Source organism: Amycolatopsis sp. NPDC058340 (genome assembly GCF_042723975.1).
Classification (GTDB): domain Bacteria; phylum Actinomycetota; class Actinomycetes; order Mycobacteriales; family Pseudonocardiaceae; genus Amycolatopsis.
Genome location: NZ_JBHXIB010000050.1, coordinates 1 through 54,712 on the forward strand (window position 1 = coordinate 1; position 54,712 = coordinate 54,712).

The window sequence follows — 54,712 nt, forward strand, 5'->3', positions numbered from 1 at the left end:
GCCGACCGACCGGCCGCTCACCTAGACCGCTTTAGCGCGTGAAGTCCCCCTTCCCGCGGCTCAGCCGAGGGAAGGGGGCCTTCACGCGCGACAGAACTCAGCCGAAGCGGCCCGAGATGTAGTCCTCGGTCGCCTTCTCGTCCGGGTTCGAGAAGATCTTCTCGGTGTCGTTCAGCTCCACCAGGCGCCCCGGCTGGCCGACGCCGGCCAGGTTGAAGAACGCGGTCTGGTCCGAGACGCGCGCCGCCTGCTGCATGTTGTGGGTCACGATGACGATCGTGTACTCCTTCTTGAGCTCACCGATCAGGTCCTCGATGGCCAGCGTCGAGATCGGGTCGAGCGCGGAGCACGGCTCGTCCATCAGCAGCACGTCGGGCCGCACGGCGATCGCCCGCGCGATGCAGAGCCGCTGCTGCTGACCACCGGAGAGGCCGCCGCCCGGTTTGTTCAGCCGGTCCTTGACCTCGTTCCACAGGTTCGCGCCGCGCAGGGCACGCTCGGCGACGTCGTCGAGCTCCTTCTTGCCCTTGGTGCCGCCGAGCCGCAGGCCCGCCACGACGTTGTCGCGGATGGACATCGTCGGGAACGGGTTGGGGCGCTGGAACACCATGCCGATCGTGCGGCGGACCTGCACCGGGTCGATCCCGGCGCCGTAGATGTCCTCGCCGTCGAGCAGCACCTCACCCTCGACGCGGGCGCCGGGGATGACCTCGTGCATCCGGTTCAGCGTGCGCAGCACCGTCGACTTGCCGCAGCCCGACGGGCCGATGAACGCGGTGACGTTCCGCGGCGGCACCGAGAGGGTGACGCCGTCCACGGCGTGGAATTTGCCGTAGTAGATGTCCACGTCTTTGACGTCGATTCGTTTGGCCATCTCAAACAGCTCACTTCTTCTTCGGGGCGACAAGACGGGCAAAGAGCATGGCGAGGAGGTTCACGATCGCGATGATCAGTACCAGGGTGAGCGCCGCTCCCCAGATCCTGTCGAACGCGACGGTACCTTCGTCGAACGGGTTGCTGACCCGTTCGTTGTTCATCAGAAGCGGCAGTGCGGCCTGTTCGCCACCGAAGATGTCCCAGTTCACGTAGGCGGAGTACCCCACGAGGACCAGCAGCGGCGCGGTCTCGCCCATGACCCGGGCGAGCGCCATCATGATGCCGCCGATGATGCCGGACAGCGCGGTCGGCAGGACGATCTTCATGATCGTCTTCCACTTCGGCACGCCGAGCGCGTAGGAGGCCTCGCGCAGGTCGTCCGGGACGATCCGCAGCATCTCCTCCGAGGAGCGCACGACCACCGGGATCATCAGCAGCACCAGGGCCAGCGACACGGCGAAACCGCTGCGCGGCAGGCCGAACGTGGTGATCCACAGCGCGTAGATGAACAGCGCCGCGACGATCGAGGGGACACCGGAGAGGATGTCCACCATGAAGGTCGTGATCTTCGCGAGTTTGCCGCGGCCGTATTCGACCAGGTAGATCGCGACCAGCATGCCGATCGGGACCGCGATGATCGCGCAGACCAGGCCCTGCAGCACCGAACCGATGACCGCGTGCAGCACGCCGCCGCCGACCTCGTCCGACAGCACGGAGCCGAAGTCCTCGGTCCACCAGTTGCTGTAGGGGATCCGTTTGACACCGTTGATGACCACCGTGGCGAGCAGCCACACCAGCGGTACGACGGCGATCAGGAACGACAGCCAGATCAACGTCGTGGCGAAGCCGTTCTTGACCTTCCTGGCCAGGCTGACCTGCTGGAAGGCGGGGGTGGTGGCGGGGGTCTTCTCGAGCGTGGTGGACATGCTCAGTCCCCCTTCTTGGCGATGACGGATCGCGCGATGAAGTTGACGACGAGCGTCAGCAGGAACAGCACGAGACCCGCCGCGATGTACGCGCCCGCCGAGATCTCGTTGTTGAGTTCCGCGTAGTCCGCCGCGATCTTCGACGCGAACGTGGCGCCGCCGTCGAAGAGGCTCCAGGTGAACTCGCGGCCGACCGCGCCGGTCAGGATGATCGCGAGCGCGATCGTCTCGCCGAGCGCGCGCCCGAGGCCGAGCATCGAAGCGCCGATGTAACCCGCCTTGCCGAACGGGAGCACCGTGGTGCGGATGACCTCCCAGCGGGTGGCGCCCAGCGCCAGCGCGCCTTCGATATGCGGGGTCGGGGTCCGCTCGAACACCTCACGGGACAGCGAGGTGATGATCGGCAGGATCATCACGGCGAGCACGATGCCCGCGGTGAAGATGGTGCCCCGAAGATCCGGCGAGACGTTGCCGGCCGCGAAGAGCGGGATCCACGAGAAGGTGTCGTTGACCCACTGTGAGAAGGGCTCGATCGCCGGCGCGAAGACCATCAGGCCCCACAGGCCGTAGATGATCGAGGGAACCGCGGCGAGCAGGTCGATCACGTACGCGAAGGGCCGTGCCAGCCGCTTCGGCGCGTACTGCGTGAGGAAGAGGGCGATCCCGAGCGAGATCGGCATCGCGATGATCAGTGCCAGCAGGGACGAGTACACCGTGACCAGCAGCAGACCCATGATGCCGAAGCGCATGTCGTCCGGGGTGGTCTGCCACACCTGGCTGGTCAGGAAGTTCACGTTGTCGGCCTGGAGCGCCGGGATGGCCTGCACCAGCAGGAACAACCCGATCAGGCCGATCAGCGAGACGACGAAGACGCCGGCTCCGGTGGTCAGGATCTGGAAGATGCGGTCACCGGGTCGCACCGTCCTGGAATTGGGGCTCGCGAGGCGCACCGAGGACTGCTCGGGCGGTGACGCGGCAGATTGCTCCGAAATCGGGTCCTCCGTGAAGGTCTCGCGGACGCCAGAACGCCCACCGGGGTCGCCGGTGGGCGTTCTGGGCGAAGACGAATCGCTCATCGACTACTTCTGTCCAGCCTGTCTTTACCGATCAAACCGGAAGGGTCAGGCGATGGCCTTGACGGCGGTCAGGACCTTGTCCTGCAGGCTCTGCGGGATCGGCACGTAGCCCTTCTCCGACAGCGGCTTCTGACCGTCGGTGGCGGCGACGTTCAGGAACGCCTTGACGGCCTTGCCGACCTCGGCGTCCGCGTACTTGGAGCAGACGATCTCGTAGGTGGTGAGGATGACCGGGTAGGCGCCGGGCACGTTGCTGCCGTAGATCGCGTCCAGGTCGAGGGCCAGGTCGTTCGAGCCCTCCTTCTTGAACTTCGCCGCGTCGAGGGCCTTGGCGACGTTCGCCGCGCTGAGCTCGACACCGCCGGAGCCGCTGTCGATGAGGGCGGTGCTGATGCCGTCCTTCGCGAACGCGGACTCGACGTAGGTGATGGCACCGTCGGCCGACTTCACGGCGTTGGCGACACCGTTGGACTTCTCCGCGCCGTTGCCGACACCGCCGTTGAACTTCTTGCCGTCACCCTGGGTCCAGGCGCCCTTGGACGCGACCTTCAGGTACTTCTGGAAGTTGTCGGTGGTGCCCGACTCGTCGGTACGCGAGATGACCTGGATGGCCTTGTCCGGCAGGTTCAGGCTCTCGTTGCCCTTGACCGCCTTGATGGCCGGGTCGTTCCACTTGGTGATGCCACCGTTGAAGATCTTGGCGGTGACCTCGGGGGTCAGGGTCAGCTTGTCGACCCCGGAAAGCTTGTAGGCGACCGCGACCGGGCCGACGACGAGCGGGAGGTTCCACGCGTCGGAGGCGCACCGGGCCTTGGCCTTCTCGGCCTCTTCGTCCTTGAGCGGCGAGTCCGAACCGGCGAAGTCGACCTGGTTCGCGTTGAACTGCTTGATGCCGGCGCCCGAACCGCTGGGGTTGTAGTTCACCTTCTGGCCGGAGCACTTGGCGGCGTAAGCCTGCACGAAGATGTCGATCGCGTTCTTCTGCGCGGACGAGCCCTCGGCCGAAAGCGGGCTCTTGCCGCCGCATTCGACGTTGGCCGCACCACTCGGAGCGGCGGCGGCACCCGTGCTGCCGGGCTTGGTCGCCGCCGGGTCGGATCCACAGGCGCCGAGCACGAGGGCGGCGGTGGCCACGATGCCGATCGCGCCCGCGGGCCGCATGATCTTCACTGCATTTCCTCCACTGGGAGACTTTCGCCGGATCGGTGGAACGGGAGCGTTCCTTCCGGACCCGGACATTAAGCACCGACAGTGGACAGGCGGCCGTCTAAGGGTGAACGACAGGTGAACAAGGCGGCCGATGTGAGCAGCGCGACTACTCCGAAAGTGGCCCGTGTCCCAGCCGTGACCTGCGTGTCTGCTCTCCGTGACCGGTCAAGTGCCGCACGTGTGAATGCCGTTACCGAGCGTATTGGACGTCTACCTCGTATCGGGTGAAGCCGAGCTTCGAATACACGGCGAGTGCCGGCGCGTTGTCGCCTTCGACGTACAAGATCACTTGCCCCAGCCCGCGATCACGGAGATACCGCAGTCCGGCGAGCGTGAGGGCCTTTCCGAGGCCGCCGCCCTGCGCGTCCGGGTCGATGCCGACGACGTAGACCTCGCCGGCGGGTTCGCCGCCGAAGCGACCGGGGACCGCGTCGTGGACCTTCGTCCAGTGGAAGCCGATGACCTTCCCGTCCTCTTCCGCGAGGAAGAAGCCTTCGGGGTCGAACCAGGCGTCCTGCTCGGTCGCCCTGACCTCGTCGGCGGTCAGCGCGCCCTGCTCGGGGTGCCAGTCGAAGGCGCGGGCGTTGACCCGCACCATCGCCTCCTCGTCCTGGCCGGGGACGAACGTGCGCAGCGTGACACCTTCGCGCGTCACGGGTTCCGGCCAGTCGGCCGTCTCGACGTCCGCGTGGAGGATCAGGAGTTCACGAGCGCGCTCGAACCCTTCGGTCCCGGCGAGGTGGACGGCCGCGGGGTGGTCCCCGTGCGCCCAGACGCGCAGCGGCTTCCCGGCGGTCTCTTCGACGAGCGCCCTGGTGAGCGCCCTGCCGTGGCCGGAGCGGCGGTGCGCGGGATGGACGAACAGTTCGGCGACCTGGTTGCCGTGTGAGTCACCCGCGGTGTCCAGATGCGCGTACGCGACCAACGCGCCGTCGACACGGCCGAGGAGGTGCCTCCCGCCGTCGAACCCGGAGTCCTCCGGGCGGCCGTCGGCCTCGCGCACGGCGAGGAGGAAGTCGTGGATCTCTTCCGTTTCCGGTTCACCGGTCCACACCAGATCAAGCATGAAATCGACCCTACCCGGGAACCCGGGTCCCGCCTGGACGTCTTGTCAGACAGGAAAGGGGGACTCAGTGCGAAGAAAGCTCGCTCGGCTCGTAGACGCTCGCGTCCGGGGCGACGGCCTGCTTCTGCGTCCCCTTCGAGGGCCGCTCGAACTTGTAACCGACGTTGCGCACGGTGCCGATCATCTGCTCGTGCTCCGGCCCCAGCTTCGCGCGCAGGCGCCGGACGTGGACGTCGACCGTGCGCGTACCGCCGAAGAAGTCGTAGCCCCAGACCTCCTGCAGCAGCTGGGCACGGGTGAACACCCGGCCGGCGTGCTGCGCGAGGTACTTGAGGAGTTCGAACTCCTTGTACGTGAGTTCGAGAGTGCGCTTGCGCAGCTTCGCGGTGTACGTCGCTTCGTCGATGACGAGGTCCCCGACGCGGAGTTCGGCGTCCACCTGGGAGGCGCTGCCGTCGCGAGTGGTGACCAGCCGCAGCCGGGCGTCGACCTCGGCGGGACCGGCCGTCGGAAGGAGGATGTCGTCGGTGCGCCATTCCGCGCTGACCGCGACCAGCCCGCCTTCGCCGACGACGGCGATGACCGGCGTGGAGGTCTCGTCCTCACCGGCGCCCTTGAGCAGGCGGCAGAGGCTCTTCGCGGAGGCGAGATCGGTGCGGGCGTCGAGGACGATGACGTCGCGGTGGCCGGCGTCGAGCAGCGCGGTCACTTCCGGAGCACGGACGCGTACGGTGTGGGGCAGCAGATCCAGGGCGGGCAACACCGTGGTGGCATCTGCTTCCGCGGTCAGTACCAGAAGGTCCAGGCTCATCGCCGCACCGCCTTCAGATCGTGGTCGCCTCGAACGTGGCGACCGCCGGTGCTTAGTGAGAATAGCGGGTGAACAGCCGAGGACCTACCCCGTGCTGGATCGATCACACCTGGCCAAAGAGGTTGACGAAGGAGATTCGACGTAATGGTGAGCAGGCCCGTGGCGCAGGACGACCGACCCTCTCCCGGGCGGTCCGCCAAGCGAGGAAAGCGCCGCGGCCGGGGCTGGCTCATCGCCCTCGCGGTACTGGTGGTGCTGCTGGTCGGAGCCGATTTCGGCGCGGCGGCGTTCGCGGAGCACACCATCTCCCAGAAGGCCCGCGAACAGCTGAATCTCGCCAACGATCCGGCGGTCACGGTGCACGGTTTCCCGTTCCTGACCCAAGCCCTTTCCGGTGACTACAGTCACATCACCATCAACGCGCAGGGCGTCGCCGTTCCGCCGAAGCTGCGTGACGTGGACTTCAACGCGGACATGAGCGACGTCACGGCGCCGCTCTCGGACCTGACGTCCGGCAACACGAAGTCGATCGTCATCGGCACGCTCAAGGGCGAGGTGACGATCAAGGCCGCGGACATCGCGCGGCAGGCGCCGCTGGACAAGATCGAGAACCTCAGGATCGAGCCGGTCACCGAGGACTACGTCCGCAACGGCGACAGCGGCCAGGGCGAGACGAAGCCGACGGCGACCAACGAGAACGGCGAGCCGGTGGACACCGCCAGCGCCGGGATCCGGGTTTCGGGCAACGTCCAGATCGCCGGGCAGAAGGTGGAGATCTTCTGCTTCGCGATGATCGAACTGGACGGGCAGAAGATCCGCCTCGAGCCGAAGCGGCTGCAGTTCGGGAATGACAAGGAGACCACCGTCGTTCCCCAGGCAGTGCAGGACGCGCTGCTGCCGAACTTCAACGCGACCATCGACACCGGCGCGATGCCGTTCTCGGTGACCCCGACGTCGGTACGCGTGAACAGCGGCTCGGTGACCATCAAGGGTGAAGGCAAGAACGTCGCCTTCAGCGGAGCGAAGCCTCAGGGGTGACTTGCGGATGACCGGAGTGTGGGTGCTGCTGGGCGTCTTGGTGCTCGGCGGGGCGGCGGGCGCGCTTTTGCAAGCGCGCAACGGTCGCATCCGCGCGGCCAAGTCGACCAAGCCCGGCGCGCCCACACTGCCCGGCCGTGTCTCGGCCGCCCTCGCGCCCGAAGGCGTCACCCTGATCCAGATCTCCACGACATTCTGCGCGCCGTGCCGCCACACCCGCGCGATCCTCTCGGCGCTCGCCGACAAGACCGACGGCCTCACGCACGTCGATCTGGACGTCACCGAAACCCCCGAAGTCGCACAGGCACTTTCGATATTGCGGACTCCGACGACGCTGGCCTTGACGCCGGACGGCCGGGAGGTTTTCCGGGTCGGCGGCGTTCCCCGAGGTCAGGAGCTTCTCGAAGCCCTGAAGCCCCATCTGGCGAACGCCTGATCCCGAATTTTGGGAAGCGTCCCAAGGTGTGAACACGGTTCCCAACCTGAGGGAGCTCTGCGTACCCTCGTGCCCGTGAACAGGCTGCCCCGAACCTTGCTGACCCAGCGCCGCGCAGTGGATCTGTGCCGCGTTCGCAGCAGCCTGTGTCCGGCTCGCTGAACGCGCCCTGAAGCCTGCGCGTGCCCGTCCGGCACGCACCTTTCCCTCTCGTTCGCAGGAGGAACCATGTCCGCAGGACCGGCCGTCGACCCCCGTGGTCCGCGTTTCGCCGCCATCCTGACGACGATCGTGCTCGCGGTCGTGCTCATCACCCAGTGGTGGCCACTGCTCGCGGCGCAGGCGGTGGTGTTCGCGATCGGTGCCTTCATCGGACTGAAGCCGGCGCCGTACTCCCTGATCTATCGCTACCTCGTCGCGCCGCGGCTCGGCCCGACGACCGAACGCGAGGACGCCGCCCCGCTGCGGTTCGCGCAGGCCGTCGGGTTCGTGTTCGCCGTGGCGGGCACCGTCGGTTTCGCCGCCGGCCTGACCGCGCTCGGTTTCGTCGCCACGGCGTTCGCGCTGTTCGCGGCCTTCCTCAACGCGGCGTTCAACTTCTGTCTCGGTTGCGAGATGTACCTGCTCATCAAGCGTTTCAGCCCCAGCCCTCGCGCGTCCTAACCCAGAAAGAGAGTCAGCTCCATGAGCCGTGAAGACGTCCTGGTCACCACCCAGTGGGCCGAGGAGAACCTGGACACCCCGGGTGTCGTGTTCATCGAGGTCGACGAGGACACGACCGCGTACGACAACGGACACATCCGCGGGGCGGTGAAGTTCGACTGGCGCAAGGACCTGCAGGACGGGGTCCGCCGCGACTTCGTCAACAAGGAGGGCTTCGAGAAGCTCCTGTCCGAGAAGGGCATCTCGAACGACGACCGCGTGATCCTCTACGGCGGCAACAACAACTGGTTCGCCGCGTACGCGTACTGGTACTTCAAGCTCTACGGCCACGAGAAGGTGCAGCTGCTCGACGGCGGCCGCAAGAAGTGGGAGCTCGACGGCCGCGAGCTGAACGCGGACGAGGTCAAACGCGAGGCCACCACGTACCAGGCCAAGGAGCAGGACCTCTCGATCCGCGCGTTCCGCGACGAGGTCGTCGCCGAGATCGGCAAGAGCAACTACGTCGACGTGCGCTCGCCCGACGAGTTCTCCGGCAAGCTGCTCGCCCCGGCGCACCTGCCGCAGGAGCAGTCTCAGGTCCCGGGCCACATCCCCGGCGCGCTGAACGTCCCGTGGGCGAAGGTCGCCAACGAAGACGGCACCTTCAAGACCGAGGAAGAGATCAAGGAGCTGTACTCCGACGAGGGCCTCGACGAGTCGAAGGCCACGATCGCGTACTGCCGGATCGGTGAGCGTTCGTCCATCGCGTGGTTCGCGCTGCACGAGCTCCTCGGCTACGACCAGGTGAAGAACTACGACGGTTCATGGACGGAATACGGCTCGCTCGTCGGCGTGCCGGTCGAGTTGGGAGCTAAGTGATGGCAAGCAACGACACTGACAGCTGCGGCGCGCCGGTCCAGGAGGCCACGCCCGCCGATTACGACACCCGCGGCCAGGTCGTCCTGGCAGGCAAGGTGACCGGCTCGGAGGGCCCCGTCGGCGGCGCCTTCGTGCGGTTGCTGGACGGTGGCGGTGACTTCACCGGCGAGGTGGTCTCGTCGGCCGACGGCGACTTCCGCTTCTACGCGGCCCCCGGTGACTGGACGGTGCGCGCGCTGCACCGCTCCGGCAACGGCGAGGCCTCCGTCACCGCGCAGGGACCCGGCGTGCACCAGCTCGCCATCTCGGTCGCCTAAGACGTTCGCGCGTGAAGGCCCCCTTCCCTCGGCTCAGCCGAGGGAAGGGGGCCTTCACGTACTTGTGGGCACTGCCACGCGACCTCGGCAGGCCTGTCGGGGCAGGTAGCGACTAAGGTGCGTGTCGTGGAGATCCTGTTTACGACCCTGCTGGTGCTCGCCGGCGTCGCGATCACCTGGTTCGCCGTGTACGTCGTCTACCGGCTTTACGCGGACCAGCGCTGACCCATGACGGCTAGTGGCGACGAGGCCATCCAGGCCGCGGAAAAGCGCGCGGAAACCACGCGCGACCGGAACCTTCCGCAGTTCGACGACATGCCCATCCCGGGCGACACGGCGAACCTGCGCGAGGGCCCGAACCTCAACGACGCCTGCCTGGCGCTGCTGCCGCTCGTCGGCGTGTGGCGCGGCGAGGGCGAGGTCGATTACCCGACCATCGAGGGCCCGTACCGGTTCGGCATGCAGCTGACCATCGCGCACGACGGCCGCCCGTTCCTCACGCACGAGGCACGTGCCTGGCTGCTCGACGAGGACGGCAAGGTCATCCGTCCCGCCGCGCGGGAATCCGGGTTCTGGCGTCCGCAGGCCGACGACACGATCGAGCTGCTGCTGACCCACAACACCGGCATCGTGGAGCTCTTCTACGGCAAGCCGCGCGGCAAGGCCTCGGTCCCGGCCTGGGAGCTGGGCACCGACGCCGTCGTCCGCACGTCGACGGCCAAGGACGTCACGGCCTCGCAGCGGCTCTACGGCATCGTCAACGGCGAACTCGGCTACGTCGAGGAGCGCGCCATGATGGGCCAGGAACTGCAGCCGCACACGTCGGCGCTGCTGCGTCGCGTGGTGGGCTGACCGCTTTCCCATGCGGTGGCGTGCCTACGGCGAGCACGCCGCCCTGCTCGACTGCGCTTCCCTCACCGAAACGATCGCGGCGCACGCGACGGTTTCGGCCGCGCGCCCGGACGGCATCACCGAACTCGTTCCCGGCGCCCGCAGCCTGCTCGTGGTGGAAACCCCCGGCTCCGGCGCGCTCGCGGCCGTCCGTGAGCTGCTGGCGGACGCCGACCTCGAACATCCGCCGGAAGGCGAATCCCGCGAGATCACCCTCGACGTGACCTACGACGGCGAGGATCTCGACCTCGTCGCACGCGACGCCGGAGTGTCCACAGAGGACGTCGTCCGGCTGCACACCGGCGCCGTCTACACCGTGGCCTTCACCGGGTTCGCGCCCGGATTCGGTTACCTGACCGGACTTCCCGAGCCGTTGCGGCAGCCGAGGCTGCCCGCCCCGCGCACTCGCGTGCCACCGGGTTCGGTCGGTATCGCGGGCGAGTTCACCGGCGTGTACCCGCGCGTCTCACCCGGCGGGTGGCGGCTGATCGGCCGCACCCGGACCGTTCTGTTCGACCCGCGCGCCGACCCGCCCGCGCTGCTGTCGCCCGGCGACCGCGTGCGGTTCCGGAGCGCCGGATGAGGACTCTCGAAGTGATCGAGGCCGGCCCGCTCGCGCTGATCCAGGATCTCGGCAGGCCCGGCTACGCACATCTCGGCGTTCCGCCTTCGGGCGCGCTGGACGTCCCGGCGCTGAAACTGGCCAACCGCCTCGTCGGCAATGACGAAGCCGCCGCGGGGGTCGAGAGCCTGTTCGGCGGGTTACGGCTGCGCGCCACGACGTCCTGCACCATCGCGGTGACCGGTCCAGCCGTCGCCGTCGAGGCCGACGGGCGTCCCGTCGGCTCGCACTCGCCGGTGTGGCTGGCGGCGGGGCAGGTCTTGGCGATCGGTGCTCCCGCCACCGGATTGCGGTGCTATCTGGCGGTTTCCGGCGGGATCACGGTCGAGGAGGAACTCGGCAGCCGGTCGCGGGACGTCCTCGCGGAAATCGGGCCGGCGCCGCTGAAAGCCGGCGACATCCTCCCGCTCGGCACGCCGTCCGTCTCCGGCGGCGCCGACGTCGTGCTGCCGACGGTGGCCCCGGCGGAACTGGTCGTACAGGTGGATCCGGGCCCGCGGGCGCACTGGTTCGAGGACCTGGCGTCCGGGCTCGCGAAGACCTGGACGGTGACGGCGGAATCCAACCGCGTCGGGCTCCGGCTCGACGGACCCGCGTTGACTCGCGGGCACGAATACGCGGAGCGGGAACTGCCGAGCGAGGGCCTGCTGACCGGCGCCGTCCAGGTGCCTCCGAACGGGTTGCCGGTGGTGTTCTTGGCGGATCATCCAACTACCGGTGGTTATCCGGTGGCGGCCGTGGTGAGACAGGCGTCACTCCCGGCGCTCGCGCAGGCCAGACCCGGAACCCTTCTCCGCTTTCACTCGTCCACGAGGGTGTGGAACAGGTAAAGGTCGACGGTGGCACGGGTGTCATCGACACGAATTCGGTACCAACCCAACCGGAACTGCCGCAGTCGCTGCGGATCGCGCTGGCCACCGGCCAGATGCGGCGTCCGCTCGGCGACACGCTCCGCCCGCTTCTCGACCTCTTCGCCGACGGCGAGTACCAGGTCACCGGGCCCGAGCGGCTGGCCGAAGACCGCTACCTGACCCCGAGCGCCGACTGGCCGCCCGCCGACGTGTCCCGGGTCGGCTACTACCGGACGGCGATCAGGAGCGGGCACCGGCCGGTCGCGGTCGTGCTGGAGACCGCCGACGCGGCCGTGATCCTCGACGGGCACCACAAGATCGCGGCCTACCGCGAGGAAGAGATCCTGCCGCATCTGCTGATCATCAGCCCGCTCAACTGATGGACGCCCCGCGGTTCCGCGATCCCCAGGATCGGATCGAGAACCTCACGGACGAGCCGATCCTCGTCGTCTGCCCACGCTGCTCGGGCCGCGCCTCGGTCACCCGCGAACGGCTGACCTGCGCCGGCTGCGCCCTGGTCCGCGTTCCTCCGGAACCCGACTACCGCGCGTGGAACCGGCCGGTCGACCCGTTCTTCCGCGAACCGCTGTGGCTGCGCGCCGACTGCTGCGGCGGGCACACCCTCTGGGCATTCCACGAACGTCACCTCGACCTGATCGAAGGTTTCGTCGCGGCGAAACTGCGGGAACGCGGGCTCGGGAATCGGCCCGGCCTGTCCTTGGTCGCGCGGCTGCCCGCCTGGATGACGGCGGCGAAGCACCGGGACGAGGTCCTTCGCACCATCGCCAAGCTGCGCGCGACGCTCAGCTGATCGCGTACTCGCTCTCGTACGCCGCGGCCAGCTCGGCGTGGATCGCGCTGGAGTCGGTGAGCGCGACGCCGTCGAGCGTATGCACCCTGGTCAGCTTGCGGACCGACGACGCGAGGAACAGCCCATCGCCCTCGGTGAGGTCCGAGACCTTGAGCGGCTCGACCTTGACCGACCAGCCCGCGCGCTCGGCGCCGCGGAACAGCGCCGCCTGCGTCGTCCCCGGCAGGATCCCGATGGTCGCCGGCGGCGTGTAGAGCGTCTTGTCCTTCGCGAGGACGACCGTCGAAGTCGGCCCTTCGAACACCGTGCCGTCGGCGGCGGTGAAAATCACATCGCTCGCGCCACGGCGGCCCGCCTCGCGCAACGCGGCCATGTTGACGCCGTACGAAATCGACTTCGCGCCCAGCAGCAGCCACGGCGCGCGCTCGGCGAGGTCGGGCTCGATACCGCGTTCGAGGGTGATCGCCGCGACGCCTTCGATGCGGGCCCGCTGGACCTTCTCGTCGATCTCCACGCCGAGCGCGAACCCGAACGGCTTCGCCTCCGGATCGCCGTCGATTCCCCTGGTGTACACCAGTTTCAGCGCGATCTCGGCCGGGCCGGACCAGTTGTCGATGACCACCTGCGCGGCGCGCTCCCATGCGGCGAGGTCCGGCTCCGGCAGGTCGAGCATGGCCGCGGAACGGGCCAGCCGCTCGAGGTGCGGGCGGAGCTCGCGGGGCCGTCCGTCGACGACGAGGATCGTCTCGAACACGCCGTCTCCGCGAAGCAGTCCGAGATCGTCCACCCGCAGGTGAGCGGCTTCGGGGTCGGCCAGGGTCCCGTCGAGGAAGGCAAGCACGCGCATGGGGACACGGTACTCACTAGCATGGGTTTCATGCCCTACCGCTCCCCCCTGCTCGACCTTCCCGGACCGATCGCGGCACCCGACGGGCATCCTGAAGAGGGTGTCCCGTGGCATTGGGGTGACCCCTTCGCCGAGCAGCGGACGGCCGCGCGCGGCGCCGTCGTGATCGACCGTTCGCATCGCGAAATCCTGGCCGTGACCGGGGAAGAGCGGTTGTCCTGGCTGCATTTGGTGATCTCGCAGCACGTCACCGGGCTCGCCGAGGGCACCGGCACCGAGGCGCTCGTGCTCGACAGCCAAGGCCGCGTCGACACGCATATGGTCCTCGCGCACGCGGACGGCACGGTGTGGCTGGACAGCGACCGGGGCGCGGTGGCCACCAGCGCGCTGCCGACCGGTGGCAAGCAGACCTTGCGCGAGTACCTCGAAGCGATGAAGTTCTGGTCCAAAGTGGACATCCGCGATGTCTCGGACGAGCTGGCGCTGCTGACCGTCCTCGGTCCCGACGCGGACCGTGTGCTGTCCGCCGTGGATGTCTCCCTCGGCGCGGAGCCGTACTCGGTCGTGGCGATCCCCGGCGGTTTCGCGCGGCGGATGCCGTGGCCGGGACGGCACAGCGTCGACCTCGCCGTCCCCCGCGTCGACCTCGCCGCCTGGTGGCGGCGCCTGACCGACGCGGGCGCGCGACCGGCGGGCAGCTGGACGTTCGACGCGCTGCGGGTCGAGTCGCTGCGGCCGCGGCTGGGCCTCGACACCGACGACCGCACGATCCCGCACGAAGTGAACTGGGTCGACTCCGCCGCGCACGTGGCGAAGGGCTGCTACCGCGGACAGGAGACCGTCGCGAAGGTCCACAACGTGGGGCGGCCGCCGCGGTACATGGCGCTGCTGCACCTGGACGGTTCGCCGGAGATCACGCCGGAGACCGGCGATCCGGTGGTGCTTGGCGAGCGGACGGTGGGGCGCGTCGGCAGCGTGGTGCAGCACCACGAACTGGGCCCGATCGCGCTGGCGCTGGTGAAACGCTCGACGCAGCCCGGCGCGGAACTGCTGGTCGGCGCCGAGGACCGCGTCGTGCAGGCGACCATCGACCCGGACTCGGTTCCGGGGGAGGCTCCGGCCCCCGGGCGGGAAGCGGCTCAACGGCTGCGGGGCTGAGCGAGCCCCTTTCTCCCCTACCTTCGGGGTCCGTGAAGGACTCCTTGAGGGACTCTGGGTCCCTCAAGGAGTCCTTCACTACCTGCCGGTGAGTCACTTTCGCCTCAGGCTGCGCGTGAAGGCCCCCTTCCCTCGGCTGAGCGCTGAAAACTCGCCCTTCGCTCACAGCCCAAGTACATGAAGGCCCCCTTCATCGCGCCTATCGCAAGGAAGGGACCTTCAGGTACTCGCACCCCTTCGCCCACCCAGCCATCCACAAGTTGTCCACAACTCCGCCCACCTGTGGACAACTCCGCCGACCAGCGCTTTTCCGGCCCCAGACCCGGTAGACTGGACCAGGGGCCGCCCCCGGGACGGGTGGGGGGCGGGCTCTGGAAGGAACCGAAAGAGCAGCCGCCCGGCGGAGGGTGTCGCGAGGGGCGGAGATCCTTGTGCGGAACATTTCCGCTGGAGCGCGATAAGCTACGCGCGTGATCGAAGTCCGGCCCGGTGGTCGCCGTCGTATCGACCGCGTGCTCGGCCCTGGGTATCTCAGCGACCTCGGCGAGCTGACCCTTTCCGTGCTGCGCGAGCGCCGTGACGAGGCCGCGCAGGAGGAGACCGACCTGTCGTACCTGCGGCGCCTGCTCCACGCGCGCATCGACATCGTGCGGGCCGAGCAGGAGCGCCGGAGTTCCGGCGGTGAGAGCAGCGTCGTCGAACGGCTGGCCGCGATCCTGGCGGACAACGCCATCGGCCCGGCCACGGGGTCGGGCAGGCATCAGCGGCTGGAGCCGTCTCGCGCGGGCGAGCACCGGCGGTTCGCCGAGGCCCTCATCGGCGACACGGACCTTTCCGACGTCAGCAAGCTCTCGGACGAGAAGCTGGTCAACGCGCTCAACCGGTACGCCGACGAGGAGGTCTCCGTCTCTTCGTATCGCCGCGAGGTGCAGAGCGTCATGGACACCATCAACGCCGAGATCGCGACCCGCTATCGCAAGGGCACGGCGTCGGTCGACGACCTCCTCGACACCGAACGCGGCGGATCCGAGTGACGAATCCGGTCCTGGTCGAGGTCGTCCGATCCGGTTTCGTGGAGAGCGTGCACCGAGGCGCGCTCGTGATCACCGCCCCGGACGGCTCGGTGCGCTTCTCCGCGGGCGACGTCGAACGGCCGGTCTACCCGCGCTCGTCCAACAAACCCCTGCAGGCCGTCGGGATGCTCCGCGCCGGTCTCACGATCGGCGACGAGGAACTCGCGCTGGGCTGCGGCTCGCACAACGGCGAACCCGGCCACGTCGAGGGCACCCTGGCGATGCTTTCCCGCGCGGGGCTCACCGAGGACGCGCTGGTCTGCCCGCCCGCGTTCCCGCTGCACGAGCCGAGCATGCTGGCCGTGGCGCCGTCGGGGAAACGCCGGGCCGCGATGAACTGCTCCGGCAAACACGCCGCGATGCTCACGACCTGCGCCCAACTCGGCTGGCCGACCAGCGACTACACGGCCGAGATCCACCCGCTGCAGAAGGTCATCCAAGCCGCCGTCGCCGACCTCACCAGCGAGACGATCGAGACGGTCGGCGTCGACGGCTGCGGCGCCCCGCTGTTCGCGTTCTCCCTCACCGGCCTCGCCCGCTCCTTCGGCAGGCTGGTCACCGCCATCGGCGGGCCGGAACGCCGGGTCGCGGACGCCGTCCGCGCGCATCCGTGGCAGGTCGCGGGCACCGGCCGCGAAGACACCGTGCTGATGCGGACCGTCGACGGCCTGCTCTCGAAGGGCGGCGCCGAGGGAGTGCACGCGTTCGCCCTCCCGGACGGCACGGCGCTGGCACTGAAGATCGACGACGGCGCGGCCCGTGCCCGGCTCCCGCTACTGCTCGCCACCCTGCGTCACCTCGGCATCGAACCGGGCGACGAAGCCGTCGACCTCGCGCGCGACGCGGTCCTCGGCGGCGGGAAACCGGTCGGCGAGCTGAAGGTCACCGCCGGCCTCTTCGGTTAGTTCGCGCGTTCCCGCGCGGCCAGGTCGCCCCAGAAGTCCCGCAGGTCGGCGAACAGTTCCGCCAGCTCGTCGACATTGCCGGTGCGAAGCGCGTCGAGGATGTCGTGCACCTCTTCGGCGGTCGTGTCGGCCTGCAGGATCGAGTCGGCGAAGAGCTGCACCAGACCGCCGTAGTCGAGTTCGACCGCGGAGCCGGGGTGGAAGCTGTCGAGCCAGCGTCGCGTCTCGAGCAGCACCCGGCCGGGCCCTGAGTCACCGAAGGTCGCTTCGAGCAGGTCCCCGACCTCGCGGGCGCGATACCGCGCGTCGGCGATGGAGACCCGCCACGACACCTCGCGCTCCGGGTCGTCGCGTCCCTTGCCGAGTTTGACCCGGCGCATCCCGGGGTCGAACAGGACGAACCAGGGGAGCGGAACGGTCCAGGTCGTCGAGAGCGTGTGCGAGGCCGAGGCGGACAGGTCGCCGATCGCGGACTTCGCCCGCGAACGGATCGTGTCCAGTGAGGCGCCGCCCGCGTCGAGCACCGCGTTCTTCAGCGCGGGATGCGCGTCGCCGAGGAAGGTCACCAACGCCGCCGCCGAGCGCGCGCGGATCTCCATCGGGCAGATCAGCGGGCCCGGGCCGGCGTCGCCGTGCTCACCCTCCGGCACGTCTTCGGGGTCCAGGACGAGAACGTCGGTGACGAGACTGGGGGCGGCCCGGCCGTCCGCGAGTTCGGCGGGCAGCAACCGCCCGACATGCTGTGACTTGAGCCACAATGCCTGCTCGCGCTCGCCCGCGGCCGAACGATCGAGCCGGGCCGCTTCGACGGCCTCGAGCAGGCGTTCGTCCGGTGGATCCCCCAGCGCCGGCAGGGGCTCATAGACGCGGAGATAAGCCGCGAACGGACGGGGCACACGAGCATCGTGGCACGCCGACCTGCGACTATCGCCACCGACCGGCCGGTAACCGGCGTTCGGAGAACACTGTCACCACCGGCACACCGTGCCACGTCGCATCCAACCCCCCGGACACGGTACGGTGTCAGCAGGAAAGAATTGTCGAGACGATGCGGGGCCGCCGATTCCCCCGGCCGCCCCGCCCCTGTGCGAGGGGGTCGAGCCATGGGGCGCGGCCGGGCTAAGGCCAAGCAGACGAAGGTGGCGCGCGAGCTCAAGTACAGCTCGCACGAAACCGACTTCGATGCTTTGCAGCGCGAGCTGTCCAGTAGTTCCTCGGAAGACAGGCACGAGGACGACAAGCGGTACGACGAAGACCCGTACGACGGGTACGACGAATACCGCCGCTGAGCAACGCGTGACACGCGAGGGTGGATCCGGGCTTGTCCCGGTGACCACCCTCGCGTGTCGCGTGCTGCCCAAAATATGAGGAGGTGCCATGTCTGACGTAGCGCGAGTAGGTGTCGTCGGGGCCGGGCTCATGGGCTCGGGCATCGCCGAGGTGCACGCACGGGCCGGGCTGGACGTGATCGTCACCGAGGTGAACCAGCCGGCGCTGGACGCCGGGCGGGCGCGGATCGAGAAGTCGCTGCAACGCGGCGTCAAGAACGGGAAGCTCTCGCAGGAAGACGCCGACGCAGCGCTCGGACGGCTCCGCTTCACCACCGAGATCGGCGAGTTCGCCGACCGCGACCTCGTCATCGAGGCCATCCTGGAACAGGAGCAGGCCAAGGTCGAGGTGTTCCGGTCGCTGGACAAGATCGTCGAGCGTGAGGACGCCGTGTTCGCGTCCAACACCTCGTCGATCCCGATCATGAAGCTCGGGATGGCCACCGGCCGCCCGCAGCAGGTGGTCGGCATCCACTTCTTCAACCCGGTCCCGGTGCTGCCGCTCGTCGAGCTGGTGCCCTCGCTGCTGACCAGCGACGACACCGCCCGCCGTGCCGAGGAGCACGCGACGACGGCGTTGAGCAAGACGGTGATCCGGTCGCAGGACCGCGCCGGGTTCATCGTGAACTCGCTGCTCGTGCCGTACCTGCTTTCCGCGATCCGGATGATCGAGTCGGGCTTCGCGTCCGCGGAGGACATCGACCGCGGCATGGAGCTGGGCACCGCGCACCCGATGGGCCCGCTGCGGCTGTCGGACCTGATCGGCCTGGACACCATCAAGGCGATCGCGGATTCGATGTACGCCGAGTTCAAGGAGCCGCTGTACTCGTCGCCGCCGCTGCTGCTGCGCATGGTCGACGCCGGCCTGCTCGGCAAGAAGACGGGCCGCGGCTTCTACAGCTACTCCTGACCGGCCTCTTGCCGACGGAGCGCCGCGACCGATTTGCGAAGGCCGCAGCGCTCCAAAGCGTCGAGAACTTCGGAGACACTGGTAGGCGCGGTACGGCGTGATTCCACGATCCGCCGTACCGCTTCCACGACCACTCGCTCACCGAGCTCGATCCGATCGAGGACGAAGTCGTCTGAGCTCCGCGCCTCGACGTTCCAGGGGCGGAGGGCCTGCCGCGAGTACATGGCGATCGTCCCGGTCGGGCAGGTCGAGCGTGGCGACGAGCGGTTCGTAGCCGGTGACGAGGCAATCCCGGACCGAGGCGTTCATCAGGTGCCGCGTCCTGTCCAGCTTGCGGGGGTCGAGATCGGGCCGGTTCCTCCGGAGGTTGCGGAAGACCTCGTCGAGAATCTCGTCCGTCCACTTGGCCTGGACGAAGCCGCTCTGCGCGATCCGGAGCAGGAGATCACGCAGAACGTTGGGGTACAGCACGTCGGCGTCGAACAAGACCACGAAGGCCACTTGCTAGGTCAGCCCATCTCCTGATTCAGGGCGGAAAGCTCGTCGGCGGCCGCGCGGCGCCGGTGGTCGTCTTCACGCAAGTAGTCGTGGAGAGAACCGGCTTTCACCCGCCGGTGCTTACCGACCGTGCGGTACTCGATCCGCCCTGCTTCGAGCAGCCCGATGAGGAACGGCCGGGAGACGTTGAGCAGGTCAGCCGCCTGTTGGGTGGTCAGCTCGGCATGTGACGGGACGATGGCCACGCTCTCACCCGCCGCCACCAAGGCCAGCACGCGAGCCATCAGGTCGACGACCCCGCGAGGGACGACCACGGATTCCTCATGCTCGTCGACGACGACGCGCACTGTGTCCCCTTCATGCCGCCGGGCCAGGTAAGCCTCGACGTGTGGGAGTGCCTCGAGCGCCACGTCGATGTCGTGGCGCCCCGGGACGATCTGGTCAATGGTCAGCGCAGTCATCACTGCTCCCGTGTTCAACGTGGTCCCAGTATCGGCTCTTGAACGAATTGTTCGCAATAAACGCAATAAACGCAACTCGATGGTGCGTTCAGCTTGCGTGAGGGCACACCTAGACTCGGGGGCGTGGGACAGGGACAGCTGCGTGCGGGTCTGGTCGGTGCCGGTCCGTGGGCGAAGACGGTGCACGCGCCAGGTCTCGCCGATCACCCCGGCATGACGTTGCGCGCGGTCTGGGCCAGGCGTCCCGAGGCCGCCAAGGAACTGGCCGAGACGCACGGCGCCCAAGCCGTCGACAGCTTCGACGAGCTGCTCGACCAGGTGGACGCGGTCGCGTTCGCCGTGCCGCCCGCCGTTCAGGCGGAGCTGGCGGTCCGCGCGGCCGAAGCGGGCAAGCATCTGATCCTGGAGAAGCCGATCGCCGCGGATCTCGACGGCGCGCGGAGGCTCGCGGACGCGGTGGAGGCCGCCGGCGTTGCCGCCCTCGTGGTCCTGATCCTGCGGTTTTCGCCGATGACCCGCGAGTGGCTCGACGGCATCAAGGAAGCAGGCGGCTGGCGCGGCGGCGGGGCGAGGTGGCTTTCGGGCGCGCTGCTCGGCGGTCAGTACCAGTCCTCGGCGTGGCGGCACGACTCCGGCGCGCTCGTCGACATCGGCCCGCACGCCCTCGATCTGCTGGACGCGGCGCTCGGCGAGATCACCGACGTGCTCGCGGCGAACCGGACCGATGACGATCTGTGGCAACTGCTGTTAGCCCACGAGGGTGGCGCGACCAGTACGGCGACCCTGTCGCTGCGGCTGCCGATCCAGCCGACGGTGGTCGAGGTCGCCGTCTACGGCGAGCACGGCTACCGCACCCTCGGTCGGAAGCCGGGCTCGGCGGGCGAGTCCTACACCGCGCTCCTGGACGATTTCGCCGCGATGGCCGCGAGCGGGACGACCTCGCACCCATGTGACGTACGTCGCGGTCTGCACCTCCAAAAGCTGCTCGAACACGCGCGGGAACTCGCCGGACACGGCAAGTAGTACACAGGTCACCCACAAGGCTTTTCCTTGCGGGATAACACCTTCTTCCGGTTACTTCGCGGCCGTCCACAGGTTTGTCCACAGGTTCCTTTGTGGACGGTCACGAGCATGGGAAAACCTTTTCCGCCACCGGAAAAGATCACCTCTTAGTGCGGCCACTCCGTCATGCCGAGTCGATCTTGTGATGCGAAGGTGATCTTGGGCGCTCCGGAAAGGAAGGCCATGGGTGAGCTGCTCCGCGCTTTCGGTGTGATGATCCCGTTGACGATCACCGCGGTTCCGTACGCACTGCTCGGGTGGCCGCTGCTCGCGGCGCATCGACGGCGGCGAAGACAAGCCGACCTCTTCTCCGCGTCGGCGACGGCGGCCGTCGACATGACGCTCCTGCTGGCCTGTTTCCTGGTGTTGTGCCTGGTCACGATGCCGGTGGCCGGTGTGCAGGGCAGCAGGCTGAACCTCGAACCCGGCACCGACCTGCGCCTCGCCCTCGACGACAGCGCCAATCTGTGGCAGGCGCTGGGCAACGTCCTCATGCTGAGCCCGCTCGGCGCCCTGCTCCCGATGCGGTTCCCCCGCCTGCGGTCACTGGGCCGCATCGCGCTCGGCGCGCTGGCCGTCTCCGTGCTGGTGGAGGGTACGCAATATCTGATCCAGGCGGGCCGGGTGACCTCGGCGGACGACATCCTGCTGAACACCCTTGGCGCCGTCGCGGGCGCCGCGGTGAGCAAACGGCTCTGGCACCGCCTGGACGTCCGGCCGTCGGTGGCGATCCCGGCGCAGGTCCGGCGGGTGTGCGAGGCCCCGGTCCGGCTCCGGGTCCCGAGGTCCGTGTGGGACGAGAGGTATTCGGGCATCGCGCATCCGCAGCGGAGGTAAATCGGTTGACCGTCGTGCGAAAGTGATCGCGAAAGCCCTACGTAGCGAGAAAGAGGGATGCCTCATGCCTGACGCCTTCGGTGGCGTCGGCACGAGCTAGCCGGCGCACACGCCAGCTCAACCACGCACGCGGATCCTCCCGTGCGTCTCTTTCTTCTGCCCGAAAGGCTTTCCACCAGTGCTTTCCGAGACCATTCGTGCTCTGCAGTCCTACATCCGGCTCACCGCGGCGAAGTTCCGCGAAACCGAGCGGATCGGGCCGTTCCTGGCCACGTACTACCTCGAATCCAGCAGCCCTTTCCTCAACTACGCGATCCCCGACGACGGCGCCGTCCCCACCGAGGACGCCGTCGCCGCGCTCACCGAGGCGTTCCGCAAGCGCGGGCTCACGCCGCGCCTGGAGTTCCTCACCGAGGCCGTTCCGGCCGCCGAAGCCGTGCTCGTCCGGTGCGGTTACACGCTGGAGCGACGGGTTCCGCTGATGATCTGCACGCCGGGGCAGGTCGTCGAACAGCCGAAACCGGCCGGGATCAGCCTGGTCACCCCGAAAACCGAGGGCGAACTCCGGCAGATGATCCGGGCGCAGAACCTGGCGTTCGGGGAGCTCGATCCCGACGAGCACCTCGACCCGTCGCCGGATCAGCTGAGCGGCGAGACCATGTCGGTGATGGCGGTCGACGAGAACGGCGAGGTCGTCGGCGGCGGGGTCGCGACCGCGATCCTCGACGGCGCGACGGAGATCGCCGGCATCGGGGTGCTCGACGAGTACCGGAGCCGCGGGATCGCCGCGGCGATGACGGAATACCTGACGCGTGAGGCACACGCGCGCGGTGGCCGGTCGGTGTTCCTGACGCCGGGCGCCGGGCAGGCGGAACGCGTCTACGGCCGGGTCGGATTCAAGACCGCGGCCGAGTGTGTGCACCTGTCAGTCGTCTGAGTAGCCGCCGCGGCGTGACTTCTTGACCTCGCCGCGGCGTTTCTTCGACGCCAGGCGGCGTTCCTTCGAACCTCGTGAGGGTTTGGTGGGACGCCGCTTGGCGGCCGGGGGCGCCGACGCGTCGGTCAGGAGCATCACCAGCCGAGCCCGCGCGGCTTCCCGGTTCATCAGCTGGGAGCGGTGTTCGGACGCGGCGATCGTGACCACCCCGTCGACCAGACGCGACGAAAGCCGGTCCAGCATCCGGGCCCGGAGATGCTCCGGGACGGACGCCGAACCGGCCACGTCGAAGGACAGTTCGACCCGCGAGTCCGTGGTGTTCACGCCCTGCCCACCCGGCCCCGAGGACCGGGAGAACCGTTCGCTCAATTCGGCGCCCGGGATCACGAACCGGGTGCCGATCACCACGTCGTCAGCCACGGACCCAGTGTGTCACCCGGGCCCAAATCGTTAAATCAGAAGCGGGGGTGGTCGCCCGACAGCACGGCGCGCGGGCCGTCCGGGTCTTCGGCGGGCTGCACGTCGCCGAGGATCCACGCCGGCACGTGCCGCGCGGTCAGCATCGCGAGCGCGCGGTCGACGTCGTCGGGGCCGACGATCGCGACCATGCCGACGCCCATGTTGAACGTCTTCTCCAGTTCGGCACGCTCGACCTTGCCGCGGTGGCCGATCAGTGCGAACACCGGCGCCGGGGTCCAGGTGCCGCGTTCGAGCCGGGCGACCAGGCCGCGCGGCATGACGCGGGCGAGGTTCTGTTCCAGGCCACCACCGGTGACGTGCGCGAACGTGCGGACGTCGGCCTCGGCCGCGAGCGCGAGGCAGTCCTTCGCGTAGATCCTGGTCGGCTCCAGCATCTCCTCGCCCAGCGAGCGGCCGAACTCCTCGACGTGCCCGTCGAGCGGCATGCGCGCGATGTCCAGCAGCACGTGCCGGGCGAGCGAGTAGCCGTTGGAGTGCAGGCCGGACGAGCCGAGCGCGAGGACGACGTCGCCGGGGCGGACCCGCTCCGGGCCGAGCACGTTCGACGCCTCGACGACGCCGATGCCGGTGCCCGAAAGGTCGTAGTCGTGCTCACCCATCAGGCCGGGGTGCTCCGCGGTCTCGCCGCCGAGCAGCGCGCAGCCCGCCTGGACACAGCCCTCGGCGATCCCGCCGACCAGCGCCGCGATCTTCTCCGGCACGACCTTGCCGACGGCGATGTAGTCCTGCATGAACAGTGGCTCGGCGCCGGTGACGACCAGATCGTCGACGACCATCGCGACCAGGTCGATGCCGACCGTGTCGTGCTTGTCGAGCGCCTGCGCGACGGCGATCTTCGTGCCGACCCCGTCGGTCGACGAGGCCAGCACCGGCTCTTTCCACTTGTCCAGCTTCAGGGAGAACAGCCCGGCGAAACCGCCGACGCCGCCCATCACCTCGGGCCTCGTGGCCCTCTCGGCGTGCGGTTTGAGCAGCTCGACGGCTTTGTCACCGGCGTCGATGCTGACGCCGGCGGCGGCGTACGTGGCGCTCGTGGACTCGCTCACGGAAGCGGACTCCAACTCTGGAAGAGAGGTCTAGGGACGCCGGATGGCGTCCTCAGCACCGTACCCGGCAGGGCTGACGGGCTTCGCCGCGCCATTCACCGAGTCCAGGCTCTCCAGCAGGTGCTTCCCGATCAGCGCGTCTTCGGGCAGCGCGATCGGGTACTCGCCGGAGAAGCACGCGGTGCACAACCGCGACTTCGGCTGCTCCGAAGCCGCGACCAGACCGTCCAGGGAGATGTAGCCCAAAGTGTCGGCGCCGATGGAGCGGCGGATGCCGTCGAGGTCGACGCCGTTGGCCACCAGTTCGGCACGCGAGGCGAAGTCGATGCCGTAGAAACACGGCCAGCGCACCGGCGGCGACGCGATCCGGACGTGCACCTCGAGCGCGCCGGCCTCCCGCAGCATGCGGACCAGCGCGCGCTGGGTGTTGCCGCGGACGATGGAGTCGTCGACCACCACGAGCCGTTTGCCGCGGATGACGTCGCGCAGCGGATTCAGCTTGAGCCGGATGCCCAGCTGCCGGATGGTCTGCGACGGCTGGATGAAGGTGCGGCCGACGTAGGCGTTCTTCACCAGGCCGGTGCCGTACGGGATGCCGGAGCCCTGCGCGTAGCCGATGGCGGCCGGGGTGCCGGATTCGGGCACCGGCATGACCAGGTCGGCGTCGGCCGGGTGCTCGGCGGCGAGTTTGCGGCCGATCTCGACGCGGGTGGCGTGCACGCTGCGGCCGGCGATCGAGGTGTCGGGGCGCGCGAGGTACACGTACTCGAAGACGCAGCCCTTGGGCTCGGGGTTCGCGAACCGCGAGGAACGCAGGCCCTCGGCGTCGATCGCGATGAGCTCACCGGGCTCGACCTCGCGGACGAACGACGCGCCGCAGATGTCGAGCGCGGCCGTCTCGCTGGCGACGACCCAGCCCCGTTCGAGCCTGCCGAGCACCAGCGGGTGCACGCCGTGCGGGTCGCGCGCGGCGTAAAGGGTGGACTCGTCGGCGAAGACGAGGCAGAACGCGCCCTTGAGGGTGGGCAGCAGTTCCAGCGCGGCGGCTTCGATGCCCTTGTCGGCGGCGTTGGCCGCGAGCAGCCCGCACACCAGGTCGGAGTCGCTGGACGAACCGGTCAGCCCCGCGTGCGGTTTCAGCCCGGCCTCGACCGTGCGATCCCGCAGCTCGGCGGTGTTGACGAGGTTCCCGTTGTGCGCGAAGGACAATCCGCTGCCGGTCGCGGTGGTGCGGAAGATCGGCTGCGCGTTCTCCCAGATGGTCGCGCCGGTGGTCGAGTAGCGGCAGTGCCCGACGGCGATATGTCCCTGCAGCGACTGCAGGACCTGCTCGTCGAACACCTGGCTGACCAGGCCGAGATCCTTGAAGACGACGATCTGCGAACCGTCGGAGACCGAGATTCCGGCCGCTTCCTGGCCACGGTGCTGAAGTGCGTAGAGCCCGTAGTAGGTCAGCTTCGCGACCTCTTCTCCGGGCGCCCAGACGCCGAAGACACCGCATTCCTCGCGGGGTTCCGGATCGGGCTGGTCGGTCACGGGCTGTCCGGCGAGGGACGGGTCGGAAACCACCGAGGTGCTCCCAGGGAGAAAGAGGGCAGGCCGCCACCAGTGTAAACGGTGAGCAGGAGATCAACGCGCCGCGCGACGTGGCACTGGACACGCTTCGAGCTGGGTTGACACTGTGACTCTGGGTGAACCCGCGTCCGCGATCGACGTCGGCGGGGTGCGGATCGGCCGTTCGAGTCGCGTGGCCGACAAGGGCACCCTGCCACCGCGATAGCGGGGCCTCCGGCCGAAGCGGGGTTCCCTGTGACCGTGAGTGACGAGCGGGTGTCAAGACCCGTCACTCACGACCACCTTGAGCGAGACGAGTCAGCCCGCGGCCAGCCATTTGGACGTGCCACCGCGGCCGGGGACCCAGCAGCCCTTGGCCGCGGTCTCCGGGAGGTAGAGCGAGCCGGGCGTCCGCTCGTCCGGGAGCGCGAGCAGTGCCGTCAGCACCGTCGCCGCGTCGCCGGCGGAACGCCACAGCCAGACCTCGGGCTCGAGGATGTCCTCCTCGGTACCGGGCATGCGGGTCGCGACGACGTCGTCCTCGGCGTTGAGCCGGACCACGTCGACCACGTTGTCGTGGACTCGCACGCCGACCACGGCCATGACCTCGCCGTTCGCGTCGCACGGGTGCACGAACTGGTACCCGCGGTGGATCAGTTCCTGCAGGCCGCTTTCGATGTCGGTGATTTCCGCGGTGATGGTGTCACCCGAGAACGTCATCGAATTCGCCGTCCTTGGCACCCGCGAGGAACGCGGCCATCTCGGCCTGGGTGTAGATCAGAGCCGGACCGGTCGGGAAGCGCGAGTTGCGCATCGCGATCTCTCCGGAAGCGAGCGGCGCCACCTCGACGCAGTTGCCGATCGCGTTGCTGTAGCTGGCTTTGCGCCATTGGGCGCCGGTAAGACGATCGGCCGGGATGCCGTTGTCGAACTGTTCAGCCATGGTCCCCACCTTCCCCGACAGAAGACTTCGGGCGATGCATCTGCATGTGCATTTGCCTGTGATCCCAAAGTTAGCACGTGTGACTGCAGCGGTAAATGCACGTGCAGAAGTTTTTGCAGAATTCGCGTGCAGTGATGACTTAAGTCCTCAGCCGTCCCACCAAAGGGTGACGGGCACCGTCTCCAACGGGTGAACAACTACGTCTTGTCGCCGGATTTTCGGGCACTGGCAAGGAAACCCCCGGCCGGCCCTGGAACGGCGGCCAGCCCCACAACGGTGATCGGCTCAGATTTCGGCGCGGCGCTTCATCAGCATCTGGCGGCTGCGGTCCGGCGTCTCCGCGTCGACCGCGAGCATGTCCAGCGCCCGGCTGTACCGCTCGATCTCGTCGCGTTTGTCGATGTAGTGCGCGCCGGTCAGGTACTCGGTGTAGGCGATGTTCGGCAATTCCTCTTCCGCGAACCTGAGCAGCGAGAACGCGCTGTCCGCCGAATAGCCGCTCCGGTCGAACGGGAGGACCTGCACCGAGATGTTCGGCTGCTGGATCATGTCCAGCAGGTGGTCGATCTGGCCCTTCAGCACCTCACGATCGCCGATCGGCCGGTAGAGCACCGACTCGTCGAGCACCAGCCACAACCGCGGCGCGTCCGGCCGCGACAGCATCTTCTGCCGCCGCATCCGCAGCGCGACCCGGCGGTCGACCTGTTCGTTGACCATGTCCTTGCGGCCGTGGCTCATGATCGCCCGCGCGTAGTCCTCGGTCTGCAGCAGACCCGTGACGTACAGCGGCTCCCAGACCTGGATACGGGCCGCGGCCTCTTCGAGCCCGACGAGGTCGTTGAACCAGCTCGGCATCAGGTCGCCGTAGCGACGCCACCAGCCCGGCTCGTTCGACTCCTTGACCATGTCGAGGAACTGCTGCCGCTCACCGGGATCGGTCATCCCGTACATGGTCAGCAGGTCGGCGACGTCGCGTTCCTTGAAGCCGACGCGGCCGAGCTCGAGACGGCTGATCTTCGACTCCGAGCCGCGGATGCTGTAGCCGGCCTCCTGGCGCGTGATGCCCGCGTCCTCGCGCATCCGGCGGAGCTGAGAGCCGAGGATCATCCGTCGCGCGGTGGGACCCAGGGACTGCTCACCGCCAGGCGGGGTGACCGCGTTCATCGACCGGGGACCTTTCGCACGACGACACTCACAGGAGAACAAGCCGATTACTGAAAGTACACGTTTGGGCCTCGACACGACAGGGATGGCTCGGTTTACCGGTCGCGTACGTGGTTCTACTCTACGTAGAGCCCGAGACTTCCGACACAGTTTTGTGAGGTTCAAGATGCCCGACGCCCCGACCCGGACGGAACGAGTGCCCGTGGGTGTCGACCCGACCCGGGCCAGCATCGCCCGGGTGTACGACGCCTTCCTGCTCGGCAAGGACAACTACGAGATCGACCGGGAGGTGCTGCGCAAGGTCCAGCAGGCCGCCCCCGAAGCGCAGGACCTGGCGACCGAGAACCGCGGCTTCCTGATCCGCGCCTGCCGGTTCCTCGCCAGCCAGACGGGCATCACGCAGTTCCTGGACCTCGGATCCGGTCTGCCGACGGCCGAGAACACGCACCAGGTCGTGCAGCGGATCAACCCGGAGATCAAGGTCGTCTACGTCGACAACGACCCGGTCGTGCTCGCCCACGGGCGCGCGCTGCTCGAGGAGAACGAGAACACGCACTTCGTCTCGGACGACATCTTCGAGCCCGAGCGGATCATGGAGAACCCGGACATCCGGCGGCACATCGACTTCTCGCAGCCGATCGCGTTGCTGCAGCTCGGCACGCTGCACCACTACAACGGGCCGCACGACGAGCCCGCGAAGATCATGAAGAAGTACATCGACGCGCTGCCGTCGGGCTCCTACGTGGCGATCTCGCATTTCTCCGACCCGGAGGACGAGCTGTCCGAGACCGCCCGCAAGATGGAGGACTTCTTCATCCACAGCCCGATGGGCTCGGGCACCTTCCGCACCAAGGCCGAGATCGAGGAGCTGTTCCACGACCTCGAAATGGTCGAGCCCGGCGTCAAGCTGTGCGTCGACTGGTGGCCGGACGGCCCGCGGATCAAGGAGCTGAACGCGGCCCAGCGGACGATCTCGGGCGGCATCGGCCGTAAGCCGTGACATCTGTCGCGCGCTGACGAAAGCTCGCCGAAGGGGCGCCGTTCCGCAAGCCTGTCACCTGCCAGGCAAGGCGCCCCTTCATCGAACTTTCGTGGCCTCCGGCCAAAGAGGCGCGCGACGGTGAAGTCTCCGTCGGGCGCGGAGCGCCCTTGGGGAGACGCTTGAGTCACCTCAGCTTGACTTGCGGCAGGTATCGGGCCAGATCGGCCCTGCTCCCGGAGGCGGTGACCCGCCCCGATTCGACGGCCTCGGCCCAGCCGAGCAGCCCGGTCGCCAGTTCCAGCCACGTGCGCGGATCCGTTTCGACGACGTTCGGCGGGGTCCCGCGGGTATGGCGTAATCCTTCGACACACTGAACAGCCGCGAACGGCGGCACCCGCACTTCGACACTCTTCCCCGGGGCGTCCCCGGCCAGCGTCCGCAGGCTCAGCCGCACCGCCGCGGCCAGTTCGGGACGGGCCGGATCCGGACCGGATCCGCTCAACCAGGGGGAAATCGCCGCGATCGCGGCTCGTAACTCAGCGGGGTCGACCGTACGCGAAGAGGCCATGGGAGAACAGTAGAGTGAGCGCGAACAAACCTTCAGGCACCCGGAACGTGGGGATGGCGATGGCGCAGCGGGACGAGGCGGATCGGTTGGCGTCGAGCCCGGCGGGCAAGAAGAAGCCGAAGATCACCGAAGAGATGCGCGCCAACGCCAAGGCCAATCCGAACAGCTGGCTTTACGTCATCGACGAGGCCTTCGACCCCGACGGCCCGGTGCCGTCCTGGGCGGTCGTCGGCGCGTACCCGGTGAACGGCGGCGGCGAGATCGTCGAGGACTTCCACCCCAACGATCGCTACCGTCCCTCGCCCAAGGCGCTCGGCTTCCCGGAGCCGCGCAACGAGCTCGAACAGCTGCTCCAGCTGGTGCGCACGAACCACCGCCCGGCCGCCGACCTGCCGCGCGTCATCCTCGACTCGACGCTGTTCGTCTACGCCCTTTCGCCGGTGCAGCGCACGGTGATCGGCTTCCACAACACCGACGGCAAGGTGCTCGTACCCGCGTACACGGCCAAATCGCTGGTCCCGCGCGAATGGCCGCACGCCCGCGCGGTGCTGGGCCGGGACATGGTCCCGCTGCTCGCCGGGCACCCGGTGACGATCAATCCGCACGACCGGCTCACCGCGATCGTCCCCTCGGAGCACCTCGACAAAGCCCTTTCAGACGAGCGTCGTTAGGACCCGGTTAACCCACTCGGCCCAATTTTTTCGGCCGGAAAGCAACACTTTCGGGTGATGTTCGAGTCGCTGATTCCCTTTTCCCGGGGGATCGTGACGACGTGATGAGTCGCAGAGTGTGTTCGAAAGGCTGGGGGGCCGTCCTCGCGGCGGGGGTTTTGCTGCTCGCGCAGACCCCCGCCGTCGCACGAGAAAGCGGGCCCAGGTACGACGGGGCCGAGGAGCACTACGCCGGTTCACAGATCGCGCTGCACGAAGGCGTCAACGTGTCGGTGGGGCCGCTGTACGGCGGTGAGGCGCAGACACTCGGCCACGACGTCAGCGGCCATCAAGGCGACGTCGACTGGCCAGGGGCGGCCAGGACCGGCGCGAAGTTCGTCTACGTGAAGGCGACCGAGGGCACCGGCTTCGTCAATCCCCGGTTTCCCCAGCAGTACAACGGCTCCTACGGCGTCGGCCTGATCCGCGGCGCCTACCACTTCGCGCGTCCCGACATCTCGGACGGCGCGGCGCAGGCGCACTACTTCGTCGACCACGGCGGCGGCTGGTCCGGCGACGGCAAGACCCTGCCGGGCGCGCTCGACGTCGAATACAACCCGTACGGCGAAACCTGTTACGGCAAGACGCCGGCGCAAATGGTCGCGTGGATGGCGTCGTTCGCGACGACCTATCTGCACCGCACCGGACGGCATCCGGCGATCTACACGTCGACGAGCTGGTGGAAACGCTGCACCGGCAACAGCAACGTGTTCTGGCAGAACCCGCTGTGGATCGCGCGCTACAACACGGAGATCGGCGAGCTGCCCGCGAGCTGGAAGACCCACACCATCTGGCAGTTCTCGAACAAGGGCAGTCTTCCCGGCGACCAGAACTGGTTCAACGGCACGATCGACCGCGTGCGGGCGCTGTCGCTCGGCTGAACACTCACCCGAGTGGGCGTTACAAGATCACATAACTCACCCTACTTGGAAATGAAAATCACCCACGCGTAGTACCAATTTCACGGAAGTTAGTGACAAACCCGGCACTCGTCGTCAACAATCGTGCCCGGACGGCTACCACCTGCAAGGTCGCCGTCCTCAGCGAGGGTTATCCGTGAAGGGATTGTCGTGATGCGCACTTCCCGAAGAATCGCCATCGCCGTCGGCTCCGCGCTGCTCCTGCTAAGCAGCACGGTCCAGGCGTCGGCCGCCCCGTCCCCCGAGATCATGTCGATCGAACAGGATCTCCAGCGGAACGACCACACGATCGGATCGCAGATCCGGCGCGTGGAAGGCGACACCTCCACGCCGGAGTCCAAGGCCAAGGCCGCCCAGCCGCAGCCCGAGGCCGGCGTGCTCGCGACGGTCGCGGGGATGGACGTGGCCAGCTACCAGGGCAACGTCGACTGGAACTACTGGTGGAACCAGGGCAAGCGCTTCGTGTGGACCAAGGCCACCGAAGGCACGAGCTACAAGAACCCGTACTTCGCCCAGCAGTACAACGGTTCCTACAACAAGGGCTTCATCCGCGGCGCGTACCACTTCGCCCTGCCGAACGTCTCCAGTGGCGCGGCGCAGGCCGACTTCTTCGTCAACAACGGCGGCGGCTGGTCCAAGGACGGCAAGACGCTGCCGGGTGCGCTGGACATGGAGTACAACCCGTACGGCGCCACCTGCTACGGCCTGAGCCAGTCCGCGATGGGGTCGTGGATCCGGGCGTTCCACGACCGCTACAAGGCGCGCACCGGCCGCTGGCCCGTCATCTACACCTCGACGAGCTGGTGGAGCACCTGTGTCGGCACGTCGCAGAACTTCGGTGGCACGGTCCCGCTGTGGATCGCGCGCTACGCCTCCACCGTCGGCGCGCTGCCTTACGGCTGGGGCTACTACACCGTGTGGCAGTACACCTCCAGCCCGCTCGACCAGAACACCTTCAACGGCGCCTACGACCGTCTGCAGGCACTGGCCAACGGCTGAGCTGCGCATTCCGTGAAGAAACGGCTCCCGGCCTCGGCCGGGAGCCGTTTTCGCGCGCGGGGTACCTTCCCCCTGGAAATCCCTGGCAGGGGCGGATCCGGAACCAGCGCTGGCCGCCGGTCGTCTGATCTGAAGCCTCAGGCCCCAGTACGGAAGGCGAGACCGATGACCTACCCACCCCAGCCAGGCCAGCCCTACGGCCAGGATCCCCAGGGACAGCAGCCGCAGCAGGGTGGCTGGGACCCGAACCAGCAATACGGTCAGCCGCAGCAATACGGCCAGCAGCAGGGCTGGGACCAGACGCAGCAGTACCAGCAGCAGCCACAGCAGGGCTGGGACCAGACCCAGCAGTACCAGCAGCCGCAGCAGGGCTGGGACCCGAATCAGCAGGGCTACCAGCAGGGCTTCGGTGGCCCGCCCGCGCCGCCGTCGAAGAGCAAGACCGGCCTGATCATCGGGATCGTGATCGGCGTCGTCGTACTGGTCGCGTTCGGTGTCACCGGGTTCGTCGCGCCGGGCTTCCTGCTGAGCAAGGACGAGCCCGTGGCCGCGCCGCCCTCGTCGTCCGAGCCCGCCCCGACCTCCGCGCCGAAGAGCAGCCCGAAGTCGAGCACGACCAGGAGCAGCCCGCGGAGCACCGAAAGCGGCGGCAGCAGCTCCGGCGATCCCCAGGGCGTGAAGGTCATCCAGGACTTCCTCGCCAAGATCTCGTCGGGCGACCGGCCCGGGGCGATCGCGCTGGCCTGTGAAAACCGCCGGGCGAGCATGGGCTCCGTGCTCGACGTCTTCCTTCCGCCGGGCTCCACGGCCGAGGTCAAGCGGACGCAGGGCACCACCAACCTCGTCATGGCCGAGATCACCGGAACGGTCGAAGGCCAGGACGCCAAGGGAACGATGTTCGCGCAGAGCCAGTCCGGCGCCTGGTGCGTCTCGTCGCTTCTGGTCTCCAAGGCCCGATGAAGCGGATCCTCCGCTCCCCGTTGCTGTGGACGTTCGTCCTCTCGTTCGTCCTGTTGCTCGCGGTCGGCGGCTGGTTGCTGACGGATCCGGCGACCAGCCGCAGCGAGGCGTTGAAGACCGGCGGTGTCGCCGGCGCCGCCATCGTCGCGCTGTACGCGTTGTGGCTCAACGACAGGCGACGCCGGGTGGAGGAACGGCGGCAGGAGGTCGAGCGACAGCGGCAGGAGCTGGAGCTGCGGCGGGCCGACCAGGACCGCGACCGGATCTCGGACGAACGGTTCGCGAAGGCCGTCGAGCTGCTCGGGCACGACGCCGACCAGGTGCGGGTGGGGGCCCTGCACGCGCTGGCGGGGCTGGCCCGCGGTCGCGAGCTCTACCGGCAGACCGTGCTGGACATCCTGTGCTCCTATCTGCGGCGGCCGTTCGACCATCCGCGATATGAAGGAGAAGCGAAACGTCCGTGGAACAAGCTTCCCGAACGCGGTGAACCGGAGCAGGAACAGGAACTCCAGGTGCGGCAGACCGCCCAGCGGCTCATCGGGGAACTGCTCCCGCCCGCGGGTGCCGAGGACGCGCCCGGGTACGACCTCGACCTGACCGGGGCGGTCCTGGAGTACTTCGACCTGTCCGAGCGGAAGGTCGGCAAGCTGCTGCTCCGCTATGCCGGTCTGTACAGCAGCACCAACCTGTCCGGCTGCGTGTTCCTCGGGCCGGTCTACCTGACCGGCGCCGGAACGGAGACGGGCAAGCGGATCGGCTACTTCCGTTGTAACGAAGCCAAGTTCGAGCAGCGGGCGTGGTTCAGCGGGGTGCAGTTCAGCGAGGACGCCGAGTTCTCCTACACGGTGTTCGCGGGCGAAACGTCCTTTAAGGACAGTGTCTTCGCGAAGAACGCCGTCTTCGCCGACGCCGAGTTCGAGGGCGCACTGGATCTGCGCCGCGCGCGGTTCGAAGGGTTCGGGGACCTGAAGTTCCGCAAGGCACCGGGTTCCGTGTCGCTCTACAACACGTCGGTGGACCCGGCGAGGGATCACGAACTCCCGGCGGACTGGTCCGTCGAAACCCTGCCGGACGGCCGCGCCCGGCTCACGGTGAAGGACCGATGAGGCGCCTGCTCAAGTCGCCGCTGCTGTGGACGTTGCTGTCGTCGATCGTGGTGCTCGTCGGGGTCACCGCCTGGCTGCTCACGGATCGCGCGACCAGCCGCGGCGACGCGCTCAAGACCGGCGCGCTGGCGGGCGGGGCGATCGCCGCGCTCTACGGGCTCTGGCTCAACGACCGGCGAAGGCGGACCGAAGAGGACAGGCACGAGATCGAGCGCAGCCGGATCTCCGACGAGCGGTTCGCCAAATCGATCGAACTGCTGGGCAACGAGGCCGATCAGGTCAGGGTCGGCGCGATGCATTCGCTCGCGGGCCTGGCCAGGACCCGGCCGGAGTACCGGCAGACGGTGCTCGACGTGTTGTGCGCGTACCTGCGGCGGCCGTTCGACCATCCGAAGTTCCCGAGCAAGATCGACTGGGTCAAGGAAGACGAGGCGGCCGCCGAACGCGAACGGCTGGTCCGGCGCGCGGCCGAACGGCTGATCCGCGACATCCTTCCCCATGCCGGCACCACCGGCCCGACGCTGGGGCTCAACCTCAGCGACGCGCGGCTCGACAAGCTCGAACTGCTCGGCAGGCGGATCGGCTGGTTCGGCGCGGATCGCTGCGAGGTGGCGAGCTACGTGGATCTCACCGACGCCCAGATCTCCGGGAAGTTCTCGCTCAAGGACGTGACCATCCACGGGACGCTCGACCTCACGAGGGCGAGCTTCGAGCGCAAGGTGTCGCTGGACCAGCTCGTCGTGGAGAAACCCGTCGACTTCAGCGTGGCTACCTTCGCGGAGCCGCCGTCGCTTGAGGGCGCGAAGCTCCCGTCCGGCTCGACACTTCCTGGCTCGTGAGTGTCTTGGCCCCCTCCAAAGTCGTATAGCTGCTGGTCTGTGCCACTGTCCTGAGGCGACGACCTGGATCTTGACTGTCCGCAAGGGGCAGGAATGGAGGGCAAAGTGCCCGATTCGGGCGTTTTGCGCGTCTTGCCGAGGGGGTCGTGAGTGTTTTTGGTCGTTCTAACCCTCTTTGCCACTCACGACCCCGCGAATACCCCGTGCATACGTGCACAAATGGGACACTCGCTGCCCATGCCCGCCCTGCCACGTTCAGAACCAGGCCTTCACGGAATCGAGTCCGTGAAGGCCCCCTTCCGGGACCCAGAGTCCCTCAAGGAGGCCTTCACGGACCGGGCTTGAAGTAACCCGCCACTCACGAGGCGTCAGTCGAAGAGGGCCGGAAGCGTGCGCTCCCAGGTCTCCCGAAGCTCGTCCAGGGTGAACTCCGTGATGCCCTGGAGTTCGAGCGAGCCCGACTCCGGGTCCACCACGCCGGTCTTGCGCCACGGCAGGCCGCGCGCGGTCAGCATCTCGGTGAACCGCAGTTCCTCGGTACGCGGCACGGCGACCAGCACCCGGCCCGCGGACTCGGAGAACAGCTGCACGAACGGATCCTGCTCCGTGTCGAGGAAGACGCGGGCGCCGCACTGTCCGATGAGGACGGTTTCGACGAGCGTCTGGATCAGGCCGCCGTCGGAGATGTCGTGCGCGGCGGAGATCATGCCGTCACGGGAACCGGCGATGAGGATGTCGGCGAGCAGCTTCTCGCGCGCCAGATCCACGCGAGGCGGACGGCCGCCGAGGTGGCCGTGCAGTTCGCGCGCCCAGGCCGAGCCGTCGAGCTCGTCGTGGGTTTCGCCCAGCAGCAGCAGGGTTTCCCCGGCTTCGGCGCCGATCCCGGTGGGGATGCGGCGGGTGACGTCGTCGATCACGCCGAGCACACCGACCACCGGGGTCGGCAGGATGGCCACGTCACCGGTCTGGTTGAAGAAGCTGACGTTGCCGCCGGTGACCGGGATGCCGAGTTCGACACAGCCGTCCGCCAGCCCGTGCACGGCCTGCTCGAACTGCCACATCACGCCGGGGTCGGTCGGCGCACCGAAGTTCAGGCAGTCCGAGACCGCGACCGGCTTCGCGCCACTGGTGGCGACGTTGCGGTACGCCTCGGCCAGCGCGAGCTTCGCGCCCTCATACGGGTCGAGGTAGACGAACTTGCTGTTGCAGTCCGTCGAGACGGCGACACCGCGGCCGGTCGATTCGTCGATCCGGATCACGCCGGAGTCCGACGGCTGCGCGGACACGGTGTTGCCGCGCACGTAGCGGTCGTACTGGGAGGTCACCCATTCCTTCGACGCCTGGTTCGGCGACGAGATGAGCTTGAGGATGTCGGCGCGCAGTTCGTCCGAAGTGGACGGACGCGGCAGCTTCGCCGAGGTGTCGGCCTGCAGGGCGTCCTGTTCCGACGGTCGCTGGATCGGGCGGTCGTACACCGGACCCTGGTGCGCCACGGTGTGCGCCGGGACGTCGACGACGACCTCGTCGTTCCAGGTGATGACCAGGTGCTCGCCGTCGGTGACCTCGCCGATGTCGGTGGCGATGACGTCCCACTTCTCGCAGACCTTCATGAACGCCTCGACGTTCTCCGGCGAGACGACCGCGCACATCCGCTCCTGCGACTCGCTGGACAGCACCTCCGCCGGGGTCATCCCGGTGGCGCGCAACGGAACCCGGTCGAGGTAGATGTGCATACCGCCGTCACCGGCGGCGGCGAGCTCGGAGGTCGCACAGGAGAGCCCGGCGCCGCCGAGGTCCTGGATGCCGACGACGAGCTTCTGCGCGAACAGTTCGAGACAGCACTCGATGAGCACCTTCTCGGTGAAGGGGTCGCCGACCTGGACGCTGGGCAGCTTCTTGCGGCCGCCCGAGCTTTCGTCACCCGAGAAGGTGTCGCTGGCGAGGACGGACACGCCGCCGATGCCGTCGAGACCGGTGCGCGCGCCGAACAGGATGATCTTGTTGCCCTTGCCCGAGGCGAAGGCGAGGTGCAGGTCCTCGACGCGCATCGCGCCGACGCACAGGGCGTTGACCAGCGGGTTGCCGGAGTAGCTCTGGTCGAACACCAGCTCGCCGCCGATATTCGGCAGGCCGAGGCAGTTGCCGTAGCCGCCGACGCCGGCGACCACGCCGGGCAGCACGCGGCGGGTGTCCGGGGCGTCCGCCGGGCCGAAGCGCAGCGCGTCCGCCACCGCGAGCGGGCGCGCGCCCATCGCCATGATGTCGCGCACGATGCCGCCGACGCCGGTCGCGGCGCCCTGGTACGGCTCCACGTAGGACGGGTGGTTGTGGCTCTCGACCTTGAAGGTGACCGCCCAGCCCTCGCCGATGTCGACGACGCCCGCGTTCTCGCCGATGCCGGCGAGCATCTTTTCCTTCATCTCGGGTGTGGCGGTCTCGCCGAAGTAGCGCAGGTGCTTCTTCGAGGACTTGTACGAGCAGTGTTCGCTCCACATCACCGAATACATCGCCAGTTCGGCGTCGGTCGGACGGCGGCCGAGGATCTCCCGGATCCGGGCGTACTCGTCGTCGGCGAGGCCGAGCTCGACGTACGGCTGGGTCTGCTCGGGGGTCGCCTCGGCGTGTTGAGTGGTGTCAACGGTGCTGGTCACGGTGTCCGCATCAGGGTTCGCCACGGCCTTGAGAATAGGCGAGCGTTTAAGGCCGCCGTCGGTCGCCCACGGATAAATCGGTCGCGCCCGCGACGGTGATCCGCTTACCGTCGACAATCGTGCTTTCCGCCACATATCCGCTTCCGCGACTACGTCTGCCCGCCAAGCCGACCGCCTGGCGGTACCTGGTCAGGATGATGCTCGCGCGCCCGGGGCTGCTCGCCGTCTCGGCGATCAGCGGTGCGCTGTGGTCGCTGCCGATCGCCCTCCTGCCGGTCGCGATCGGCCGGGGCATCGACGCGATCGGCCGCGGCGACGGCGATTCCGTCTGGCTCTGGGGTCTCGCGGCCGCCGGGCTCGGCATCGCGCAGACGCTCGCGGGCACGGTGCAGCATTTCGCGTCCTACGGCTGCTGGATCCACGGCGCCGGGGTGACGCAGCGGCTCGCCACCGAACACGCGGCGAAACTGGGCGCGAACCTGCGTGACACGACCACAACCGGTGACGTGGTCGCGATCACCACCAGCGACATCAACCCGATCGGCGACTCCTTCGAGGTGCTCGGGCGGGCCTTCGGTTCGCTGATCGCGTTCATCGTGTGCGCGACGGCACTGCTGACGACGTCTCCGCTGCTCGGCGTGGTCGCGCTGGTCGGTGTCCCGCTGGCGGTGGTGGGTATCGGGCCGCTGCTGAAGCCGCTGGAGAAACGCCAGACGAAGCAGCGCGAGGAGAAGACCGAGGTCAACGCGCTGGCCGCGGATATCGTCTCCGGCCTGCGGATCCTTCGCGGAGTCGGCGGCGAGAAGCAGTTCCTCGACCGCTTCCGCCGCTCCAGCCAGAAAGTCCGCGCGGCCGGCGTCCAGGTCGGGCGCAGCGAGGCGTGGCTCTCGGCGGCGGAGATCGCGCTGCCGGGCCTGGTCACGGTGGTCATCACCTGGCTTGGCGCGCAGCTGGCGATCAACGGCACCATCGGCGTCGGCGAGCTGATCACCTTCTACGGCGTCTCGGTGTTCCTGGTGATCCCGGTGACTACGGCGACCGAGTTCGCGGGGGTGCTGAGCGCCGCGCTGGTTTCGGCGCGGAAGGTGTGCAAACTGCTGTCCACCGAACGCACGCTCGCCGAGCCGGAGCACCCCGTGCCGCTGCCGGAAGGCCCGCTGGACCTGTACGACGAGACGTCAGGGATCAAGGTCGAGGCCGGGAAGCTGACGGTCGTCGACGTCGGGGCCGACGCCGAAGCGGTGGCGTCGCGGATGGCGCGGTTCACCGATCCGAGTGAACCTGCCCTCGTCGGCGGGGTTCCGGTGGACCGGGTCGCGCTCGACGAGCTGCGGCGGCGGGTCGTGTTCGCGCACAACCAGGACATCTGGTTCTCCGGGGTGCTGCGCGAGCAGGTCAGCCCCGCCGAACCCGGCGACGTCGAGATCACCGAAGCGCTGTACGCGGCGGACGCCGAGGATATCGTGGACGCGCTGCCCAACGGCGTCGACGAGGTGATCGGTGAACGCGGACGTGAGGTCTCCGGTGGTCAGCGGCAGCGGCTGAACCTGGCCCGCGCGCTGGCGACCGGCGCCGACGTCCTGCTGCTCGACGAGCCGACCTCGGCCGTCGACGCGCATACCGAAGCCCGCATAACCGAACGCGTCGCGAAGCTGCGGCGCGGCAAGACCACCGTCGTGTTCAGCCAGAGTCCTTTGTGGACACATGTGGCCGATGTGGTCATCGATACGAAAGTACCGGCATGAAGAAGCTGCCGCTGGCAGACAAGAAGGACGTTCGACGATGGATCAAGGAGACCGCGCGAGCCAACAAGCGCGAGTTCTCCGTGATGCTCGGCCTGTTCTGCGTCGCGACCGCGATCGGGCTGGCCGGGCCGCGACTGCTGGGCGCGCTGGTGGACGAGGTCGTCGGCGGCACGACGACCGCCACGATCACCTGGCTGGCGATCGCGTTCGTGGTCGTCCTGGGTACGCAGGCGTGGTTCAAGGGCCTGGCGCGGCTGCGCGCGCGGGTGTTCGGCGAGCGGATCCTGGCGAAGAACCGCGAGGAGTTCGTCGGGAACGCGCTGAACCTGCCGCTCGGGACGGTCGAGGCCGCGGGCACCGGTGACCTGCTCAGCCGGGCGACCACCGACGTCAGCCGCATCGACCACGCGGTGCGTTTCGGCGCGCCGGAGATCCTGATCGCGGCGGTCACGGTGGTGTTCACCGTGGTGGCGATGGTGATCACGTCCCCGTTCCTGGCGCTGGGCCTGCTGGTCGCGCTGCCGCTGCTGGTGCCGGTGAACATCTGGTACCAGCGGCGGATCCCGGACGTGATGCGGCGGATGCTGGACAAGTGGTCCGAGCTGCAGTCCACCACGCACGAGACCGCGGAGGGCGCGCGGACGGCCGAGGCGCTGAACCTGACCGGCCGCCGGATCCGGACCGGGCACGACGGTCTCGACGCGTCGATGCTGGGCGAGCGCGAGGTCCGGGCGCTGCAGATGCGGTGGATCCCGTCGCTGGAGATCAGCTACGTGCTGCCGGTGCCGGTGATGCTCGGGCTCGGCCTGCTCGCCTACTCGAACGGCTGGGAAGGGCTCGGCACGATCACCGCGATGCTGCTGTATTCGCAGGTCATGACGGGTCCGCTGAACGAGGCGCTGTTCTGGCTCGCGGACATCCAGGTGGCGGGGGTCTCGCTGCGGCGGCTGCTGGGTGTTCGGCCTGCTCAGGCTTCGGACGGGGCTTCGGAGGCGCCGCGCGGCCAGGACATCGAGGTCCGCGACGTGCGCTTCGGCTACAACGAGGACCGCGAAGTGCTCCACGGGATCGACCTTCGGGTGCCCGCCGGGGAGCGGCTGGCGATCGTCGGGCCGTCCGGGGCCGGCAAGTCGACGCTGGGACGGCTGCTGGCCGGGATGTCGGCGCCGACGTCGGGCTCGGTGCGGGTCGGCGGCGCCGAGGTGTCGACGCTGCCCGACGACGTCCTGCGCGGCGAGGTCCTGCTGCTGACCCAGGAGCAGCACGTGTTCGCGGGGACGCTGCGGGACAACCTCACGCTCCCGGCCGGCGACTGGACCGACGAACGGCTGTTGGAGGCGCTGGCCTCGGTCGGGGCTTCGGAGTGGGTCGCGAGCCTGCCCGAGGGGCTGGACACGAAGGTCGGGGCCGGGGCGGTCGCCGTCCCGGCGGCGATGGCGCAGCAGCTGGCGCTGGCGCGGGTGGTGCTGGCCGACCCGCACACGCTGGTGCTGGACGAGGCGACGTCGCTGCTGGACACGGGTTCGGCGCGGGAGCTGGAGCGGTCGTTGAGCGCGGTGCTCGAAGGGCGCACGGTGATCGCGATCGCGCACCGGCTGCATACGGCGGCCGCGGCCGACCGGGTCGCCGTCATCGAGGGCGGCCGGGTGACCGAGCTGGGCTCGCACGCGGAGCTGCTGGCGGCCGGAGGCCCCTACTCCGCCCTGGTGGCCGCGGCCTCGTGAGTGGTAAGGACGGTTCTAACCGTCCTTACCACTCACGAGCGTTACGCGGAGACGAGCGCGTCCACGGCGCTGTAGAACATGCCGAGCCCGTCGTCGGAAGGCCCGGTGAGGGCGTCGATGGCGTGCTCCGGATGCGGCATGAGCCCGACGACGCGGCCGTTCTCGCTGCGGATCCCGGCGATGTCGTTGCGCGAGCCGTTGGGGTTGCCGCCGACGTAGCGGAACACCACGCGGCCCTCGCCCTCCAGCTCGTCGAGCGTGGCCTGCTCGGCGACGAAGCAGCCGTCGATGTTCTTCATCGGGATGAGGATCTCGGCGCCCTTGTCGTACCGGGTGGTCCACGCGGTGTCGTTGTTCTCGACACGCAGCCACTGGTCACGGCAGATGAAGTGCAGACCCGCGTTGCGGATCATCGCGCCCGGCAGCAGCCCGGCCTCGCACAGGATCTGGAAGCCGTTGCAGATGCCGAGCACCGGCATGCCCTTGTGGGCGGCGTCGATCACCGACGACATCACCGGCGCGAACCGGGCGATGACGCCGGCGCGCAGGTAGTCGCCGTAGGAGAAGCCACCGGGGACGACGACGGCGTCGACACCCTTGAGGTCTTCGTCCGCGTGCCACAGCGGCACGGCTTCGGCGTCGGCGTAGCGGACCGCGCGGGCCGCGTCACCGTCGTCGAGCGTGCCGGGGAAGGTGATGACCCCGATGCGGGCGCTCACGCGTCCACCCGCTTGATGGTCCACTGCTCGATGACGGGGTTCGCGAGGAAACCTTCGGCGATCTTTTCGAGCGTCGCGTCGTCGACGGAGTCGTCGACCTCGATCTCGAAGTGCTTGCCCTGACGGATCTCGGTGATCCCGGTGAAGCCGAGACGACCGGCCGCGCCGAGCGCGGCTTGGCCCTGCGGGTCGAGGATTTCGGGCTTGGGCATGACGTCGACGACGACTCGGGCCACGGCAGGCTGCTCCTTATTCACGCAGGTCGTGGGTACCGCCCGAGCCTACTTCACTACGGTTGCCGCATGACCTACGGGCAGTACGCACCGCCGAAGAAGTCGAAGACCGGCCTCTGGATCACGCTGGCGCTGGTCTTCGTCCTGATCGCGGGCGGTGTCGCGTTCACCGGTTTCGTGACGCCGGGGTTCTTCAAGACCAAGCCCGACACCACGTCGCGTGCGACGCCGGAGCAGCTGGGCCGGTCTTTCGTGAACGGCGTCGGCGAAGGTCGCCTCAGTCAACTCTGGTGTCCGATCCGCTCGAAGCGGTCCTACACCGTCGAGCAGATGTTGGCCGTCTCGGAAGGCGCACAGCCGAGCACGCCCGCGCACCAGCGTGCGGCGCAGGAGTACTCGGCCGCGTTCACCGCCGGGGGCCAGACCGTCGGGATCGCGATGATCCCCGCCGAGGGCGGCTGGTGCGTGCGCGACGCCAAGGTCGGCGGCGAACCCGAGCCGCTGCCGAGCCTCGACACGAAGCCGTCGCCGCGTCCGGACGTCAAGACCGGGGAAGAGGCGGGGAACAAGTTCGTCGACGCGATCAACACGCGCGACATCCCGGCGGCGTTGTCCGTGCTGTGCGAGACGGTGGCGGACACGACGCGCGAGGGCGTGCAGCAGATCATCCACGGCGAGGCGAGGTACACCGTCGAAAACGCCGACGTGCTGACCACCGCGAAGCAGACGATCCTGCATCTCGCGGGCGAGGTCGACGGCGTCCGGAACCCCGGCCGGATCGAGACCGAGGACGACGCAGAGGGCGGCCCCTGCGTGACCTCTTTTTCACCCGATTCCGACTGAGCTCGCACCGATCCTTCGTCTGGGGGATGCTCGGAGCGCGGCGCTGGGCCAAGATGAGCCCATTGGCGGGGCGTCAACACCGGGCGAGCAGCAGGAGGCACCGTGGCCGATCAGGACTCCTTCGACTACGTGATCGTCGGCGCGGGCAGCGCGGGATGCGTACTGGCGAACCGGCTGAGCGAGGATCCGTCGGCGCGGGTGCTCCTGCTCGAAGCCGGCGGCGAGGACGACGCCGACGAGATCCACATCCCCGCCGCGTTCCCCGGTCTGTTCAAGACGAAATGGGACTGGAACTACGAGACCGTCGAGCAGAAGCACACCGGCCAGACGCTGTACTGGCCACGAGGGAAGACGCTCGGCGGCTGTTCGTCGATCAACGCGATGATCTACATCCGCGGCAACCGCGCGGACTACGACGGCTGGCGTGACGGGCACGGCGCCGAGGGCTGGGGCTTCGACGACGTCCTGCCGTATTTCAAACGGGCGGAGGGGAACCAGCGGCTCGGCGGGCCACTGCACGGCACCGACGGGCCGCTGAACGTCGAAGACCGCCGCTTCACCCATGAGCTGTCGCTCGCCTGGGTCGATTCCGCCGTCGCCTGGGGCCTCAAACGCACCGACGACTTCAACGGCGAGTCTCAGGAAGGCGCCGGCGTCTACCAGGTGACCTGCAAGAAGGGCCGCCGATGGTCGACGGCCGACGCGTACCTGCGGCCGGCGTTGTCGCGTCCGAACCTCACCGTGCGGACCAACGCGCAGGCCACCCGCGTGGTCTTCGAAGGCACCCGGGCCGTCGGAGTGTCCTATTTGGACCAAGGTGCCGAGACGACCGTGCGCGCGTCGACCGAGGTCCTGCTGAGCGGTGGCGCGGTGAACTCGCCGCAACTGCTGATGCTGTCCGGGGTCGGCCCGGCGGAACACCTGCGTGAGCACGGGATCGACGTCGTGGCCGCGCTTCCCGGCGTCGGCGAGAACCTGCACGACCATCCGGCCTGCGGGATCATCTGGTCGACGCGCGGCACCACCGATCTGGTGGACGCGGCGACACCCGGCGGCCTGGTGCGCTACCAGCTCACCAAACGCGGCCCGCTGGCTTCGAACATCGGCGAGGCGGGCGCGTTCTTCCCCGCCGCGGACGGTGTCTCGCCGCCGGACATGCAGATCCACGTCGCGCCGACGTTGTTCTACGACAACGGGATGCGCGAGCCGACGGTGCCGGGCTTCACGTCGGCGGCGACCCTCGTGGACGTCGCGAGCCGTGGACGTCTTCGGTTGAAGTCGGGGAATCCCTTGTGGAAGCCCGAAATCGACCCGGCGTACTACGCGGAATCCGTGGACATGGAGAAGATGCTCGCCGGGATGCGCGCGCTGGTGGAGATCGGGAAGTCCGGTCCGCTGGCGCGGTATCTGGACAAGCCGTTCCTGCCGGAGCGGCACGACCTGACCGACGATGAGCTGGCCGACTACGTGCGCGAGAAGACGCAGACGCTGTACCACCCGGTGGGGACCTGCTCGATGGGGACGGGCGAGAACGCCGTCGTCGATCCGTCGCTGAAGGTGCGCGGGGTGGAGGGGCTGCGCGTGGTGGACGCTTCGGTGATGCCGGTGGTGCCGCGCGGGAACACGAACGCGCCGACGATCATGGTCGCGGAGAAGGCCGCGGACCTCATCCGGGGCAAGTAGCGCTCGTGAGTGGTAAGGACGGTTCTAACCGTCCTTACCACTCACGAGCCCCAAGACCCTCCGCTACCGCTTTCCGTGCAGCACCGTAATGAGCTTCGCCACCAGAGCGTCCGTCTTTTCCTTGCGGGAGAACGAGGTCAGCACGATCGGTGCGGTGAACCGCTGCCGCGCCACTGCCTTCGGGCGGGCGAACTCGCGCAGGCCTTCCGGGCCGTGGATCCGGCCGAAGCCCGAATCGCCGACGCCGCCGAAGGGCAGCGAAGCGATACCGGCGAAGGAAAGCGGCGCGTTGATCGACGTCATGCCGGTGCGCAGCCGTCCGGCCAGTTCGAGGCCGCGCGACTTCGAGAACACCGTCGAGCCGAGGCCGTACTTCGTGTCGTTGGCCTTCTCGACGGCCTCGTCCATGTCGCGGACCTTCGCGATGGTGACGGTCGGGCCGAACGTCTCCTCCTGGACCGCCACGGAGTCCTCGGGCACGTCGACGAGCACCGTCGGCTGCACGTAGCGGTCGCCGACCGCGTCGACGCCGCCGACCAGCGCCTTGCCGCCGCGCTCGATGGCGTCCGCGATGTGGCGCTTGATCACCGAAAGCTGCGAAGGCATCGTCACCGGGCCGTACTGCGCGGCCGCGTCCGAGCCTGCCCGCACGTCCTTCGACTTCTCGACGACCTTCGCGACGAACTCGTCGTGCACGCGCTCGTGGACGTACACGCGCTCGACGCCGATGCAGGTCTGGCCCGAGTTGGAGAACGCGCCCCAGACGGTCGCGTCCGCGGCGGCCTCGAGGTCGGCGTCCGCGTCGACCAGGACCGCGTCCTTGCCGCCGGCCTCGATGATCACCGGGGTCAGCGTCTCGGCGGCCGCGGCCATGATCTTCTTGCCCGTGCCAGTCGAACCGGTGAAGGCGATCTTGTCGACGCCTCCCGTGACGAGCGCGGCGCCGGTCTCACCGAAGCCGGTGATCAGCTGCAGCACCGGCCACTCCGGGACGACCTCGTTGAACGCGTCGACCAGCCATTTCCCGACGCCGGGCGTGTACTCGCTCGGCTTGAAGACGACGGTGTTTCCGGCGGCGAGCGCGTACGCGATCGAGCCCAGCGGGGTGAAGACGGGGTAGTTCCACGGGCCGATCACGCCCACGACGCCGAGCGGCTGGTACTCGACCGTCGCCGCCTGGTTCGACATCATCAGCCCGGCCGCACGGCGCTGCTTGCCGAGGATCTTGCGCGCGTGCTTGCCCGCCCACGCGATGTGCTCGATGGCCAGGACGCTCTCCAGCTGCGCGTCGGCGATCGGTTTCCCGGTCTCGTCGCGCACGACCTGGCACAGCTGCGGCAGCCTGCGGGTGATGACGCCCTTCCAGCGGCGCAGGCGTTCGGCGCGCCCGTCGTAGCCGAGCCCGGCCCACCAGTCGGCGGCGTCCCTCGCGCGGGCGATGGCGGCGCGGACGTCCTCCTTGCTGTGCACCGGGTAGGTGCCGACGACCTCGTCGGTCGCCGGGCTGAGGGAATCGAAGGTCTCCCCCACGCTGTGCGCGGTCGGCTTCGGCTGGACTGCGGTCATCGACTTCTCCCGTGTCTCGGCTCAAAGCCCAGGCTACGACGTTACTGACGGCGTGCCAATAGCTCGCCTGGGGCGTGCCACCAGCATCGCACAGGAGACGAGGGCCGCAAGGACACCGAGCAGGGGGCACAGCCACACCGGCAGCACCCCGATCGCCAGCGACCCCAGCCCGAAACCCGACGCCTGCACGGTGAAGGCCAGTGAGAACCCCTCCGACCGGCGGCGTTCCGGCAACAGCTTCTGCAGGTTGACCGACGAGACGGCCATCAGCGGACCGGTGCAGAGCCCGATCAGCGCGACCCCGCCGAGCAACCCGGCCCAGCCGAAGCCCGCCGAAACCACGATCCCGCCGAGCACGAAACCGGCGAGGAACAGCCGTGGATCGCCGGCCTTGCCCCGTGCCGCGTAGAGCGCGCTCCCGGTGATGCTCGCGGCGCACAGCACGACGATGACGATCGCCGTAGCCGAATCGGGGGCGCCGACACGCTGGACGAGCGGCAGCAGCCCGACCTCGATGGTCGACAGCAGGAGCCCGACGGTGAACAACCCCGCCAGCCAAGGAACACAGGCGGCGACCGGGATCGCCTGCCGTTCGACTGTCCTTTGTGGATCGCGATGGACGGTCCGCCGCGGCACGAGCAGCGCCGCCAGCAGGGCGACGACGGCCATCGCGAGGACCGGGAGGACGGGGCCGGACGTCGCCAGGAGCGCCACCAGCAGCGGACCGCCGACGATGACGCCTTCGAGGATCATCGCGTCCACCGAAACGGCCCTCGGCAGCTCTTCTTCGGTCACCGTCCCGGCGAGCAGCGTCCGGAAACCGCCGTTCAGGCCGCCCGCGACCAGTCCCGGCGGGATCGCCAGCGCGAGCAGCGCCCAATCCGGCGCTCCGGCCGAAGCGACCGCGGCCAGCAGGAACAGCCCGGCGGCGACCAGCGGAAGCAACACGACGAGACCGCGGGCGGGGCCGACGCGGTCGAGCAGCCGTCCGGTCGGCACGGCGCCGGCCATCTCGGCGGCGACGAAAACGGCCATCATGACCCCGCCGAGCCGGTACGAACCGGTCGTCGCGGTGGTCAGCACGGTGAAGGCCAGTGGCGCCATCGTGGCGGGCAGCCGGTTCAGCTGCACCCCCGCCGACCAGCGCCAATACCCGGTGTTACGCAGCAACGTCATGTCACGAACACTGCCGAACCAGGCCTGGCGAGAACCATTGATTAGGGAATAGCCTAATCCGATGATCGAGCTGGTCTTGACCGCCGAGAGCGCCAATCGCGTCCGCTTCGGCATCTCCCCGCTCGACGAGACCATGGGCGCGATGCAGACCCTGCTCGGACGGCGTGGGCATCCGAGCCATCTGCCGTGGCTGCGTGAGGCGGCCGCGAAACTGCCGGACCTGCCCATCGAGGGCTTCGCGAAGGTGATGAGCGCGCGGCACTACATCACCGATTTCCTCAGCCCGCCGCCGAGCGGCCCGGAGACCACCGCGTCCGCGCAGCTCGCCGAAATCCGCCGCACGCCTCCGGCGCAGGTCGCGCATGAGCTGTCCAAAGTGGACGCAGACCTGAGCGGACTGCCGGAAGACCCCGCCGAGGCACGGGATCTGCTGGCGAGCCAGATGGAGATCGCTTGGACCGAACTGGTCGAACCGCACTGGCCCCGGATGCGCCGGTTCCTCGTCGCCGACATCGAGGAACGCTCACGACGGCTGGCCGCCGGCGGAATCGCACTGGTGCTGGAGGACATCCACTCGCGAGTGCGGCTCGTCGACGACGTCCTGGTGATCGAGATGAAGGAACGCGGCCGCGTCCACCTCGACCGGCGCGGGCTCCTGCTGATCCCCGGCGTCTTCGCGTGGCCATCGGTCGGCGTGATCACGATGGAACCGTGGCAGCCGTCGCTGCTGTACCCGGCCCGCGGCGTGGCCGAACTCTGGTCGGATCCCGAACGCCCGCCCGGCGCCCTCGCGGGAGTACTCGGCCGGACGAAGGCCGCCTTGCTCACGACGCTCAACGAACCCGCGAGCACCACCGAGCTGGCCCGACGCCTGGGCTTCTCGGCGCCGACGGTCTCGCAGCACCTGACCGCGATGCACGCGGCGGGCCTGCTCGACACCCGGCGACGCGGCCGCGAAGTGCGTTACCGGCGCACCGAACTTGGCGACGCCCTGATCCGGGCATAGGCTGGAATCGACCTACCGCGAAGGAGAACACCGATGCGTATTGTCCACTTCGGACACTCTTGCACGCTTCTGGAGACCGAGGGCGCGCGGATCCTGATCGACCCCGGCACCTTCTCGGCGGGTTTCGAAGGCGAGCGCGAACTGGACGCCATCCTGATCACGCACCAGCATTTCGACCACCTCGACGCGGACAGGCTGCCCGCGCTGCTGGCTGCCAACCCCGGCGTGCGGCTGATCGTCGACCCGGGTTCCGCCGAAGCGGCGGGGAAGATCGGCGCCGAATTCCAGATCGCGAACCCCGGCGATGCCCTCGAAATCGGCTCCAGCACTGTCAATGTCGTCGGCGGCGAGCACGCGGTGATCCACGAGGAGATCCCGGTGATCCCGAACGTCGGCTACATCGTCGACCACGGCGCCTTCTACCACCCGGGTGACTCGTTCTTCGTGCCGGAGCAGAAGATCGACGTGCTCGGCCTGCCAACCGGCGCACCGTGGCTCAAGGCCGGCGAGGCGGTCGACTACCTGCGTGCGGTGTCGCCGCGCCTCGCCGTCCCGATCCACGAAGCCGTCCTCGCGCGGCCGCAGATGCACTACGGCCTGTTCGCGAATCTCGCTCCGGAAGGCACCGAGGTGAAGGTGCTCGATGTCGGGGAGCCGGTGAAGCTTTAGGGCAGCGCACCGACCCCCGAGGGTGTTGCGAAAGCCACTTTCGCAACGTTGAAGGTTGTGAAAGTGGCTTTCGCAACGCCTCGGCCGTCCAGTCGCCGACGCGGTTGGCCAGCCGTGTCGCGAAAGCCACTTTCGGGACATCTAGCGTCGCGAAAGTGGCTTTCGCGACACAGTCTTCGGGGTCCGGTAAGCCAGCTTCCGCACCAAGATCTCCGCCGGTCCCCGATACGACCGGCGGTGCATCACATACGCGACGACGACCGTCAGCAGCCACACCCCGAGCCCGCAGGCGGCCGCGACGAACGTGCTGCCGCTCAGCCCCAGCATGAACGGCGGCGCCAGGATCAGCCACGCCACCGACTGGAACAGGTACGCGCTCAGCGTGCGCTGGCCGAGGGCCGAGATCGCGGTGACCACGACACCGCGGCGTTTCCCGCCGACCGCCATGCCGATGAGCCCGAACAGGCTGATGTAGCCGATCGCGCCGAACAGTCCCGCACCCTCGTACATGAGCTTGACGAGCCCGGCGGTCCCCTCGTCGAAGCCCGCGTAATCACCGGCGAAGAGCCCCATCGGCAGCGCGCCCGCGATCGCGACACCGAAACCGCCGAACACGCCGAAAAGGAGCAGCTTCCGATTCGGTTCCTCCAGCACGCGCTTCTTCGCCGCCCAGGCGCCCACCCAGACGAAGAGGATCGAAGACAGCAGGACCGCCGTGCTCATCGGCCATTCCGTGAGGCGCTCGCGCACGGCGTCGCCGTAGGTCGGGGCCAGTGACGACACGTCCTCGACGGACGGGACCGGCGCGCTCCCGGAGTTCCCGGTGAGCACCAGGTACATCAGCACCGCGAGGTAGCAGACGCCGAAGCACAGGTACAGCCCCGGAATGCGATAGAAACCCTTGCCTCGCCGCAAAAGCAGCAGGGCGAACACCACGCCGATCACGCCGTACGCGCCGAGCACATCGCCGGAGAAGAACAGCACCCCGTCGACGGCGCCGAAGACGAGCAGCCACGCGTGGCGGCGAAGCAGGATGCCCCGCGTTTCCGGCCAGGGCCGGCCCAGCCGCTCCTGCCGATCGGCGAACTGCACCATCCCGTAGCCGAGCATCATGCCGAACAGCGGCAGCGCGCACGCGTGGACGAGTACGAACAGCACCACGAAGTACGGCCGTTCCAGGCCTTCCGGCGTCTGATCGACGCCGGGCGTGTTCCCCAGGAAGATGCTCGCGGTATGCGCCAGCGCGACAAGCAGGAGCGCGAAACCCCTGGCCAGATCCGGTGCGAGCACGCGCTCGCCGGTCGGTGTCGATGTCATGGTTCCCCCTTTAGTATCCAACGTACACTAATTAATGTCCGACGGATACTAATGGCGGAGGAGGTGTTTGTCAGCTCGCTTCGACGAGAGCGGCGATGCCGTCGAGGACGACGCCCAGTCCGAAGTCGAAATCGGAGTTCTGTTCGGAGCCGCCGAGACCCGAGCTCAGGAAGCCCACGGCGTCGGGGAAACGTTCGGGGTCGATCAGCTCGGCGAGGCCCTTGCCGTAGGCCTGCTCCGCCTGCGCCTGGCTCAGCCCGCTGTCCTTCCGGCCCTCGGCGAGCTGGAGGGCCTGCGCGCAGGCGAGGCGGACATAGCCGCCGATCAAGACCAGGATCCCGCCCTTGGTACCCCAGTCGAGACCGGTTTCGCGCAGCGTGCGCAGGAACGCGTCCATCCAGGCGACGGCGTGCGGGCCGGCGGGCGGGCCGGAAAGCGGCAGCTCGACCAGCCACGGGTGGCTCATCAGCACGTCGCGGTTGGCCTCGGCCAACGTGGTCAGCTCGGCCCGCCAGTCACCGGTGGGCTCCACCTCCGGCGGATCGCCGATGGCGAAGTCGGCCATCAGCTCCAGCAGCTCCGCCTTCGAACCGATGTGGCGGTACAACGACATCTTCGTGACGCCCAGCTCCTTCGCCACGTTCGCCAGCGTCACGTTCGCGACGCCTTCGCGATCGGCGAGATCCACCGCGGCCGCCACGACACCGTCGATGTCGAGTACGGACGGCCTGCCGCGCGTCGGGCGCTCCGACCGGCGCCAGAGCCGCATCAGCGTCGCCGGTGCGCCACCCTCGTCGGTCATCCCGACAATTTAACCCGCGTTCGCGAGAGCGAGCCGTAGGTGGTTCCGAAAGCGCGGTTCTCCAGCGAGACGTCGACGGCGTCGAGGAACGCCTGCCGCAACCCCGGCCGGGCGAGGTCCGCGGCGTCGATGCCGAGCCGCACCAGCCCGCCGCGGCGCGCGGCCCTCGCGGCGGCCAGCACCAGCGCGAAACACCGGACGGTCTCCGTGCGGTGCGACGGCCCGCCGAACTCCTGCACCCTGGCGCGCTGGACGTCGCCGGACACCAGGTCCCGCACCGACGCCAGATCCGCGCACAACGTGAACCCGTGTTCGCGCAGGGCCTGGAGGGTGCCCTCCGACGCGATCCAGCGCGGCGGGGCGAATCCGTCGACCGCCATACCGTTGGCGTCGAGCGCCGCCTTCGCCGCGATCAGGCGCAGCCGTGCCTCGTGCGCGGGCAGCGCCGCGAACTCGGCGCGTTTGCCAAGGTAGACGGCGCGATGCGTCGGCGGGATCTGGTGGTCGTAGCCGTGCAGGAGGACGGAGTCGCCGCCCGCGCGGCGCGTCCGGACCCACTCGGTCACGGGGCCCTCGCCGGTGCGAGCGGCGTAGAGCACGGACAACGGGACCCTGCGCCGGTCGAGTTCGGCCGCGAGATCGGCACAGCGGTGCAACGTCCGGGTGGTCACGCCGGACAGGGAAACCAGCAAACGTGCATCCACCCCACCAGTGAGCCAGCCTCGGCTTGCGCCGGACTGACGACGGAGTGAACGCCGCAGGTCAGGCGGGCCAATCCTGCAGCGACCGGCCGGTGATGCGTTCGTACGACTCGATGTACCTCGCCCGGGTGGCGGCGACGATGTCCTCGGGCAAGGATGGTGACCCCGGTCTGTCCCGGCGGTGCCAGCCCGACGCGGGGCTGGTGAGCCAGTCCCGCAGCGGCTGCTTGTCGAACGAGGGCTGCGGGCTGTCCGGCGCGTAACCGCTCGCCGGCCAGTAGCGCGAGGAATCCGGGGTCAGGACCTCGTCGGCGAGCACGAGGTTCCCCTCGCGGTCGACGCCGAATTCGAGCTTCGTGTCCGCGAGGAGGATGCCGCGTTCGGCGGCGAACTCCGCGCCGCGGCGGTACACCGCCAGCGTCGCCTCGCGGACCTCTTCGGCCCGCTCGCGGCCGAGTTGCCCGACGACGTCGGCGAAGGCGATGTTCTCGTCGTGCGAGCCGCGGTCGGCCTTGGTCGCGGGCGTGAAGATCGGTTCGGGAAGGCGGGACGACTCGGTCAGACCGGGCGGAAGTTCGACACCGCAAACCGTCCCGCGCGCGCGATAATCGGCGAGACCGGTACCGGTGAGATATCCGCGGGCGACGGCTTCGAGCGGCAGCATCGCCAGCCGCCGCACCAGCAGCGCTCGGCCGCGGACCTCGGCGGGGATGCGTTCGTCTTCGTAGGAGACCAGGTGGTTGGGGAGGACATCGGAGAGCAGGGAGAACCAGAACACGCTCATCGCGGTGAGCACCCGCCCCTTGTCCGGGATGGGCGTGTCGAAGACGACGTCGTAGGCGGAGATCCGGTCGGACGTGACGAGCAGCAGATGCTCGTCATCGACGGCGTAGAGCTCACGGACCTTGCCGGCGGCGATCTTCGGGTATTCGAGCGTCGTCACGGCTGCACCCTAGCGATCAAGGATGATGGCTGATCATGCCGATCCACTGCGTTTCGTTCACGACCGACTACGGGCTGAGCGACGGTTTCGTGGCCGCGTGCCACGGCGTGATCGCGCGGATCGCGCCGTCCGTACGGGTGATCGACGTGAGCCACGAGATCCCTCCGCAGCAGGTCAGGACCGGGGCCGAGGTGCTCGCCCAGACCGCGCCGTATCTGCCGGAGTCGGTCCATCTCGCCGTCGTGGACCCCGGTGTCGGCACCGCTCGGCGCGGTGTCGTGGTGGTCACCGGCCGCGGAATGCTCGTCGGCCCGGACAACGGGCTCCTCATTCCCGCCGCCGAAACACTCAGCGGGGTGATAGCCGCCTACGAACTCGCGGCGCCGGAATACCGCCTTCCGGTGACGTCCTCGACGTTCCACGGACGTGACGTCTTCGCCCCCGCGGCGGCGCATCTCGCGCTCGGCGTCGCGCCGGAGGAGTTCGGGCCGCCCGTCGACGACCTCGTGCGGCTGCCGGACCCGTTCGTCGCGGTGTTCCCCGGCAAACTGGTGGCCGAAGTGCTCACGGTCGACCATTTCGGCAACGTCCAGCTGGCCGCGAGCCCCGCCGACCTCGAACTGGCCGGGCTGTCCGGCACGGTCTCCGTCAGCAGCGAACACGTCCTGGTGAAAGCGCTGGTCGGCGACACCTTCGGCACGGTGCCGCCGGGCCGGAACGTGCTCTACACCGATTCCGCGGGACGGCTCGCGGTCGCCGTGAACGGCGGCTCGGCCTCGGCGGTGCTCGGGCTGGGGCCCGCCCAGGAGTGCACGATCACCTCGTCGCCGACGGCCACCTGACCAGGCCCGGTCACCGCCATCTTGATCCCGAACGAGACCCCGCCCTCGGGTTCGCGGCGGTAGTCGGCGAGCGAACGGATCGGCTCGGGGCCCGCCTTCTTCCCGGTCTCCTGATCGACCATCGGCACCGTGCAGCGGATGCAGACCTTTGCGTACCCCAGTTCGACGCCGCCGGCGGTGAGCGAGCGGACGTCGTCCTCGCGATGCGGCTCGGGCCAGCCCGCGACGACGATGTTGGGCCGGAAGCGGTCCATCGGCACGGCTTCGGCGCCGCGCGACGCGATACGCTCGTTCAGACCGTCCAAAGAGGACTCCGAGGTGAGCAGGATCGCGTGCGCGTCGGCGAAGGCCGCGGTGCCGGGGATCTCGCCGTTGGTGACGCGTTCGTGCTCCGGCGCGAGCCCGACGAACACCGACGGCAGGCCCAGGACGTCGGAGAACCACTCGGCGGCCTCGTCGCCCTGGTGGACGCCCTTGCCCTGCCAGGTGAACGTCGCGGCGGGCTGCCTCGGCCCGTCCGTGACCGTCTCGACCAGCAGGTCTTCGACGCCGGGAGCGGCGAGCCGCAGGCGGGCGCCGTCGTCCAGCACCTCGGCCCGGATCGAGGCCATCACCGGATGCTTGCGCTGGCTGCGGAACTCGCCCTCCGGGGAGACGACCATCCAAGCCCGGTCGAACCTCAGCCCCGCGGGGGTGACGTCGGCCGCTTCGACCGGCGTCCCCGCGCAGCCTTTGACCGGGTAATAGACCAGCTTCGCCACTCTCGCCATAGCCGCAGGTTAACGACTCGGGCCTCGTGAGTGGCAAGGACGGTTAGAACGAAGGGTGCCTTTGGTGCCTACTGGACGTGGCCGTTGGTCGAAGGTCCGTGAAGGACTCCTTCACTGCGCTAGACGCCAGGGTGCCGGCAAAGTCGTATAGCTGCTGGTCTGTGCCACTGTCATGAAGCACAGAGGCGTTCGCAGGAGCAGGCTCAGCCAAGAGATCTGAATCTCTACTGGGGGTCGTGAGTGCTTTTGGTCGTTCTAACCCTCTTTACCACTCACGACCCCACGAATAACCGTACATAAATGCATAAATGGGACACTTATTGCCCTGAAAGTGTCCCGTGTGGACACTCGATGCCCGTGCCCGCCCTGTCAACGTTCGAAACCCAGACCTGCGCTATCTCGACGCTCGCCGGGACCCTGGCGCTAGACGCAGTGAAGGGGGCCTTCACGGACTTCAGGAGCGAGCAAAAGGCGGCGGGTGGTGGGGCCGCCTCGTGAGTGGCAAGGACGGGGAGAAAAAGACGTGGCAACACACGGGACTGGCGCCCCCCCCCCCCCCCGCCCCAGGGGGGGGGGAGCCAAAA

General features: G+C 68.6%; 59 protein-coding genes. 32 read left to right on the forward strand and 27 right to left on the reverse strand.

Translation table 11 applies throughout. From position 1 onward, the window contains the following. Nucleotides 1-97: 97 nt before the first annotated feature. The 6 genes from pstB to ACFWIW_RS34445 form a co-directional block, all read right to left on the reverse strand. On the reverse strand, nt 98-874 hold the full coding sequence (pstB, locus tag ACFWIW_RS34420) for a phosphate ABC transporter ATP-binding protein PstB (protein ID WP_378372296.1): 777 nt from the start codon (nt 872-874) through the stop codon (nt 98-100). A 10-nt stretch (nt 875-884) separates the two neighbouring features. Continuing rightward, nucleotides 885-1,802 carry a phosphate ABC transporter permease PstA gene (gene pstA / locus ACFWIW_RS34425; protein ID WP_125679660.1) on the reverse strand — a complete coding sequence of 306 codons (918 nt, stop codon included), beginning with the start codon at nt 1,800-1,802 and terminating at the stop codon, nt 885-887. Between the two features lie 2 nt (nt 1,803-1,804). Beyond that, nucleotides 1,805-2,722 (reverse strand): phosphate ABC transporter permease subunit PstC, encoded by a 918-nt coding sequence (gene pstC, locus ACFWIW_RS34430; RefSeq protein ID WP_016338002.1) that lies wholly within the window; start codon nt 2,720-2,722, stop codon nt 1,805-1,807. Nucleotides 2,723-2,923: 201 nt separating this feature from the next. Next, nucleotides 2,924-4,048, reverse strand: coding sequence for a phosphate ABC transporter substrate-binding protein PstS (gene pstS / locus ACFWIW_RS34435; protein ID WP_378372297.1), 1,125 nt, complete (start codon nt 4,046-4,048; stop codon nt 2,924-2,926). A 229-nt stretch (nt 4,049-4,277) separates the two neighbouring features. After that, a complete protein-coding gene (gene mshD / locus ACFWIW_RS34440; RefSeq protein ID WP_378372298.1) occupies nt 4,278-5,153 on the reverse strand; it encodes a mycothiol synthase in 876 nt (291 codons plus the stop codon). 64 nt (nt 5,154-5,217) lie between these two features. After that, on the reverse strand, nt 5,218-5,964 hold the full coding sequence (locus tag ACFWIW_RS34445) for a DNA-binding response regulator (RefSeq protein ID WP_378372299.1): 747 nt from the start codon (nt 5,962-5,964) through the stop codon (nt 5,218-5,220). 144 nt (nt 5,965-6,108) lie between these two features. Between ACFWIW_RS34445 and ACFWIW_RS34450 the strand changes: the two genes are divergently transcribed. The 10 genes from ACFWIW_RS34450 to ACFWIW_RS34495 all read left to right on the forward strand — a co-directional run bounded on the left by ACFWIW_RS34450 (nt 6,109) and on the right by ACFWIW_RS34495 (nt 12,451). Continuing rightward, nucleotides 6,109-7,002, forward strand: coding sequence for a DUF2993 domain-containing protein (locus tag ACFWIW_RS34450; protein ID WP_378372300.1), 894 nt, complete (start codon nt 6,109-6,111; stop codon nt 7,000-7,002). A 7-nt stretch (nt 7,003-7,009) separates the two neighbouring features. Further along, complete coding sequence (locus ACFWIW_RS34455) at nt 7,010-7,438, forward strand: TlpA family protein disulfide reductase (RefSeq protein WP_378372301.1); 429 nt, start codon at nt 7,010-7,012, stop codon at nt 7,436-7,438. A 228-nt stretch (nt 7,439-7,666) separates the two neighbouring features. After that, entirely contained in the window at nt 7,667-8,101 is a 435-nt protein-coding gene (locus tag ACFWIW_RS34460) for a DUF4395 domain-containing protein (protein ID WP_240596755.1), read from the forward strand. Between the two features lie 21 nt (nt 8,102-8,122). Then, nucleotides 8,123-8,959 (forward strand): sulfurtransferase, encoded by an 837-nt coding sequence (locus ACFWIW_RS34465; protein WP_016338009.1) that lies wholly within the window; start codon nt 8,123-8,125, stop codon nt 8,957-8,959. Then, on the forward strand, nt 8,959-9,276 hold the full coding sequence (locus tag ACFWIW_RS34470) for a DUF1416 domain-containing protein (protein ID WP_378372302.1): 318 nt from the start codon (nt 8,959-8,961) through the stop codon (nt 9,274-9,276). Before ACFWIW_RS34465 ends, ACFWIW_RS34470 begins: the two co-directional genes overlap by 1 nt. A gap of 228 nt (nt 9,277-9,504) precedes the next feature. Continuing rightward, complete coding sequence (locus ACFWIW_RS34475) at nt 9,505-10,128, forward strand: FABP family protein (protein WP_240596749.1); 624 nt, start codon at nt 9,505-9,507, stop codon at nt 10,126-10,128. Nucleotides 10,129-10,138: 10 nt separating this feature from the next. Continuing rightward, on the forward strand, nt 10,139-10,750 hold the full coding sequence (gene pxpB, locus ACFWIW_RS34480; protein ID WP_378372303.1) for a 5-oxoprolinase subunit PxpB: 612 nt from the start codon (nt 10,139-10,141) through the stop codon (nt 10,748-10,750). Continuing rightward, nucleotides 10,747-11,619, forward strand: a complete 873-nt coding sequence (locus ACFWIW_RS34485) for a biotin-dependent carboxyltransferase family protein (RefSeq protein ID WP_378372304.1) — start codon at nt 10,747-10,749, stop codon at nt 11,617-11,619. The genes pxpB and ACFWIW_RS34485 overlap by 4 nt, the downstream gene beginning before the upstream one ends. Beyond that, the gene (locus ACFWIW_RS34490; RefSeq protein WP_378372305.1) at nt 11,607-12,020 is read left to right on the forward strand and encodes a hypothetical protein; all 414 of its coding nucleotides are present in this window, start codon (nt 11,607-11,609) and stop codon (nt 12,018-12,020) included. The genes ACFWIW_RS34485 and ACFWIW_RS34490 overlap by 13 nt, the downstream gene beginning before the upstream one ends. Further along, the gene (locus tag ACFWIW_RS34495) at nt 12,020-12,451 is read left to right on the forward strand and encodes a TFIIB-type zinc ribbon-containing protein (RefSeq protein ID WP_378372306.1); all 432 of its coding nucleotides are present in this window, start codon (nt 12,020-12,022) and stop codon (nt 12,449-12,451) included. The genes ACFWIW_RS34490 and ACFWIW_RS34495 overlap by 1 nt, the downstream gene beginning before the upstream one ends. On the opposite strand, the gene ACFWIW_RS34500 is transcribed toward ACFWIW_RS34495, so the two are convergent. Further along, the gene (locus ACFWIW_RS34500) at nt 12,444-13,298 is read right to left on the reverse strand and encodes an aminodeoxychorismate lyase (protein ID WP_378372307.1); all 855 of its coding nucleotides are present in this window, start codon (nt 13,296-13,298) and stop codon (nt 12,444-12,446) included. The genes ACFWIW_RS34495 and ACFWIW_RS34500 overlap by 8 nt on opposite strands. Nucleotides 13,299-13,328: 30 nt before the next feature. Between ACFWIW_RS34500 and ACFWIW_RS34505 the strand changes: the two genes are divergently transcribed. From ACFWIW_RS34505 to ACFWIW_RS34515, 3 genes are all read left to right on the forward strand, one after another. Then, the gene (locus ACFWIW_RS34505) at nt 13,329-14,456 is read left to right on the forward strand and encodes a YgfZ/GcvT domain-containing protein (protein ID WP_378372308.1); all 1,128 of its coding nucleotides are present in this window, start codon (nt 13,329-13,331) and stop codon (nt 14,454-14,456) included. 470 nt (nt 14,457-14,926) lie between these two features. Further along, on the forward strand, nt 14,927-15,490 hold the full coding sequence (locus ACFWIW_RS34510) for an aerial mycelium formation protein (protein ID WP_378372309.1): 564 nt from the start codon (nt 14,927-14,929) through the stop codon (nt 15,488-15,490). Beyond that, the gene (locus ACFWIW_RS34515) at nt 15,487-16,434 is read left to right on the forward strand and encodes an asparaginase (protein WP_378372310.1); all 948 of its coding nucleotides are present in this window, start codon (nt 15,487-15,489) and stop codon (nt 16,432-16,434) included. Before ACFWIW_RS34510 ends, ACFWIW_RS34515 begins: the two co-directional genes overlap by 4 nt. Here the strand turns inward: ACFWIW_RS34515 and ACFWIW_RS34520 are convergent. After that, nucleotides 16,431-17,330: a hypothetical protein gene (locus ACFWIW_RS34520; protein WP_378372311.1), complete on the reverse strand. Its 900-nt coding sequence runs from the start codon at nt 17,328-17,330 to the stop codon at nt 16,431-16,433. The genes ACFWIW_RS34515 and ACFWIW_RS34520 overlap by 4 nt on opposite strands. A gap of 207 nt (nt 17,331-17,537) precedes the next feature. Between ACFWIW_RS34520 and ACFWIW_RS34525 the strand changes: the two genes are divergently transcribed. Together ACFWIW_RS34525 and ACFWIW_RS34530 are read left to right on the forward strand one after the other, a co-directional pair. After that, entirely contained in the window at nt 17,538-17,723 is a 186-nt protein-coding gene (locus ACFWIW_RS34525; protein WP_016338022.1) for a DUF3073 domain-containing protein, read from the forward strand. An 88-nt stretch (nt 17,724-17,811) separates the two neighbouring features. Then, nucleotides 17,812-18,672 carry a 3-hydroxybutyryl-CoA dehydrogenase gene (locus ACFWIW_RS34530; RefSeq protein WP_378372312.1) on the forward strand — a complete coding sequence of 287 codons (861 nt, stop codon included), beginning with the start codon at nt 17,812-17,814 and terminating at the stop codon, nt 18,670-18,672. Nucleotides 18,673-18,810: 138 nt separating this feature from the next. Here ACFWIW_RS34530 and ACFWIW_RS34535 read toward each other — a convergent pair whose 3' ends face one another. Beyond that, a complete protein-coding gene (locus tag ACFWIW_RS34535) occupies nt 18,811-19,164 on the reverse strand; it encodes a PIN domain-containing protein (protein WP_378372313.1) in 354 nt (117 codons plus the stop codon). A gap of 17 nt (nt 19,165-19,181) precedes the next feature. Beyond that, the gene (locus ACFWIW_RS34540) at nt 19,182-19,631 is read right to left on the reverse strand and encodes a helix-turn-helix domain-containing protein (protein ID WP_378372314.1); all 450 of its coding nucleotides are present in this window, start codon (nt 19,629-19,631) and stop codon (nt 19,182-19,184) included. A gap of 123 nt (nt 19,632-19,754) precedes the next feature. On the opposite strand from ACFWIW_RS34540, the gene ACFWIW_RS34545 reads away from it, so the two are divergent. The 3 genes from ACFWIW_RS34545 (at nt 19,755) to ACFWIW_RS34555 (ending at nt 22,467) form a co-directional block, all read left to right on the forward strand. After that, nucleotides 19,755-20,654, forward strand: coding sequence for a Gfo/Idh/MocA family protein (locus ACFWIW_RS34545; RefSeq protein WP_378372315.1), 900 nt, complete (start codon nt 19,755-19,757; stop codon nt 20,652-20,654). Between the two features lie 222 nt (nt 20,655-20,876). Then, complete coding sequence (locus ACFWIW_RS34550; protein ID WP_378372316.1) at nt 20,877-21,530, forward strand: VanZ family protein; 654 nt, start codon at nt 20,877-20,879, stop codon at nt 21,528-21,530. A gap of 178 nt (nt 21,531-21,708) precedes the next feature. Beyond that, nucleotides 21,709-22,467: a GNAT family N-acetyltransferase gene (locus ACFWIW_RS34555; RefSeq protein WP_378372317.1), complete on the forward strand. Its 759-nt coding sequence runs from the start codon at nt 21,709-21,711 to the stop codon at nt 22,465-22,467. Here the strand turns inward: ACFWIW_RS34555 and arfB are convergent. The 6 genes from arfB to ACFWIW_RS34585 form a co-directional block, all read right to left on the reverse strand. Continuing rightward, nucleotides 22,456-22,887, reverse strand: coding sequence for an alternative ribosome rescue aminoacyl-tRNA hydrolase ArfB (gene arfB / locus ACFWIW_RS34560; protein WP_016338029.1), 432 nt, complete (start codon nt 22,885-22,887; stop codon nt 22,456-22,458). The two genes, ACFWIW_RS34555 and arfB, sit on opposite strands and share 12 nt — an antisense overlap. A gap of 35 nt (nt 22,888-22,922) precedes the next feature. Beyond that, nucleotides 22,923-23,993, reverse strand: coding sequence for a phosphoribosylformylglycinamidine cyclo-ligase (purM, locus tag ACFWIW_RS34565; RefSeq protein ID WP_007032555.1), 1,071 nt, complete (start codon nt 23,991-23,993; stop codon nt 22,923-22,925). Between the two features lie 30 nt (nt 23,994-24,023). Then, entirely contained in the window at nt 24,024-25,562 is a 1,539-nt protein-coding gene (purF, locus tag ACFWIW_RS34570; protein WP_007032554.1) for an amidophosphoribosyltransferase, read from the reverse strand. Nucleotides 25,563-25,865: 303 nt separating this feature from the next. Further along, the gene (locus ACFWIW_RS34575; protein ID WP_378372318.1) at nt 25,866-26,267 is read right to left on the reverse strand and encodes a hypothetical protein; all 402 of its coding nucleotides are present in this window, start codon (nt 26,265-26,267) and stop codon (nt 25,866-25,868) included. Further along, nucleotides 26,251-26,490 carry a DUF397 domain-containing protein gene (locus ACFWIW_RS34580; protein WP_005152616.1) on the reverse strand — a complete coding sequence of 80 codons (240 nt, stop codon included), beginning with the start codon at nt 26,488-26,490 and terminating at the stop codon, nt 26,251-26,253. The genes ACFWIW_RS34575 and ACFWIW_RS34580 overlap by 17 nt, the downstream gene beginning before the upstream one ends. 285 nt (nt 26,491-26,775) lie before the next feature. Continuing rightward, nucleotides 26,776-27,654, reverse strand: coding sequence for a helix-turn-helix domain-containing protein (locus ACFWIW_RS34585; protein ID WP_378372319.1), 879 nt, complete (start codon nt 27,652-27,654; stop codon nt 26,776-26,778). A 202-nt stretch (nt 27,655-27,856) separates the two neighbouring features. Here ACFWIW_RS34585 and ACFWIW_RS34590 point away from each other — a divergent pair, with 202 nt between their 5' ends. Continuing rightward, the gene (locus tag ACFWIW_RS34590; protein ID WP_240596715.1) at nt 27,857-28,654 is read left to right on the forward strand and encodes an SAM-dependent methyltransferase; all 798 of its coding nucleotides are present in this window, start codon (nt 27,857-27,859) and stop codon (nt 28,652-28,654) included. Between the two features lie 166 nt (nt 28,655-28,820). Here the strand turns inward: ACFWIW_RS34590 and ACFWIW_RS34595 are convergent, their stop codons facing one another. Next, on the reverse strand, nt 28,821-29,204 hold the full coding sequence (locus ACFWIW_RS34595) for a sterol carrier family protein (protein WP_378372320.1): 384 nt from the start codon (nt 29,202-29,204) through the stop codon (nt 28,821-28,823). Nucleotides 29,205-29,257: 53 nt separating this feature from the next. Here ACFWIW_RS34595 and ACFWIW_RS34600 point away from each other — a divergent pair, with 53 nt between their 5' ends. From ACFWIW_RS34600 to ACFWIW_RS34625, 6 genes are all read left to right on the forward strand, one after another. Next, a complete protein-coding gene (locus ACFWIW_RS34600; RefSeq protein WP_037334719.1) occupies nt 29,258-29,875 on the forward strand; it encodes a type VII secretion system-associated protein in 618 nt (205 codons plus the stop codon). Nucleotides 29,876-29,979: 104 nt separating this feature from the next. Beyond that, complete coding sequence (locus ACFWIW_RS34605) at nt 29,980-30,795, forward strand: lysozyme (protein WP_240596711.1); 816 nt, start codon at nt 29,980-29,982, stop codon at nt 30,793-30,795. A 192-nt stretch (nt 30,796-30,987) separates the two neighbouring features. After that, on the forward strand, nt 30,988-31,833 hold the full coding sequence (locus ACFWIW_RS34610) for a lysozyme (protein ID WP_378372321.1): 846 nt from the start codon (nt 30,988-30,990) through the stop codon (nt 31,831-31,833). A gap of 165 nt (nt 31,834-31,998) precedes the next feature. Beyond that, entirely contained in the window at nt 31,999-32,793 is a 795-nt protein-coding gene (locus tag ACFWIW_RS34615) for a Twin-arginine translocation protein TatA (RefSeq protein ID WP_378372322.1), read from the forward strand. Next, nucleotides 32,790-33,899 (forward strand): pentapeptide repeat-containing protein, encoded by a 1,110-nt coding sequence (locus ACFWIW_RS34620; protein WP_378372323.1) that lies wholly within the window; start codon nt 32,790-32,792, stop codon nt 33,897-33,899. The genes ACFWIW_RS34615 and ACFWIW_RS34620 overlap by 4 nt, the downstream gene beginning before the upstream one ends. Further along, nucleotides 33,896-34,738, forward strand: coding sequence for a hypothetical protein (locus ACFWIW_RS34625; protein ID WP_378372324.1), 843 nt, complete (start codon nt 33,896-33,898; stop codon nt 34,736-34,738). Before ACFWIW_RS34620 ends, ACFWIW_RS34625 begins: the two co-directional genes overlap by 4 nt. A gap of 368 nt (nt 34,739-35,106) precedes the next feature. Here ACFWIW_RS34625 and purL read toward each other — a convergent pair whose 3' ends face one another. Next, nucleotides 35,107-37,389 (reverse strand): phosphoribosylformylglycinamidine synthase subunit PurL, encoded by a 2,283-nt coding sequence (gene purL / locus ACFWIW_RS34630; RefSeq protein WP_378372340.1) that lies wholly within the window; start codon nt 37,387-37,389, stop codon nt 35,107-35,109. A 119-nt stretch (nt 37,390-37,508) separates the two neighbouring features. On the opposite strand from purL, the gene ACFWIW_RS34635 reads away from it, so the two are divergent. Together ACFWIW_RS34635 and ACFWIW_RS34640 are read left to right on the forward strand one after the other, a co-directional pair. Further along, nucleotides 37,509-39,134, forward strand: coding sequence for an ABC transporter ATP-binding protein (locus ACFWIW_RS34635; RefSeq protein WP_378372325.1), 1,626 nt, complete (start codon nt 37,509-37,511; stop codon nt 39,132-39,134). Beyond that, nucleotides 39,131-40,858: an ABC transporter ATP-binding protein gene (locus ACFWIW_RS34640; protein ID WP_378372326.1), complete on the forward strand. Its 1,728-nt coding sequence runs from the start codon at nt 39,131-39,133 to the stop codon at nt 40,856-40,858. Before ACFWIW_RS34635 ends, ACFWIW_RS34640 begins: the two co-directional genes overlap by 4 nt. Nucleotides 40,859-40,899: 41 nt before the next feature. Here the strand turns inward: ACFWIW_RS34640 and purQ are convergent, their stop codons facing one another. Beyond that, complete coding sequence (purQ, locus tag ACFWIW_RS34645) at nt 40,900-41,577, reverse strand: phosphoribosylformylglycinamidine synthase subunit PurQ (protein ID WP_378372327.1); 678 nt, start codon at nt 41,575-41,577, stop codon at nt 40,900-40,902. After that, nucleotides 41,574-41,813 (reverse strand): phosphoribosylformylglycinamidine synthase subunit PurS, encoded by a 240-nt coding sequence (gene purS / locus ACFWIW_RS34650; RefSeq protein WP_125784867.1) that lies wholly within the window; start codon nt 41,811-41,813, stop codon nt 41,574-41,576. Before purS ends, purQ begins: the two co-directional genes overlap by 4 nt. Before the next feature lie 66 nt (nt 41,814-41,879). Between purS and ACFWIW_RS34655 the strand changes: the two genes are divergently transcribed. Together ACFWIW_RS34655 and ACFWIW_RS34660 are read left to right on the forward strand one after the other, a co-directional pair. After that, on the forward strand, nt 41,880-42,653 hold the full coding sequence (locus tag ACFWIW_RS34655) for a hypothetical protein (protein WP_378372328.1): 774 nt from the start codon (nt 41,880-41,882) through the stop codon (nt 42,651-42,653). Between the two features lie 102 nt (nt 42,654-42,755). Further along, nucleotides 42,756-44,336 carry a GMC family oxidoreductase gene (locus tag ACFWIW_RS34660; RefSeq protein ID WP_378372329.1) on the forward strand — a complete coding sequence of 527 codons (1,581 nt, stop codon included), beginning with the start codon at nt 42,756-42,758 and terminating at the stop codon, nt 44,334-44,336. A 63-nt stretch (nt 44,337-44,399) separates the two neighbouring features. On the opposite strand, the gene ACFWIW_RS34665 is transcribed toward ACFWIW_RS34660, so the two are convergent. Both ACFWIW_RS34665 and ACFWIW_RS34670 read right to left on the reverse strand, forming a co-directional pair. Next, nucleotides 44,400-45,902, reverse strand: coding sequence for an aldehyde dehydrogenase family protein (locus tag ACFWIW_RS34665; protein WP_378372330.1), 1,503 nt, complete (start codon nt 45,900-45,902; stop codon nt 44,400-44,402). A gap of 33 nt (nt 45,903-45,935) precedes the next feature. Continuing rightward, nucleotides 45,936-47,078 (reverse strand): MFS transporter, encoded by a 1,143-nt coding sequence (locus tag ACFWIW_RS34670; protein ID WP_378372331.1) that lies wholly within the window; start codon nt 47,076-47,078, stop codon nt 45,936-45,938. 61 nt (nt 47,079-47,139) lie between these two features. Here ACFWIW_RS34670 and ACFWIW_RS34675 point away from each other — a divergent pair, with 61 nt between their 5' ends. After that, a complete protein-coding gene (locus ACFWIW_RS34675) occupies nt 47,140-48,084 on the forward strand; it encodes a DUF5937 family protein (RefSeq protein ID WP_378372332.1) in 945 nt (314 codons plus the stop codon). A 33-nt stretch (nt 48,085-48,117) separates the two neighbouring features. Continuing rightward, nucleotides 48,118-48,753 (forward strand): MBL fold metallo-hydrolase, encoded by a 636-nt coding sequence (locus tag ACFWIW_RS34680; protein ID WP_378372333.1) that lies wholly within the window; start codon nt 48,118-48,120, stop codon nt 48,751-48,753. A 141-nt stretch (nt 48,754-48,894) separates the two neighbouring features. Here the strand turns inward: ACFWIW_RS34680 and ACFWIW_RS34685 are convergent, their stop codons facing one another. From ACFWIW_RS34685 to ACFWIW_RS34700, 4 genes are all read right to left on the reverse strand, one after another. Beyond that, nucleotides 48,895-50,070 (reverse strand): DUF418 domain-containing protein, encoded by a 1,176-nt coding sequence (locus tag ACFWIW_RS34685; RefSeq protein WP_378372334.1) that lies wholly within the window; start codon nt 50,068-50,070, stop codon nt 48,895-48,897. Between the two features lie 70 nt (nt 50,071-50,140). Beyond that, nucleotides 50,141-50,872, reverse strand: coding sequence for a TetR/AcrR family transcriptional regulator (locus tag ACFWIW_RS34690; RefSeq protein WP_378372335.1), 732 nt, complete (start codon nt 50,870-50,872; stop codon nt 50,141-50,143). Continuing rightward, nucleotides 50,869-51,576: a DUF2334 domain-containing protein gene (locus ACFWIW_RS34695; protein ID WP_378372336.1), complete on the reverse strand. Its 708-nt coding sequence runs from the start codon at nt 51,574-51,576 to the stop codon at nt 50,869-50,871. The genes ACFWIW_RS34690 and ACFWIW_RS34695 overlap by 4 nt, the downstream gene beginning before the upstream one ends. 58 nt (nt 51,577-51,634) lie before the next feature. After that, nucleotides 51,635-52,516: a phosphoribosylaminoimidazolesuccinocarboxamide synthase gene (locus tag ACFWIW_RS34700; protein ID WP_378372337.1), complete on the reverse strand. Its 882-nt coding sequence runs from the start codon at nt 52,514-52,516 to the stop codon at nt 51,635-51,637. 35 nt (nt 52,517-52,551) lie between these two features. On the opposite strand from ACFWIW_RS34700, the gene ACFWIW_RS34705 reads away from it, so the two are divergent. Then, nucleotides 52,552-53,358 carry an S-adenosyl-l-methionine hydroxide adenosyltransferase family protein gene (locus ACFWIW_RS34705; RefSeq protein WP_378372338.1) on the forward strand — a complete coding sequence of 269 codons (807 nt, stop codon included), beginning with the start codon at nt 52,552-52,554 and terminating at the stop codon, nt 53,356-53,358. Here ACFWIW_RS34705 and ACFWIW_RS34710 read toward each other — a convergent pair. Then, nucleotides 53,241-54,128, reverse strand: a complete 888-nt coding sequence (locus tag ACFWIW_RS34710) for an MOSC domain-containing protein (RefSeq protein ID WP_378372339.1) — start codon at nt 54,126-54,128, stop codon at nt 53,241-53,243. The genes ACFWIW_RS34705 and ACFWIW_RS34710 overlap by 118 nt on opposite strands. Nucleotides 54,129-54,712: the final 584 nt, after the last annotated feature.

Bases quoted from the DNA above. Each gene is read 5' to 3' on its own strand.
- pstB (WP_378372296.1), bottom strand. From the start codon at position 874: ATGGCCAAACGAATCGACGTCAAAGACGTGGACATCTACTACGGCAAA.
- pstA (WP_125679660.1), bottom strand. From the start codon at position 1,802: ATGTCCACCACGCTCGAGAAGACCCCCGCCACCACCCCCGCCTTCCAG.
- mshD (WP_378372298.1), bottom strand. From the start codon at position 5,153: ATGCTTGATCTGGTGTGGACCGGTGAACCGGAAACGGAAGAGATCCAC.
- ACFWIW_RS34445 (WP_378372299.1), bottom strand. From the start codon at position 5,964: ATGAGCCTGGACCTTCTGGTACTGACCGCGGAAGCAGATGCCACCACG.
- ACFWIW_RS34450 (WP_378372300.1), top strand. From the start codon at position 6,109: ATGGTGAGCAGGCCCGTGGCGCAGGACGACCGACCCTCTCCCGGGCGG.
- ACFWIW_RS34455 (WP_378372301.1), top strand. From the start codon at position 7,010: ATGACCGGAGTGTGGGTGCTGCTGGGCGTCTTGGTGCTCGGCGGGGCG.
- ACFWIW_RS34460 (WP_240596755.1), top strand. From the start codon at position 7,667: ATGTCCGCAGGACCGGCCGTCGACCCCCGTGGTCCGCGTTTCGCCGCC.
- ACFWIW_RS34465 (WP_016338009.1), top strand. From the start codon at position 8,123: ATGAGCCGTGAAGACGTCCTGGTCACCACCCAGTGGGCCGAGGAGAAC.
- ACFWIW_RS34470 (WP_378372302.1), top strand. From the start codon at position 8,959: ATGGCAAGCAACGACACTGACAGCTGCGGCGCGCCGGTCCAGGAGGCC.
- ACFWIW_RS34475 (WP_240596749.1), top strand. From the start codon at position 9,505: ATGACGGCTAGTGGCGACGAGGCCATCCAGGCCGCGGAAAAGCGCGCG.
- pxpB (WP_378372303.1), top strand. From the start codon at position 10,139: ATGCGGTGGCGTGCCTACGGCGAGCACGCCGCCCTGCTCGACTGCGCT.
- ACFWIW_RS34485 (WP_378372304.1), top strand. From the start codon at position 10,747: ATGAGGACTCTCGAAGTGATCGAGGCCGGCCCGCTCGCGCTGATCCAG.
- ACFWIW_RS34495 (WP_378372306.1), top strand. From the start codon at position 12,020: ATGGACGCCCCGCGGTTCCGCGATCCCCAGGATCGGATCGAGAACCTC.
- ACFWIW_RS34500 (WP_378372307.1), bottom strand. From the start codon at position 13,298: ATGCGCGTGCTTGCCTTCCTCGACGGGACCCTGGCCGACCCCGAAGCC.
- ACFWIW_RS34505 (WP_378372308.1), top strand. From the start codon at position 13,329: ATGCCCTACCGCTCCCCCCTGCTCGACCTTCCCGGACCGATCGCGGCA.
- ACFWIW_RS34525 (WP_016338022.1), top strand. From the start codon at position 17,538: ATGGGGCGCGGCCGGGCTAAGGCCAAGCAGACGAAGGTGGCGCGCGAG.
- ACFWIW_RS34530 (WP_378372312.1), top strand. From the start codon at position 17,812: ATGTCTGACGTAGCGCGAGTAGGTGTCGTCGGGGCCGGGCTCATGGGC.
- ACFWIW_RS34540 (WP_378372314.1), bottom strand. From the start codon at position 19,631: ATGACTGCGCTGACCATTGACCAGATCGTCCCGGGGCGCCACGACATC.
- ACFWIW_RS34550 (WP_378372316.1), top strand. From the start codon at position 20,877: ATGGGTGAGCTGCTCCGCGCTTTCGGTGTGATGATCCCGTTGACGATC.
- ACFWIW_RS34575 (WP_378372318.1), bottom strand. From the start codon at position 26,267: ATGACGTTCTCGGGTGACACCATCACCGCGGAAATCACCGACATCGAA.
- ACFWIW_RS34580 (WP_005152616.1), bottom strand. From the start codon at position 26,490: ATGGCTGAACAGTTCGACAACGGCATCCCGGCCGATCGTCTTACCGGC.
- ACFWIW_RS34585 (WP_378372319.1), bottom strand. From the start codon at position 27,654: ATGAACGCGGTCACCCCGCCTGGCGGTGAGCAGTCCCTGGGTCCCACC.
- ACFWIW_RS34595 (WP_378372320.1), bottom strand. From the start codon at position 29,204: ATGGCCTCTTCGCGTACGGTCGACCCCGCTGAGTTACGAGCCGCGATC.
- ACFWIW_RS34600 (WP_037334719.1), top strand. From the start codon at position 29,258: ATGGCGATGGCGCAGCGGGACGAGGCGGATCGGTTGGCGTCGAGCCCG.
- ACFWIW_RS34605 (WP_240596711.1), top strand. From the start codon at position 29,980: ATGAGTCGCAGAGTGTGTTCGAAAGGCTGGGGGGCCGTCCTCGCGGCG.
- ACFWIW_RS34610 (WP_378372321.1), top strand. From the start codon at position 30,988: ATGCGCACTTCCCGAAGAATCGCCATCGCCGTCGGCTCCGCGCTGCTC.
- ACFWIW_RS34615 (WP_378372322.1), top strand. From the start codon at position 31,999: ATGACCTACCCACCCCAGCCAGGCCAGCCCTACGGCCAGGATCCCCAG.
- ACFWIW_RS34620 (WP_378372323.1), top strand. From the start codon at position 32,790: ATGAAGCGGATCCTCCGCTCCCCGTTGCTGTGGACGTTCGTCCTCTCG.
- ACFWIW_RS34625 (WP_378372324.1), top strand. From the start codon at position 33,896: ATGAGGCGCCTGCTCAAGTCGCCGCTGCTGTGGACGTTGCTGTCGTCG.
- ACFWIW_RS34640 (WP_378372326.1), top strand. From the start codon at position 39,131: ATGAAGAAGCTGCCGCTGGCAGACAAGAAGGACGTTCGACGATGGATC.
- ACFWIW_RS34655 (WP_378372328.1), top strand. From the start codon at position 41,880: ATGACCTACGGGCAGTACGCACCGCCGAAGAAGTCGAAGACCGGCCTC.
- ACFWIW_RS34665 (WP_378372330.1), bottom strand. From the start codon at position 45,902: ATGACCGCAGTCCAGCCGAAGCCGACCGCGCACAGCGTGGGGGAGACC.
- ACFWIW_RS34670 (WP_378372331.1), bottom strand. From the start codon at position 47,078: ATGACGTTGCTGCGTAACACCGGGTATTGGCGCTGGTCGGCGGGGGTG.
- ACFWIW_RS34675 (WP_378372332.1), top strand. From the start codon at position 47,140: ATGATCGAGCTGGTCTTGACCGCCGAGAGCGCCAATCGCGTCCGCTTC.
- ACFWIW_RS34680 (WP_378372333.1), top strand. From the start codon at position 48,118: ATGCGTATTGTCCACTTCGGACACTCTTGCACGCTTCTGGAGACCGAG.
- ACFWIW_RS34685 (WP_378372334.1), bottom strand. From the start codon at position 50,070: ATGACATCGACACCGACCGGCGAGCGCGTGCTCGCACCGGATCTGGCC.
- ACFWIW_RS34690 (WP_378372335.1), bottom strand. From the start codon at position 50,872: ATGACCGACGAGGGTGGCGCACCGGCGACGCTGATGCGGCTCTGGCGC.
- ACFWIW_RS34705 (WP_378372338.1), top strand. From the start codon at position 52,552: ATGCCGATCCACTGCGTTTCGTTCACGACCGACTACGGGCTGAGCGAC.
- ACFWIW_RS34710 (WP_378372339.1), bottom strand. From the start codon at position 54,128: ATGGCGAGAGTGGCGAAGCTGGTCTATTACCCGGTCAAAGGCTGCGCG.